This is a genomic window from Streptomyces sp. NPDC041784 (assembly GCF_055591025.1).
The window spans coordinates 61952-119622 of sequence record NZ_JBVJAB010000017.1; the positions used below are offsets into that span (position 1 = coordinate 61952).

A 57671-nucleotide genomic window follows, 5' to 3' on the forward strand; every position below is an offset into this window, starting at 1 on the left:
TCCCCCCCCCCCCCCCCCACCCCCCCCCCCCCCCCCCCCCCCCCCCCCCCCCCCCCCCGCTCCCCCCCCCCCCCCCCCCCCCCCCCCCCCCCCCGGCCCCGGCCCGTTCTCAGGCGCCGGCGAGGCCGAGCCAGTCCAGGACCGGGCGGGCCGCCGTGGCGGCGTGTTCCTCCAGCATGGTCCAGTGGTTCCCGGGCACCTCACCGGCGGTGTGCGGCAGGTGCCAGGATGCCTGCGGAGCGGGCGGTCCGGCCTGGTCCTCGTCGAGGATCCGGCCGGCGGCGCGCAGGAACAGGGTGGGCGCGGCCACGTCGGACGGCTTCCAGTCCGCGAAGGCCCTGAAGTAGCCGCCCATGCCGGTCAGCCGGGCGAAGTCCACCCCGTCCACCATGCCCTCCCGGTCGAACATGCTGTCCATGAAGACCGAGGCGAAGCCCTGGACGACGTCGTGGCCGGGCAGATAGGTGTCCAGCAGCACCACGCCGGCGGGCGATCGGCCGAGGCTCTCCAGCCGGGCGGCGACCGCGTGGGCGAGCCAGCCGCCGGAGGAGTGCCCGACCAGGACGACGGGTTCGCCCTCGGCGCCGATGCCGCGCACCGCGTCCGTCAGACAGGCCACGGCCGCCTCGGCCGAGCGCGGCAGCGCCTGACCGTCGGCGAAGCCCGGGGGCACCAGCACCGACACGTCGCAGACGTCCTGGAAGGCGGCCGCGAACCGCGCGTACTGGTGGACGCTGGTCAGGGCGACCGGGGCGGCGAAACAGACCAGCGACGGCCGCCCGGGGCCACGGGAGAGCCGTACCGGCTGCGGGGCGTGCGCGGTCGCCTCCTCCGTGTCGAAGCCGGGGCGGATCCGGGCGGCGGCCATCAGGAGTTCGACGCCGTCCTCGTACTGGCCGGCCTCGCAGGCCTGCCGGAACAGGGCCTCGACGGAGCCCGGCGGCGGGCCGGCCGCGGTGCCGGCCCCTGGTGGGGCGGGTGCGGCGGTGTCCTCGGGACCGGCCTGCGCCAGCAGCGCGCGCAGGTGCGCGGCGACCGCGGCGGGGGTGGGATGGTCGAAGATCAGCGTGGCCGGCAGCGGCACACCGCCCGCCGCCGTGAGACGGTTGCGCAGCTCGATGGCGGCCAGCGAGTCGAACCCCAGGTCCGTGAACGGGTGGTCGGCGTCGACCGCCGCGGCGGAGGCGTGGCCGAGCACCGCGGCCACCTGCTCCCGCACCGCCGTGCCGAGGAACTCCTCCCACTCGCTCTCCGGCAGGTCCCGCAGCGCGCGCCGCAGCCCCCCGGTGTCACCGGTGGCGGCCGCCGCCCGGGCGTGGCGGGCGGCCCTGGGCCGTACGACGTCCCGCAGCAGCGGCGGCACCAGGTCGCCGGTCGGACCGCCGGCGTCGAGCCGCATGGGCACCAGCGTGGCGTCCGGGCCCGCGACGGCCGCGTCGAACAGCGCCAGCCCCTCCTCGTCCGACAGCGCGCCGAGTCCCACCCGGCGCAGCCGGTCCAGTTCGGCCAAGCCGAGCCCCTCGGTCATCCCGCTGAGCCGGGCCCACATGCCCCAGGCCAGGGACACCGCGGGGCGCCCGTGCTCGCGCCGGTGCTGGGCCAGCGCGTCCAGGAACGTGTTCGCCGCCGCGTAGTTGCCCTGCCCGGCTCCGCCGAGGGTGCCCGCGAGGGAGGAGAACAGCACGAACATCGACAGATCGGCGTCGGCGGTCAGTTCGTGCAGGTTCCAGGCTCCGTCCACCTTGGGGCGCAGCACCTCGGCCAGCCGCTCCGGGGTCATCGAGCCGATCACCCCGTCCGCGACCACGCCCGCCGTGTGGACCACGCCGGTCAGCGGGTGCTCGGCCGGTACGGCGGCCAGGACGGCGGCCAGCGCGTCCCGGTCGGCGGCGTCGACGGCCGCGACCGTCACGAACGCGCCCGACGCCCGCAGCTCCGCGGCGAGTTCGGCGGCGCCCGGCGCGGCCTCGCCCCGCCTGCTGGTGAGCAGCAGGTGCCGTACGCCCCGCTCGGCGACGAGGTGCCGGGCCACCAGGGCGCCGAGGGCGCCGGTGCCGCCGGTGACGAGGACGGTGCCGGCCGCATCCGGCGCGGACTCGGGATCAGGATCGGAATCGGGATCGGGACCGGCCGCTGTCGCGCGTGCCAGCCTGGCTGCTGAGACGATGCCTTGACGGATCGTCAGCTGCGGTTCACCGGTGGCGAGGGCGGCGGGCACGGCGGCGCGGGACTCCGGGGTGCCGTCGAGATCCAGCAGCACGAACCGGCCGGGGTGCTCGGCCTGCGCGGAGCGCACCAGCCCCCAGACGGCGGCCGCCGCCGGATCGGTCACACCGGGAGCCACCGCGCCCTCGGTGAGCACGACGAGCCGCGTCGACGCGAACCCGTCGTCCGTCGGCCAGTTCTTCAGCAGGTCCAGCGCGGCACCGGCCAGCCGGTGGGCGCGGTCCGCCGGATTCGGGGCGTCCACGGGGTCCGGCAGAGCGGCCAGCACCAGGTCGGGGGCCGCGCCGCCGGAGGCGAGCAGTGCCGCCAGGTCCCGGTGGCTGTCGACGGCGGTACCCGCGGCCTCGAACGCCCGGTGCAGCCCGGGGTCGTCGAGGCCCACCAGGGCACAGCGGGCGGCACGGGCGGCCGAGGCGTCCGGTGCCGGGAGAGGGGTCCACTCCAGCCGGAACAGGGACCGCGAGTGCGCCCCGGCCCGCATCTGATCGGCGCTGACCGGCCGCAGCACCAGGGACGCCACGGAGGCCACCGGGGCGCCCGAGGGGTCGACGGCCGCGAAGGACAGCGCGTCCGAGCCGGCCGGGGCCAGCCGCACCCGGAGGGCGGCCGCGCCGGTGCGGTGCAGCCGTACTCCGCTCCAGGAGAACGGCAGCCGTCCCCGGCCGATGTCGGCCAGCGGTCCGCCCAGGTTCAGGCCGTGCATGCCCGCGTCCAGCAGTGCGGGGTGGATGCCGAACCCGTCGGCCGTCTCCCGCACCCCCTCCGGTGCCTCGACCTCGGCGTAGATCTCGTCGCCGAGCCGCCAGGCGGTCCGCAGGCCCTGGAAGGCCGGGCCGTAGCCGAGCCCGGAGTCGGCCAGCCGCTCGTAGAGACCCTCGTGCGGCAGCGGCTCGGCCCCGGCGGGCGGCCAGACCGTAGGGGTCCAGGCGGGTGTGGGCTCCGGTGCGGCCGGGGCGAGGGTGCCCTCGGCGTGCAGGGTCCACTCCGGGTCGGTTGCCGGACGGGAGTACACGCGCACCGGGCGACGGGCGTCGCCGTCGGCCGAGCCCACCACCAACTGGAGGGCGACCGAGTCCTGTTCGGGGAGGAGCAGCGGGGCCCGCAGCGTCAGTTCGGTCAACTCGCCGCAGCCCAGCCCCTCCCCCGCCCGCAGGGCCAGTTCCACCAGGGCCGTGCCCGGCAGCAGCGCCACTCCGGCCACGGTGTGGTCGGCGAGCCAGGGGTGGGTCTCCAGGGACAGCCGCCCGGTGAGCAACAGTCCGCCTGATTCCGGCAGTTCGACGGTGGCCCCCAGCATCGGGTGACCGGCCGGGCCCAGCCCGGCGTACTCGATGTCCCCCGCCGCGATCCCGGCGTCCAGCCAGTACCGGTCCCGCTGGAAGGCGTACGTCGGCAGCTCGACCCGCCGTGCGCCCCGGCCCGCGAAGAACTCCGGCCAGGCGACCGGGACCCCCCGCGTGTGCGCGTGGGCGACGGCGGTGGTCAGGGTCTCGGCCTCCGGGCGTCCGGCGCGCAACAACGGGACGGCAGCGGCCTCGACGCCGTCGGGCAGGCACTCCTGGCTCATGGCGGACAGGACACCGTCCGGGCCGAGTTCGATCAGCGTGCGTACGCCGTGCTCGGCGAGGGTGCGGACGCCGTCGGCGAAGCGGACCGCCTCGCGGACATGGCGCACCCAGTACTCCGGATCGCACAGCTCGTCCGCGGTGGCCGGCCGGCCCGTCAGGTTCGACACGACGGGGATGCGCGGCGCGTCGTACGACAGGCCCTTGGCCACCTCGCGGAACTCCGCCAGCATCGGTTCCATGCGCGGGGAGTGGAAGGCGTGGGAGACCGTCAGCCGCTTGGTCTTACGGCCCTGCTCGGCGAAGGCGGACGCGACCGCGAGAACGGCGTCCTCGTCACCCGAGATCACCGTGGACGACGGGCCGTTGAGCGCGGCGATCGACACCCCGTCCACCAGGGCCGCCGCCACCTCCGCCTCGGTCGCCTGCACCGCCACCATCGCGCCGCCTTCGGGCAGCGCCTGCATCAGACGGCCCCGCGCGGCCACGAGCCTGCACGCGTCGTCCAGCGACCACACACCCGCCACATGCGCCGCCGACAGCTCGCCGATCGAGTGCCCGGCGAGGTGGTCCGGGGCCACGCCCCAGGCTTCCAGCAGCCGGAAGAGCGCCACCTCGAGGGCGAACAGGCCCGCCTGTGTGTACTCCGTGCGGTCGAGGGCCGGTCCGCCTTCGAACACGACCTCGCGCAGCGGCCGTTCCAGCTCACCGTCGAAGCCCGCGCACACCGCGTCGAAGGCCTCGGCGAAGACCGGGAAGGTGTCGTACAACTCTCGTCCCATGCCGGCCCGTTGCGCGCCCTGGCCGGTGAAGAGGAAGGCCGTCCTGGCGCGGCGGGAGACGACTCCCCGCACCACGCCCGCCGTGTCGCGGTCCTCCGCGAGGGCCGTCAGGGCGGAGGCGAAGGTGTCGCGGTCCGTGGCCACCAGCGCGGCGCGGTGGTCCATGGCCGTGCGGGTGGTGGCCAGGGAGAGGGCGATGTCCCGGGGCGCCGTGTCCGGGTGGGCGGCGAGGTGGGCGCTCAGGCGGTGGGCCTGGGCGCGCAGGGCCTCCGGGGACCTGGCGGTGAGGATCCAGGGGACCGTGGTGGTCCGTACGGTGGCTTCGGCGGCCGGGCGGGGCTCCTCGGGCGGCGCCTGTTCCACGATGGCGTGCGCGTTGGTGCCGCTGATGCCGAAGGAGGAGACGCCGGCGCGGCGGGGCCGGCCCGTCCCGGGCCAGTGCCGGGTGTCGGTGAGCAGGGAGACCCGGCCCGCGCTCCAGTCGATCTGAGGCGAGGGTTCGTCGACGTGGAGGGTCGGCGGCAGCACGCCGTGCCGCATCGCCATCACCATCTTGATCACGCCGCCCACCCCGGCGGCCGCCTGGGTGTGCCCGATGTTGGACTTGAGCGAGCCGAGCCAGAGCGGGCGGTCCTCGGGCCGGTCCTGGCCGTAGGTGGCCAGCAGCGCCTGGGCCTCGATGGGGTCGCCGAGGCTGGTGCCGGTGCCGTGGGCCTCGACGGCGTCGATCTCGTCGGCGGACAGCCGGGCGTCGGCCAGGGCCTGCCGGATGACGCGCTGCTGGGACGGGCCGTTGGGTGCCGTCATGCCGTTGGAGGCGCCGTCCTGGTTGACGGCGGTGCCGCGCACCACCGCCAGGACCGGGCGGCCGGCCCGGCGGGCGTCGGACAGCCGCTCCAGGACCAGCATGCCGACGCCCTCGCCGAGGCCGGTTCCGTCGGCGGAGGCGGCGAACGCCTTGCAGCGGCCGTCCGGGGCCAGCCCGCGCTGCCGGGAGAACTCCAGCAGGGTCACCGGGGCCGCCATCACGGAGACCCCGCCGGCCAGGGCCATCGCGCAGTCCCCGGAGCGCAGCGCCTGCACGGCGAGGTGGAGCGCGACCAGGGAGGACGAGCAGGCGGTGTCGAGGGTGACCGCGGGGCCCTCGAGACCGAAGGTGTACGCCAGCCGCCCGGAGGCGATGCTGCCGGAGTTGCCGTTGCCGATGTACCCGGCCACGTCGTCCGGTACGGCGCGCAGCCGGGCCGCGTAGTCGTGGTACATCAGGCCGGCGAAGACGCCGGTGCGGCTGCCCTTGAGCGAGGTGGGGTCGATGCCCGCCCGCTCGAAGGCCTCCCAGGAGGTCTCCAGGAGCAGGCGGTGCTGCGGGTCGGTGGCCAGCGCCTCGCGCGGGGAGATGCCGAAGGGCGCGGGGTCGAAGTCGGCCGCGTCGTAGAGGAAGCCGCCCTCCCGCGCGTAGGCGGTGCCGATGCGGTCGGGGTCGGGGTCGTAGAGGTTGTCCACGTCCCAGCCGCGGTCCCGGGGCAGTCCGGCGACCGCGTCGGTGCCCTCGGACACCAGCCGCCACAGGTCCTCCGGGGAGCCGACGCCGCCGGGGTAGCGGCAGGCCATGCCCACGATGGCGATCGGCTCCTGCTCACCGGCCTCCAGTTCGCGCAGCCGCAGCCGCGTCTCCTGGAGGTCGGCGGTCACGCGCCGCAGATAGCCGAGGAGCTTCTCCTCGTTGGTCCCGGAACTCGACACGGACTGGTTCGCTCCTCGCGGGGTGGGGTCAGGGGTGGGGGTCATGGTGGTCACAGCCCTCCGAGTTCGCCGTCGATGAAGTCGAACAGCTCGTCGGCGGTGGCCGTCCCGAGGTCGCGGGCGGGTTCCGGGCCGGCCTCCGGCTCGGTGCGGAAGCGGCCCCACTTGGCGAGCAGGGTCTGGAGCCGCACGGTGACCTCGTCGTAGGCGGTGTCGTCCGGCGCGACCTCGGACAGGGCGTCCGGGCTGATCGCGGAGAGCGCCGACTCCATCCGGGCCAGTTCCGCCAGCAGCGGGGCCGTGGCCACGGGCTCGGCCAGGTCCAGGTCGGCCAGCAGCCGGTCCGCGAGCCGGTGCGGGGTCGGGTGGTCGAACACCAGCGTGGCGGTGAGGCGCAGGCCGGTGACCTGGTTGAGCCGGTTGCGCAGTTCCACCGCGGTCAGCGAGTCGAAGCCGAGTTCGCTGAACGCCTGGTCGGGTTCGACGGCGTCCGCGGAGGTGTGGCCGAGGACGTCGGCGACCTGGCCGCGGACCACGTCGAGCAGCACCTTCACCCGGTCCGCTGCGGGCACGCCCAGCAGGCGGGTGCGCAGCGAGGTGCCGTCCGTGGCGTCCTGGGCCCGCGCGGTCCGCCGCGGCGTTCCGCGCACCAGGTCGCGCAGCAGCGCGGGTACGGCCGTCGCGGCGCCGGGTGCCAGGTCCAGGCGGGTCGGCACCAGCTGGGGCTCGCCCAGCGCCTGGGCGGCGTCCAGCAGCGCGAGGCCCTCGGGGGCGGACAGGCCGGTCATGCCGGAGCGGGCCATCCGCCGTACGTCGACCTCGCCGATGCCGTCGGCCATTCCGCTGTTGATGCCGGTGGCGTCGGCCCACAGGCCCCAGGCGAGCGAGGTCGCCGCGAGGCCCCGGGCCCGGCGGTGGTGGGCCAGGCCGTCGAGGAAGGCGTTCGCCGCCGCGTAGTTGCCCTGACCCGGTCCGCCGAAGACGCCGGCCGCCGAGGAGAACAGGACGAACGCCGACAGCTCCAGGTCCTCGGTGAGGGTGTGCAGGTGCCAGGCCGCGTCCACCTTGGGGCGCAGCACACGGTCCACCCGTTCGGGGGTGAGCGAGCCGATCACGCCGTCGTCGAGCACACCGGCCGCGTGCACCACGCCGGTGAGCGGGTGCTCCTCGGGGACGCCGGCGAGCAGGGCGGCGAGCGCGTCCCGGTCGGCGGTGTCGCAGGCGGCGACGGTGACGCTCGCGCCCAGGGCGGTGAGTTCCGCCGCGAGCGCCTCGGCGCCGTCGGCCGCCGGCCCGCGCCTGCTGGTGAGCAGGAGGCTGCGGACGCCGTGGGCGGTCACCAGATGGCGGGCGACCAGGCTGCCGAGGGAGCCGGTGCCGCCGGTGATCAGGACGGTACCGTCGCCGTAAGGAGCGGGGGTCGCGTCGTCCGGCGCCTCGGGGGCGGGGACGGCGACCCGGCCCAGGCGGGCGGCGTGGACCGTGCCGTCGCGCAGGGCGAGTTCGGGTTCGCCGGCCGCGACGGCGGCGGGCAGGACCCGCCAGGACGGGTCACGGCCGTCGACGTCCAGGAGGACGAACCGGTCCGGGTTCTCGGTCTGCGCCGACCGGAGCAGACCCCACAGCGCGGCACCGGCCAGGTCCGGCACGGTGTCTTCGGGCCGCGCGGCCACCGCGCCCCCGGTCACCACGACCAGGCGGGCGGTGTCGAAGCGGGCGTCGGCCAGCCAGGACTGGGCGAGCGCCAGCACGTCGTGCGTGGCGGCCCGTACCGCCCGCGGCGACCGCTCGCCGCCCCCGGCGCACACCAGCACCACCTCGGGCACCGGGGCGCCCGCGGCGACGGCCTCGCCGAGCGCGGCCAGGTCCGGGTACGCGACGGGCGGGCCGCCCGCCGCCTTGAGACCGTCGGCCACGCCGAGCGTGTCGGTGCCCAGCAGCGCCCAGGCGGACGCCGGCGCGGTGGTGTCCGGGGACGCCGGTTGCGGCAGGGCGGTCCAGTTCAGGCGGAACAGCTTGTCGTGGTGTCCGCCCTGCCCGCCGTACGCGCCGGCGAAGGCGTCGGCCGACACCGGCCGCAGGACCAGGGACTCCGCCGAGGCGACCGGGGCGCCCGAGCCGTCGGCGACGGTGAGGGACACCGCGTCCGGGCCGGTCGGCGACAGGCGCACCCGCAGCGCGGTGGCGCCCGTCGCGTACAGGGACACGCCGGACCAGGCGAAGGGCAGCCGGATCCCGTCGGCGCCGGACATCAGGTCACCGGGGCCGATCGCGTGCAGGGCCGCGTCCAGCAGCGCCGGGTGCAGACCGAACTGCCCGGTGTCGGCGGCCTGCGGGTCCAGGGCCACCTCGGCGAGCACGTCCGCGCCGTCCCGCCAGACGGCCCGCAGACCCTGGAACGCCGGGCCGTAGTCGACGCCGTCCAGCGCCAGCCGCTCGTACAGTCCGTCCACGGGGACGGGTACGGCACCGGCGGGCGGCCAGACGCCCGTGCCGGCCGGGACGGTCGCGTCGGCGCCGGCGACGCCCAGCAGGCCCTCGGCGTGCCGGGTCCAGACCGCGGCGGCCGCGCTCCCCTGGCCGTCGGGGGTGTCCGGCCGCGAGTGGACGGCCAGGGTGCGCCGCCCGGCGGCGTCGGCCTCGCCGACGGTGAGCCGTACCTGGACGGCGCCGTGGGCGGGCAGCACCAGCGGGCTCTCCAGGGTCAGCTCCTCCAGCCGGTCGCAGCCGACCTGGTCTCCGGCGCGTACGGCCAGCTCCACGAAGGCCGTGCCGGGCAGCAGCGCCACCCCGGCGACGGCGTGGTCGGCGAGCCACGGGTGGGTGTCCAGCGCGAGCCGGCCGGTGAACAGCAGGCTCCCGGAGTCGGGCAGTTCCACCGTCGCGCCGAGCAGCGGGTGCTGCGCGGCGGCCAGCCCCGCCGAGGCGACGTCGGCGGCCGCGGCCGGCCGCAGCCGCGGCCAGTACGACTGGTGCTGGAACGCGTAGGTGGGCAGGGCCACCTGCCGCGCGCGCCGGCCCTCGAAGACCGGCTCCCAGTCGACCGGGAGACCGGCGACATGGGCTTCGGCCAGCGAGGTCAGGAACCGGTCCCGGCCGCCGTCACGGCGGCGCAGGGTGCCGACGACCGTGACGTCGGCGTCGATCTGCTGCACGGCGACCGTCAGCATCGGGTGCGGGCTGGTCTCCAGGAACGTCCGGTACCCGTCCGCGAGCAGCCGGCGCACGACGGGCTCGAACAGCACGGTGCCGCGCATGTTGCGGTACCAGTACTCGGCGTCCAGTTCGGCGGTGTCGACGACCGCGCCGGTCACCGTCGAGTAGAACGGGATCCCGGTCGAGCGGGCCCGCACCGGGGCGAGCAGCTCCAGCAGGCGCTCCCGCAGCGGTTCGACCTGGGGGCAGTGGCTGGGCACGGACGCGGGGATGACCCGGACCCGGATGCCGTCCGCCTCGCACTCGGCGACGAACTCGGCCAGCGCCCGCTCGTCGCCCGCCAGGGTGACCGCCGTGGGGCCGTTGACACCGGCCACCGACAGGGCGTCGCCCCAGCGGGCCGCCACGCGCCGCTCGGCCTCCTCGGCGGAGATCATCACGGACGCCACGCCGCCCCGGCCGGTCAGCTCCTCGGCCAGCAGACGGCTGCGCAGCCCCACCACACGGGCCGCGTCCTCCAGCGACAGCGCGCCGGCGACACAGGCGGCCGCGATCTCGCCCTGGGAGTAGCCGACCAGCGCGGCGGGCCGGACGCCGTGCGAGCGCCACAGCTCGGCCAGCGACACCATCACGGCGAACAGCAGCGGCTGGACGACGTCCACCCGGTCGGTGTCCGGCGCGCCCGGCTCACCGCGCAGCGCCGCCAGGAGCGACCAGTCGAGGAACGGCGCGAAGGCGGCGGCGCACTCGGTCATCCGCTCGGCGAACACCGGGGAGGTGTCCATCAGTTCACGGCCCATGCCGAGCCACTGGGTGCCCTGGCCGGGGAAGACGAACACCGCGCCGTTGCGGGTCGCGGCCCCGGGGCCGCCCCGGACCACGCCGGGCAGTTCCCGGCCTTCGGCGAGACCGGCCAGCTGGTCCATGAACCGGGCCGGTTCGGCGGCCACCAGCACCGCCCGGTGGTCGAACACCGTGCGGGTGGTGAGCAGCGAGTGGGACACGTCCAGCGGGCGCAGGCCGGGGTGGCGCTCCAGGTGTTCCCGCAGCCGGGCGGCCTGGGCGCGCACGCCGGCGGCGGTCCGGGCGGACAGCGGCCAGGGCACGAGCGGCGGCTCGGTGTCCTGCCCGCCCTCCCCGGCCGGCGGCGTGTGCTCGGCGGCCGGCTGCTCCAGGATGATGTGCGCGTTGGTGCCGCTGACCCCGAAGGAGGAGACGGCGGCCCGGCGCGGCCGGTCCAGGGCGGGCCAGTCGCGGGCCTCGGTGAGCAGTTCCACCGCCCCCGAATCCCAGTCGACCTGCGACGACGGCGTGCCGACGTGGAGCGTCTTGGGCAGCACGCCGTGCCGCAGCGCCATCACCATCTTGATGAGGCCGGCGGCGCCCGCGGCGGCCTGCGCGTGACCGATGTTGGACTTCACGGAGCCGAGGAACAGCGGCGCGGCGTCCGCGTCGCGCCGGCCGTAGGTGGCCAGCAGCGCCTGCGCCTCGATCGGGTCGCCCAGCCGGGTGCCCGTACCGTGCGCCTCCACCACGTCGACGTCCCCGACCGACAGCCCGGCGTTGTCCAGCGCCTGCCGGATCACCCGCTGCTGGGAGGGGCCGTTCGGGGCGGTGAGCCCGTTGGACGCACCGTCCTGGTTGACGGCGGTGCCGCGGACGACCGCCAGCACCGGGTGGCCGTTGCGGCGGGCGTCGGAGAGCCGCTCCACCAGGAGCATGCCGACGCCCTCGCCCCAGCCGGTGCCGTCGGCGTCGTCGGAGAAGGACTTGCTGCGCCCGTCCGGGGACAGCGCGCGCTGCCGGGAGAACTCGACGAAGGTGCGGGGCGTCGACATGACGGTCACCCCGCCGGCCAGCGCCATCGAGCACTCGCCGGACCGCAGCGCCTGCGCGGCCAGGTGCAGGGTCACCAGGGAGGAGGAGCAGGCGGTGTCGATCGTCACCGCCGGGCCCTCGAGCCCGAGGACGTAGGAGACCCGGCCGGAGGCGACACTTCCCGAGCTGCCGGCGCCGCCGACGTCGCCCTCGGTGTCCTCGTCCGGCGCCTGCGCCAGGAGCACGCCGTAGTCGTGGTACATCACACCGGCGAACACACCGGTCCGGCTGCCCTTGAGGGAGGCCGGGTCGATGCCCGCGTGCTCGACGGCCTCCCAGGAGGTCTCCAGGAGCAGCCGCTGGTGCGGGTCCATCATCAGCGCCTCGCGGGGGCTGATGCCGAAGAACGCCGGGTCGAACCGGGCCGCGTCGTGCAGGAACCCGCCCTCGTTGGTGTACGAGGTGTGGGGGCGGGACAGCTCCGGGTCGTACAGCGCGTCGACGTCCCAGCCCCGGTCGGTCGGGAAGGAGCCGACGCCGTCGGCGCCGGTGGCCACCAGCTCCCACAGGTCGTCGGGCGAGGCCACCCCGCCCGGGTAGCGGCAGGCCATGCCGATGATCGCGATGGGCTCGTCGGTCGCCGAGACGGTGACGGGGGCGGGCGGCGCCGACTCGGGCTCCGCGCCGACCAGTTCGTCCCGCAGGTGGCGGGCGAGGGCCAGGGGCGTGGGGTAGTCGAAGACCAGCGTGGCGGGCAGCCGCAGCCCGGTGCCCTGATGCAGGCGGTTGCGCAGCTCCACGGCGGTCAGGGAGTCGAAGCCCGCCTCACGGAACGCCTGGTCGGGGTCGACCGCGGCCGCCGAGGCGTGGCCCAGCACCGCGGCCACGTGCGTGCACACCAGCTCCAGCAGGTGCTGTTCCCGCTCGGCCGCCGTGAGCGCGGCGAGGCGCTGGGCGAGCCCGGATCCGGGGACGGACCGGTCGCCGGCGAGGCGGCGCCGGGCGGGCGTACGGACCAGGGCGCGCAGCAGGGCCGGGACCTCGGCGGTGTCGGATCCGGGCGCCGGCCGGCCGTTCGGCAGGCCGAGGTCCAGGTGCATGGGCACGAGGACGGGCTCGCCGATCGTGGCGGCGGTGTCGAACAGGGCCGTGCCCTGCCCGGCGGACAGGGCCCGCAGGCCCGAACGGCCCAGCCGTTCCCGGTCGGTCCCGGTCAGCGCGTCGGCCATGCCGCCGGTCTGGTCCCACGGCCCCCAGGCCAACGACTGTCCCGGCAGGCCGGACGCGGCGCGCAGCCGGGCCAGCCCGTCCAGGAACGCGTTCGCCGCCGCGTAGTTCGCCTGTCCCGCGCCGCCCATGACACCGGCGACGGAGGAGAACAGGACGAAGGAGGTGAGCGGCAGCTCGCGGGTCAGCTCGTGCAGGTTCCAGGCGCCGTCGACCTTCGGGCGGAGCACCGCGGCGAGCCGCCGCGGCGTCAGCGAGGCGAGCACCCCGTCGTCGGTGATGCCGGCCGCGTGCACCACGGCGGTCAGCGGGTGCTCGGCCGGGATCCCGGCCAGCAGCCCGGCGAGTGCCTCCCGGTCGGCGACGTCCACGGCGGCCACGCGCACCGAGGCGCCCAGCGCCTCCAGTTCGGCGACCAGCTCCGCCGCGCCCGGCGCCGCCGCGCCGCGGCGGCCGGTCAGCAGGAGCCGGCGGACGCCGCGTTCGGCGACGAGGTGGCGGGCCAGTACGGCGCCGAGGGCGCCGGTGCCGCCGGTGAGCAGGACGGTGCCCGTGCCGTGCGTCTCAGAGGGCTCCACCGGTGGGGCGGTGGCCGTGACCCGGGTCAGCCTGGGCACCCGGACACCGCCGGGGCCCGCCGCGAGCTGCGGTTCGTCGCCGGTGAGCGCGTCGGCAAGGACGCCGGCCGGGACGGGTTCACCGTCCAGGTCCAGGTCCAGGTCCAGGTCCAGCAGGACGAAACGGCCGGGGTTCTCGGACTGGGCCGAGCGCACCAGGCCCCACACCGCCGCACCGGGCAGGTCCGGCACTGCGTCCGTGTCCCGGTCCGCCGTGGCGCCTCGCGTCACGAACACCAGCCGCGAGGAGGCGAACCGCTCGTCGGCCAGCCAGGACTGGGCCAGGGACAGCGCGCCGGCCACGGTCTCGCGCACGGCCGCCGCGCCTTCGACAAGGGCGTGGGCATGGGCATGGGCATGGGCGCAGGCGAACACGAGATCCGGCACCGGGCCGTCCGGCACAGCGGTGAGGTCCGGGTACGTGACGAGATCGCGCCCCTGCGCACCAAGCGCCGTGGCGAGAGCGAACGGGTCGTCGCCCACGACCGCCCAGGTCCCGTCGGCCGGGGTGGCGGCGGTCCGCTCGGGCAGCGGGGTCCGCTCCGTCAGCGGAGTCCATTCGACGCGGAACAGTGACTCCTGGACACCATGGCCCTGGGCCGCCCCCAACTGCCCGGCGCTCACCGGGCGCAGGGACAGCGCGTCGACGCTCGCCACCGGGACGCCGTCGGGGTCGGTGACCGTCAGAGTCACGGTGTCGGTGCCGGCCGCGCGGGACAGCCGTACCCGCACGGCACGGGCGCCCGCCGCGTGCAGGCTCACGCCCGACCAGGCGAACGGCAGCCGGGCCTGGCCGGTGTCCTCGATGAGGTCGCCCAGGCCGACGGCGTGCAGCGCCGCGTCCAGCAGCGCCGGGTGCAGGCCGAACCGCCCGGCCGTCTCGGCGATGTCCTCGTTCAGCGCGACGTCGGCGAACACCTCACCGGCGCGGGTCCACACCGCCCGTACGCCCTGGAAGGCGGGCCCGTAGGTGAGTCCGGCGGCGGCGAACCCGTCGTAGAAGCCCTCGACGGCCACGGGGACCGCGTCCGCCGGCGGCCAGGGCTCCGGCTCGGTGCGCGGCACGGGACCCCTCGGAGCGAGCCGGCCGGCGGCGTGCCGGGTCCATGCCTGCCCCGCCGTCCGGGAGTGGACGCTCAGGGCACGACGGCCCGAACCGTCGGCCTCGCCGACCGCCAACTGCACCTGCACCGAACCCCGTTCGGGCAGCAGCAGCGGCGCCTCCAGGGTCAGTTCCTCCAGGCGTCCGCAGTCGACCTGGTCACCCGCGCGGATCGCCAGCTCCACGAAGGCCGTGCCGGGCAGCACGACCGAGCCCAGGACGGTGTGGTCGGCGAGCCACGGGTGGGTGTCGAGCGACAGCCGCCCGGTGAACAACAGCCCACCGGTGTCCGGCAGTTCGACGGCGGCACCCAGCAGCGGATGGCCGGCCGCGCTCATGCCCGCCAGCTCGACGTTGCTCGCCGACACACCGATGTCCAGCCAGTACCGCTGGTGCTGGAAGGCGTACGTCGGCAGCTCGACGCGCCGTGCGTCCCGGCCCGCGAAGAACTCCGGCCAGGCGACCGGGACCCCCCGCGTGTGCGCGTGGGCGACGGCGGTGGTCAGGGTCTCGGCCTCGGGGCGTCCGGCGCGCAACAACGGGACGGCAGCGGCCTCGACGCCGTCGGGCAGGCACTCCTGGCTCATGGCGGACAGGACACCGTCCGGGCCGAGTTCGATCAGCGTCCGTACGCCGTGCTCGGCGAGGGTGCGGACGCCGTCGGCGAAGCGGACCGCCTCGCGGACGTGGCGGACCCAGTACTCCGGGTCGCACAGCTCGTCGGCGGTGGCCGGCTCGCCGGTCAGGTTGGACACGACGGGGATGCGCGGAGTGTCGTACGACAGGCTCTCGGCCACCTCGCGGAACTCGGCCAGCATCGGCTCCATGCGCGACGAGTGGAAGGCGTGCGAGACCGTCAGGCGCTTGGTCTTACGGCCCTGCTCGGAGAAGACGGAGGCGACCGCGAGAACCGCGTCCTCGTCGCCCGAGATCACCACAGAAGACGGGCCGTTGACGGCAGCGATCGACACCCCGTCGACCAGGGCCGCCGCCACCTCCGCCTCGGTCGCCTGCACCGCCACCATCGCGCCGCCCTCCGGCAGCGCCTGCATCAGGCGACCTCGTGCGGCCACGAGCCTGCACGCGTCGTCCAGCGACCACACACCCGCCACATGCGCCGCCGCCAGCTCACCGATCGAGTGGCCCAACAGCACCTGCGGGCGCACACCCCACGACTCCAGCAGCCGGAACAGCGCCACTTCGAGCGCGAACAACCCCGCCTGCGCATACACCGTCCGGTCGAGAGCGGACCCGTCCTCGAAGACGACCTCGCGCAGCGGCCGTTCCAGCCGGCCGTCGAACCGCGCGCACACCGCGTCGAACGCCTCGGCGAACACGGGGAAGGAGTCGTACAACTGCCGCCCCATACCGGCCCGTTGCGCGCCCTGGCCGGTGAACAGGAACCCGACCCGGGCGTCCTCGCCGGCCACGCCCTGGACCAGTCCCGGTGCGCTCCCGTCCTCGATCAGCGCGGTCAGGCCGGTCAGGAAGGCGTCCCGGTCGCCGGCGACCAGTGCGGCACGGTGCTCCAGCGCCGCCCGCGAGGTCGCCAACGACAGAGCCACGTCGGCCGGATCCGACTCCACGGCATCCAGCACATGCGCGCGCAGCCGCTCGGCCTGCGCACGCAGGGCCGCGCCCGTCCGGGCGGAGAGCACCCACGGGACCACCGGCGGGACCGGTTCCGTCGAAACCGGTCCCTCGGCCGTTGCCCGTTCCGGAGCCTGCTCCAGGACCACGTGCGCGTTGGTGCCGCTGATGCCGAACGAGGAGACACCCGCCCGGCGCGGACGCGCGACCTCGGGCCAGTCCCGGGCCTCGGTCAGCAGTTCCACCGCACCGGCCGACCAGTCCACCTGCTGCGACGGCTCGTCGACGTGCAGCGTGCGCGGCAGCACACCGTGGCGCAGTGCCATGACCATCTTGATCACACCGGCGACGCCGGCGGCGGCCTGGGCGTGGCCGATGTTGGACTTCACGGAGCCGAGCCACAGCGGCCGGCCCTCCGGCCGGTCCTGCCCGTACGTGGCCAGCAGCGCCTGCGCCTCGATCGGGTCACCCAGCCGAGTGCCCGTGCCGTGCGCCTCCACCGCGTCCACATCACCCGTCGACAGACCCGCGTTGGCCAGCGCCTGCCGGATCACCCGCTGCTGCGACGGCCCGTTCGGGGCCGTGAGGCCGTTCGACGCGCCGTCCTGGTTGATGGCGCTGCCGCGCAGCACCGCCAGCACGCGGTGGCCGTGGCGCTCGGCGTCCGAGAGGCGCTCCACGAGGAGCATGCCGACGCCCTCGCCCCAGCCCGTCCCGTCCGCCGCGTCCGCGAACGACTTGCACCGGCCGTCGGCCGCGAGGCCGCGCTGCCGGGAGAACTGGACGAAGGTGCCCGCCGTCGGCATCACGGTGACGCCGCCGGCCAGCGCCATGGAGCACTCGCCGGAACGCAGCGCCTGCGCGGCCAGGTGCAGCGCGACCAGCGACGACGAGCACGCCGTGTCGACGGTGACCGCCGGGCCCTCCAGGCCGAAGGTGTAGGCGACCCGGCCGGACACCACACTGGACGAGGCGCCGGTCATGGCGTAGCCCTCGACGCTCTCGGCGGCGGTGTCGAAGCCGGCGCCGTAGCCCTGGTAGCCGCAGCCGGCGAAGACGCCGGTCCGGCTGCCCTTGAGCGTGGCCGGATCGATGCCGGCGTTCTCGAAGACCTCCCAGGAGGTCTCCAGGAGCAGCCGCTGCTGCGGGTCCATCGCCAGCGCCTCACGCGGGCTGATCCCGAAGAACCCGGGGTCGAAGTCCCCGGCGCGGTAGAGGAAGCCGCCCTCGCGGACGTAGGCGGTTCCGGGGTGGTCGGGGTCGGGGTCGTAGAGGCCGTCGAGGTCCCAGCCACGGTCGGCCGGGAAGGCGCCGATGCCGTCGGCGCCGGTGGCCACGAGCCGCCACAGTTCGTCCGGGGAGGCGACGCCGCCCGGGTAGCGGCAGGCCATGCCGACGATGGCGATCGGCTCGTCGGACTGTACGGCGACGATCGCCGCGGCGGAGGCGGGGCCCGCGTCGGTGCCCTGGAGTTCCCGTCCGAGGTGCTCGGCGAGCACCGCTGCGGTGGGGAAGTCGTACACCAGGGTGGAGGGGAGGCTCAGGCCGGTGGCCGTGTTCAGCTGGTTGCGGAACTCGACCGCGGTGAGCGAGTCGAAGCCCAGCTCCTTGAAGGGGCGTTCGGCCGCCACCTCGTCCGGCGAGGTGTGCCCGAGCACGCCGGCCACCTCGGTGCGGACCAGGTCCAGCAGTGTCCGCGCGCGCTCCGCGTCGGACAGTCCGCGCAGTCGGCGTACGAGGGCCGAGTCCTCGACGGCGGCGGTGTGCTGACGTTCCTCGGCGTCGAGGAGTTTCCGGACGTCCGGCAGGTCCCCGAGGAGGGGGCGGGGGCGGGCGACGGCGAAGCCGGGCAGGAACTGCTCCCAGACCACGTCGGCGAGGGTCAGCGCCCAGTCGTCGGCGTCGAGGGCCCGTTGGAGGGCGGTGATGGCCAGTTCCGGGGGCAGCGGCCGCAGCCCGCCCCGGCGCAGGTTCGCCTCACCGGCCGCGTCGGCCGCCGCGAGGCCCACCTCCGCCCAGGGGCCCCAGGCGAGCGCGGTCGCCGGCTGTCCGTGCTGCCGGCGGTGCTGGGCGAGTGCGTCCAGGTAGGCGTTGGCCGCGGCGTAGGCGCCCTGGCCGCCGCCGCCCCAGATGCCGGAGATCGAGGAGAACAGGACGAAGGCGTCCAGCGGTGTGTCGTGCAGCAGTTCGTGCAGGTTGCGGGCGCCGGCGACCTTGCCGGTCACCACGTCGGCGAACTCCTCGCCGCTCATCGCGGCGAGCGGGGTGTACTGGCCGATGCCGGCGGCGTGCACGACGGCGCGCAGCGGACGGTCGGCGGGCAGCCCGTTCAGCAGGCTCTCCAGCGCCGCCCGGTCCGCGACGTCGCAGGCGGCCACGGTCACCTCGGCGCCGAGCCCGGTCAGCTCGTCCCTCAGTTCCGCGGCGCCCGCGGCCGCGATGCCCCGGCGGCTGGTCAGCACCAGGTGTGCGGCGCCGTTGCGGGCCAGCCAGCGGGCGACCTCGGCGCCCAGCGCGCCGGTGCCCCCGGTCACCAGCACGGTGCCGCGCGGCCGCCACGGCGGTGTCGCGTCACCGGCCGGCTGGGGGGCGTGGCCGAGTCGGCGTACGAAGACGCCGGAGGCGCGTACGGCGAGCTGGTCCTCGTCACCGCTCCCGGACAGCACGCCGACCAGTCGCCGCAGCGCGGTCTCGTCCACCGTCTCGGGAACGTCGACCAGACCGCCCCAGCGGTCCGGGTGCTCCAGCCCCACGACCCGGCCGAGGCCCCAGACCTGCGCCTGGGCGGCGCCGGCCAGCCGGTCGGACCGGCCCACCGAGACCGCGCCGCGCGTCAGACACCACAGCGGTGCCGCCACCTCGGCGTCGCCGAGGGCGCGCACCAGTTCCAGGGTGGCCCACAGGCCCGCGGTGACTCCGGGACGGGCCGGGCGGGCGGACTCGTCCAGCGCGAGGAAGGACAGGACGCCGGTGACGGGCCCCTCCACCTCCGCCAGTCGCCGGGCCAGCTCCGCACGGTCGGCCTCGGCGTCGCCGGCGGTCAGGACCACCGTGCGCGCCCCGCGCGCCTGAAGAGCGGGCACCAGGCCCTCGACCCACGGGGCGCCCGGCGCGTCCTCGGGCACCACGACGACCCAGGTACCGGAGAGCGCGGCGACGGCGGGCTCCGGCACCGGCTTCCAGGTGACCTGGTAGCGCCACGCGTCGACGACCGACTGCGTGCGGTGCCGCTTGCGCCAGGCGGACAGCACCGGCAGCACGACGCCCAGCGAGTCCCGCTCGTCCGCCCCGACCTCGAGCGCCCCGGCGACGGCCGCGACATCGGCCCGCTCCACGGCGTCCCAGAAAGCGGCGTCCACCGGATCGGCCCGGTCGACGGCCCCGGCGGCCGCGGTGGCCGTCCAGTACCGCTGCCGCTGGAAGGCGTACGTCGGCAGCTCCGCCGATCCGGCGCTCCAGCCCGCGAAGACCCGCGTCCAGTCGACGGGGACACCCCGGACATGGGCCCGGGTGACGGCGTCGGCGAGGGTCCGCGTCTCGGCACGGTCGGCGCGCAGTACGGGCACGAACACCGTGTCCGGGGCGGCGACGGAGTCCTGGCCCATGGCGGACAGGACACCGTCCGGGCCGAGTTCGATCAGCGTCCGTACGCCCTGGGCGGCCAGGGTGCGCATGCCGTCGGCGAAGCGGACGGCTTCACGGACGTGGCGGACCCAGTACTCCGGGTCGCACAGGTCGTCCGCGGTGGCGAGTTCGCCCGTCAGGTTCGACACGACGGGGATGCGCGGAGTGTCGTACGAGAGGCTCTCGGCCACCTCGCGGAACTCGGCCAGCATCGGCTCCATGCGCGGGGAGTGGAAGGCGTGCGAGACCGTCAGGCGCTTGGTCTTGCGGCCCTGCTGGGCGAAGACGGCCGCGACCTGCTCGACGGCCTCCTCGTCGCCCGAAAACACGGTGGCCGACGGACCGTTGACGGCAGCGATCGACACACCGTCGACCAGGGCCGCCGCCACCTCCGCCTCGGTCGCCTGCACCGCCACCATCGCGCCGCCCTCCGGCAGCGCCTGCATCAGACGGCCCCTGGCGGCCACCAGCGTGCACGCGTCGTCCAGCGACCACAGGCCGGCCACATGCGCCGCCGCCAGCTCACCGATCGAGTGGCCCAACAGCACCTGCGGGCGCACACCCCACGACTCCAGCAGCCGGAACAACGCCACCTCGAGCGCGAACAGCCCCGCCTGCGCGTACACCGTCCGGTCGAGGGCGGCCCCGCCCTCGAACACCACGTCACGCAGGGACAGATCCCCGAACCGCGCGCACACCTCGTCGAACGCGTCGGCGAAGGCCGGGAAGGAGTCGTACAACTCCCGTCCCATACCGGCCCGTTGTGAGCCCTGTCCCGTGAACAGGAAGCCGACGCTCCGGCCACCGTCCAGCACCGAACCGCTCGTCACGCCCGGCGCCTGCTCACCGGCGGTCAGCGCCGCGAGGCCGGCCAGGAAGTCGCCCCGGTCGGCCGCGACCACGCCGGCCCGGTACTCCAGAGCCGCGCGTGAGGTCGCCAAGGCGTGTCCCACGGCGGCGAGTTCGTCGTCGGGGTGGGTTTCCAGCCACTCCTTCAGGCGCTGTGCCTGCCCCCGCAGAGCCTCTTCGGTACGTCCCGACAGGACCCAGGGGATCGCCGGTGAGGTCACCGTCGTCACCGGTTCCGTCGTCACCGGATCCGTCGTCACCGGATCCGTCGTGACCGCTTCCTTCGCCGTCACCCGCTCCGGAGCCTGCTCGATGATCGTGTGCGCGTTGGTGCCGCTGATCCCGAACGACGACACCGCCGCCCGACGCGGACGGTCCACCGAAGGCCACTCCCGCGCCTCCGTCAACAGCTCCACCGCACCCGCGGACCACTCCACCTGCCGCGACGGCTCGTCGACGTGCAGCGTGCGCGGCAGCACACCGTGCCGCATCGCCATCACCATCTTGATCACACCCGCCACACCGGCAGCCGCCTGCGTGTGACCGATGTTCGACTTGATCGAGCCCAGCCACAGCGGCCGGTCCTCCGGCCGATCCTGCCCGTACGTGGCCAGCAGCGCCTGCGCCTCGATCGGGTCACCCAGCCGGGTGCCCGTGCCGTGCGCCTCCACCGCGTCCACATCACCCGTCGACAGACCCGCGTTGGCCAGCGCCTGCCGGATCACCCGCTGCTGCGACGGCCCGTTCGGGGCCGTCAGGCCGTTCGACGCGCCGTCCTGGTTGACGGCGCTGCCGCGCAGCACCGCCAGCACGCGGTGGCCGTGGCGCTCGGCGTCCGAGAGGCGCTCCACGAGGAGCATGCCGACGCCCTCGCCCCAGCCCGTCCCGTCCGCCGCGTCCGCGAACGACTTGCACCGGCCGTCGGCCGCCAGACCGCGCTGCCGGGAGAACTCCACGAACGTGCTCGCCGTGGGCATCACGGCGACGCCGCCCGCCAGGGCGAGCGTGCACTCCCCCGACCGCAGCGCCTGCGCGGCCAGGTGCAGGGCGACCAGCGACGAGGAGCACGCCGTGTCGACCGTCACCGCCGGGCCTTCGAGGCCGAGGGCGTAGGAGATGCGGCCGGAGGCGACGCTGGTCGAGATGTCGGTGATCGAGTACTCGCCCGAGTCGTCGGCCGGCGCGCTGCCGAAGCCGTAGCCCTGGTAGCTGGATCCGACGAAGACACCGCACGCGCCGCCCTTGAGGGAGGTCGGGTCGATGCCGGCCCGTTCCACGGCCTCCCAGGAGGTCTCGAGCAGCAGGCGCTGCTGCGGGTCCATCGCCACGGCCTCGCGCGGGGAGATGCCGAACATGCCGGGGTCGAAGTACCCGGCGTCGTAGAGGAAGCCGCCCTCGCGGGTGTAGGACGTGCCGGGGTGGTCGGGGTCCGGGTGGTAGACGGCGTCGAGGTCCCAGCCGCGGTCGGCCGGGAACTCGCCGATGCCGTCGGCGCCGGTCGACACCAGACGCCACAGGTCCTCCGGGGAGCCGACGCCGCCCGGGTAGCGGCAGGCCATGCCGACGATCGCGATCGGGTCGTCGGTGTGCACGGCGGTCGCGGTGCCGGCGGGCGGCGCGCCCGGTGCCCGCCCGGCGCCGCCCAGCAGCTCGTCGTGGAGGTGTGCGGCCAGGTCGGCGGGGGTCGGGTGGTCGAAGACGAGGGTGGCCGGGAGGCTGAGGCCGGTGTGGGTGGTGAGGCGGTTGCGGAGTTCGACGGCGGTCAGGGAGTCGAAGCCGAGTTCCCGGAAGGCCCGGCCCTCGTCCACCGCGTCCGCCGAGGCGTGGCCCAGGACGCCGGCGGTCTCGGTGCGCACCAGTTCCGCCAGCAGCCGGTGCCGGTCGGTGTCGGGGAGCGCGGTCAGTCGTCGCAGGAGGTCCGAGTCGCCGTCCTCCGGGGCGACGTCGGTGACCAGGGCGCTGCGGGCCTCGGGTAGGTCGCCCAGCAGGGGGCTGGGGCGTACGGCGGTGAATCCGGCGAGGAAGCGGTCCCAGGTCACGTCGGCGACGGCCACGGTCACATCGGCGTGTTCGACGGCCTGGCGGAGCGCGGCGACGCCCAGTTCGGGGGCGAGCGGGGCCAGACCGCGGCGGCGCAGATGGCCCTCGGCCTCGCCGTCGGCCATGCCGGCGCCGCTCCAGGGGCCCCAGGCCACGGAGGTGGCGGTCAGGCCGCGGGCGCGGCGCTGCTCGGCGAGGGCGTCGAGGTAGGCGTTGGCGGCCGCGTAGGCGCCCTGGCCGCCGCTGCCCCAGACGGCGGAGATGGAGGAGTACAGGACGAAGGCGTCCAGCGGTGTGTCGTGCAGCAGCGCGTCCAGGTTGCGGGCGCCGGCGACCTTGGCGCGCAGCACCTGGGCGAGTTCCGCCGGGTCGGTGTCGGTGACCGGCGTGAACTGGCCGGCGCCCGCGGCGTGCACCACCGCGCTGAGCGGCGCCTCGGCGGGCACTTCGGCGAGCAGGCGTGCCAGCGCGTCCCGGTCGGCCACGTCACAGGCCGCCAGGGTCACGGTCGCGCCGAGCGCGGTCAGCTCCTGGCGCAGCTCCTGCGCGCCGGCCGCGGCGGGGCCGCGCCGGCTGGTGAGGATCAGATGTGCCGCGCCGTTGCGGGCGAGCCAGCGGGCGAACTCGGCGCCCAGCGCGCCGGTGCCGCCGGTCACCAGGACGGTGCCGCGCGGGCGCCAGGGGGCGGTCACCGACTCGGAGCGGGGGGCGCGGGCCAGCCGTCGGACGAACACGCCCGAGGCGCGCACCGCGACCTGGTCCTCGGCGTCGTCCCCGGCCAGCACGCGCAGCACGCGGGCCAGCGACCGCTGGTCCAGCGTCTCGGGCAGGTCGAGCAGACCGCCCCAGCGGTCGGGGTGCTCCAGCGCCACCGCCCGGCCGAGGCCCCAGACCTGGGCCTGCGCCGGATCGGCGGGCCGGTCGGAGCGGCCGACGGCCACCGCGCCGCGGGTCAGGCACCACACCGGCGCCGCGATCTCGGCGGCCACCAGGGCGCGGACCAGCTCCAGGGTGGCGGCCAGGCCGGAGGTGACCTCCGGGTGGTCCCGGTACGGGGTCGCGTCCAGGGCGAGGAAGGACAGCACCCCGTGAGCCGGCGGCGCCTCGCGCAGCAGCGGCAGCAGCGCGGCGGCCGTGCAGTCGGCCGGGTCGACCTCGACGGTCGTCGGCTCGGCGCCGGCGGCGCGCAGCGCGGCGAGGACCGCGGTGGCCTGCTCGGAGCCGCCGCGCGGCACCAGCGCGATCCAGCTGCCGGTGAGCGGCACCGGGTCGGTGGCGCGCTGCACCGGCTTCCAGAGGATCCGGTAGCGCCAGGAGTCCACGACGGACTGCGTCCGGTGCCTGCGCCGCCACGAGGACAGCACCGGCAGCACGGCGCTCAGCGAGGACCGCTCCTCCTCGCCCACCTCCAGCGTGTCGGCGAACGCCGCCACGTCCGCCCGCTCGACGGCGTCCCAGAAGGCCACGTCCGTGGGGTCGGCCGAGCCGGCCTCCGTCGTGACCTCCGGCCAGTACCGGTCGCGCTGGAAGGCGTAGGTGGGCAGCTCGACCGGCTGTGCGCCGCGGCCGGCGAACAGCCGCTCCCAGTCGACCCGGACGCCCCGCGCGTGGGCCTGGGCGACGGCGGTGGTCACCGTCCGCGGCTCGGAGCGGTCACCCCGCAGCACCGGCACGAACATCGCGCCGGAGTCACCGGGGACACCGGCGTGACCGGCACTGTCCTGCGCCATGGCGGACAGCACCCCGTCCGGCCCCAGCTCGACGAACGTCGTCACACCTTGGCCGAGCAGCGTGCGCACACCGTCCGCGAACCGCACGGCCTCCCGGACGTGCCGCACCCAGTACTCCGGGTCGCACAGCTCGTCCGGGGTGGCCGGTTCGCCCGTCAGGTTCGACACGACGGGGATGCGCGGCGAGTCGTACGACAGGCCCTCCGCAACCTGTCGGAACTCGGCCAGCATCGGCTCCATGCGCGACGAGTGGAAGGCGTGCGAGACCGTCAGGCGCTTGGTCTTGCGGCCCTGCTCGGAGAAGACGGAGGCGACCGTGAGGACCGCGTCCTCGTCGCCCGAGATCACCACGGACGACGGGCCGTTGACGGCGGCGATCGACACACCGTCGACCAGGGCCGCCGCCACCTCCGCCTCGGTCGCCTGCACCGCCACCATCGCGCCGCCCTCCGGCAGCGCCTGCATCAGACGGCCCCGCGCGGCCACGAGCCTGCACGCGTCGTCCAGCGACCACACACCCGCCACATGCGCCGCCGCCAGCTCACCGATCGAGTGACCCAGCAGCACCTGCGGCCGCACACCCCACGACTCCAGCAGCCGGAACAACGCCACCTCGAGCGCGAACAGCCCCGCCTGGGTGTACACCGTCCGATCGAGGGCCGGTCCGCCCTCGAACACGACCTCCCGCAGCGGCCGTTCCAGCTGGCCGTCGAACCGCGCGCACACCGCGTCGAACGCCTCGGCGAACACGGGGAAGGAGTCGTACGACTCCCGCCCCATACCGCCCCGTTGCGACCCCTGCCCGGTGAACAGGAACCCGACCCGGGCGTCCTCGGCGGCGACACCCTGGACGAGCCCCGGCGCGCCCTGCCCCTCGGCCAACGCCGTCAGGCCCGCGAGGAGTTCGTCGCGGTCCGGGGCGATCACCGCGGCCCGGTGTTCCAGGGCGGCCCGCGAGGTCGCCAGGGACAGCGCCACGTCGACGGGGCGCAGCTGCGGCGCGTCCAGCAGATGGGTGCGGAGCCGCTCGGCCTGTGCGCGCAGCGCGTCGGGTGTCCGGCCGGAGAGCACCCAGGGGAGGACCGGCGAGTCCACCGTCACCGGTTCCGGCGTCGCGGCGGGCTCGTCCTGCGGGGCCTGTTCCAGCACGACGTGCGCGTTGGTGCCGCTGATGCCGAAGGAGGAGACGCCGGCCCGGCGCGGGTGTCCGGCCTCCGGCCAGTCCCGGGTCCCGGTCAGCAGCTCCACCGCGCCCGCGGACCAGTCGACCTGCGGCGAGGGCTCGTTCACGTGCAGGGTGCGCGGGAGCACGCCGTGCCGCATCGCCATGACCATCTTGATGACACCGGCGACACCGGCGGCGGCCTGGGTGTGCCCGATGTTGGACTTCACCGAACCGAGCCACAGCGGCCGGTCCTCCGGCCGGTCCTGCCCGTAGGTGGCCAGCAGCGCCTGCGCCTCGATCGGGTCGCCGAGCCGGGTGCCCGTGCCGTGCGCCTCGACGGCGTCGACGTCGGCGGCGGAGAGCCGGGCGTTCGTGAGCGCCTGCCGGATGACCCGCTGCTGCGAGGGGCCGTTGGGCGCGGTCAGGCCGTTCGACGCGCCGTCCTGGTTGACGGCCGAGCCGCGCACCACCGCCAGCACCCGGTGGCCGTTGCGGCGGGCGTCGGACAGCCGCTCCAGGAGGAGCATGCCGACGCCCTCGGCCATGCCCATGCCGTCCGCGTCGGCGGCGAACGCCTTGGAGCGGCCGTCGGGGGCGACACCGCGCTGCCGGGAGAACTCGACGAGCGCGCCCGGGGTGGCCATGACCGTCACGCCGCCCGCCAGCGCGAGCGTGCACTCTCCCTTGCGCAGGGCGTGCGCGGCGAGGTGCAGGGCGACCAGCGACGAGGAGCAGGCCGTGTCGATGGTGACGGCGGGGCCCTCCAGGCCGAGGGTGTAGGCCACGCGGCCGGACAGGACGCTGCCCGAGGTGCCCGTGCCGACATAGCCCTCGGCCTCGCCGGGCGCGGTGCCGAAGAGCGCCGCGTAGTCCTGGCCGGCGATACCGGCGAAGACGGCGGTCCGGCTGCCCTTCAGCGAGGCGGGGTCGATGCCCGCCCGCTCGATGGCCTCCCAGGAGGTCTCCAGGAGCAGCCGCTGCTGCGGGTCCATCGCCAGCGCCTCGCGCGGCGAGATGCCGAAGAACCCGGCGTCGAACTCCGCGGCCTCGTGCAGGAATCCGCCGCCCCGGACGTACGACCGGCCCGCGGCGTCCGGGTCGGCGTCGTAGAGGGCGTCCAGGTCCCAGCCGCGGTCGGCGGGCAGCGGGGTGATCCCGTCGGCGCCGGACGCGACGAGCCGCCACAGGTCCTCCGGGGAGCCGACGCCGCCGGGGTAGCGGCAGCTCATCGCGACGATGGCGATGGGCTCCTGCTCCTTGTCGGTGGCCTCGCGCAGCCGGCCGTGCGCCTCGTCCAGCTCGGCGGTCACGCGTCGGAGGTATGCCCGGAGCTTGTCTTCATTCGCCATGGGAGCGGCATCCATTCACACTTGCGGGAAAACGGCGGAAAAACGGTGGGCCCGCGTTCGGGCGCTGGGCTTGGGGCTGCGCGGTGGTCAGCCCCTTCCGAATTTCTTGTCGATGTAGTCGAAGAGTTCGTCGTCCGTGGCCTCGTCGAGTTCGTTCGACGCGGGTTCGCTCAGCGCCTCGGCGCGGGTCTCGCGCCATGCCGACAGCAGGGTCTGGAGTCGATCCGTGATGCTGTCGAGGGCGTCGTCGTCCAGCTCCGTGCCGGCGAGGACGTCCGGGGTGAGGGCGGTGAGCGCCGATTCGAGCCGTCCGATGTCCTCCAGGAGCGGGACGGCCGGCGCCGAGGGCGCGGGGGCCAGTTCGGTGAGCAGGTGGCGGGCGAGGACGGCCGGGGTGGGGAAGTCGAACACCAGGGTCGCGGGCAGCCGGTGGCCGGTGGCCGCGGTGAGCCGGTTGCGCAGCTCCACCGCGGTCAGCGAGTCGAAGCCGGCCTCCTTGAAGGACTGTCCTGCGCCGACGGCCTCCGGTCCGCCGTGGCCGAGGACGGTGGCGACATGGGTGCGTACGACGTCCAGCAGCACGCGCTCCCGCTCCTCCTCCGGCAGCCCCGCAAGCCGGTCGCGCAGGCTTCCGGTGCTGTCGGGTGCCTGTTCGTCCCGTGCCCGGGCGGTGCCCGGGAGAAGGTCGCGCAGGAGCGCGGGGAGTGCCGCCCCGGCCTCCCGGGCCTGGGCCCGCAGGGCGCCCAGCTCCAGACGGGCCGGTACCAGGACCGCCTCGGTGCGCTGGAGGGCGGTGTCGAACAGGGCCAGGCCGAAGTCGGCGGCCATCGGGTTGACTCCGCCGCGTGCCATACGGACGCGGTCGGCCTCGTCCAGCCGTCCGCCCATGCCCGCGCCCTCCGCCCACAGGCCCCAGGCCAGGGACTGCGCGGGCAGGCCCTGGGCCCTGCGGTGCCGGGCGAAGGCGTCCAGGAAGGCGTTGGCCGCCGCGTAGTTGGCCATGCCGGGGCTGCCGAAGGTCCCGGAGTAGGAGGAGTAGAGCACGAACGCCGACAGGTCCAGGGTCCTCGTCAGCTCGTGCAGGGCGAGCACGGCGTCGACCTTGGGACGCAGCACCCGGTCCAGCCCGTCGGGGGTCAGCGTGCCGATCACGCCGTCCTCGGTCACGCCCGCCGTGTGGATCACGGCGGTGAGCGGGTGGGCCTCGGGTACGCCCGCGAGGAGACGGCCGAGTGCGGCACGGTCGGCCACGTCGCAGGCGGCGACGGTCACCTGGGCGCCGAGTGCGGCGAGTTCCGCCCGGAGTTCGGGCATCCCGTCGCCGGCGGCGCCGCGCCGGGCGGCCAGGAGCAGGTGCCGGGCTTTGTGCTCGGTGACCAGGTGACGGGCCAGTGGACGGGCGAGGCCGCCCGTGGCGCCGGTGATCAGGACGGTGCCCTCGGGGTCGAGCGGCACAGGCGCGGTGGAGGGGGCCTGGGCTCCGGGCACGGCGTGGCCGGCCGGGGTTCCGGGTTCGGCGGAGCCCGCCCGGGCCAGCCGGGGTACCAGCACCCGGCCCGAGCGCAGGGCGAGTTGGGGCTCACCGGACGTCCGGGGCGGTGTCTCCCCCTGGCCCACGGCGGATCCGAGGGCCGCGTCGACGGCGTACGGCAGTCGCCGCCACGACTCCTGGTGCCCGTCCGTGTCGACGAGCAGGAACCGGTCCGGGTTCTCCGACTGCGCCGAGCGCACCAGGCCCCACACGGGGGCGCTCGGCAGGCCGGGCACGTCCTCCGTGGGGTCGGTGGACACCGCGCCTCGGGTCAGCACCACCAGCCGGGACTCGGCCAACCGCTCGTCGGCCAGCCAGTCCTGGAGCAGGGCGAGGGTGTGACGGGCGGTGGCGCGGGCGGCCTCGGCCGGGTCCGCACCGGCGGGCAGGGCCGGGAGCGGGGCGACGACGACCGGGGGAACCGGTGTGCCGCTCCCTCCGCTGCCTCCGCTCCTTCCGCTCTCGCCCGCCGCGCGCAGGGCGGCCAGGTCGGCGTACGTCGCGAAGCCGGCGCCCGCCGTGAGCAGGGCGTCGGCCACGTCGGCGTCCGGTGCTCCCAACAGGGCCCAGGCGCCGGTGGCGGTGGCGGTCTCGGGGAGCGGCGGCAGGGCCTTCCAGTCGAGCCGGAACAGCGCGTCGCCACTGCCCGCGCCGGGCAGCTGTGCCAGGGACACCGGTCGTGAGACCACCGCGTCGACCTCGGCCACCGGTGTCCCGTCGGTGTCCGTCACGGTCACCGCGAGGGTGTCGGGGCCGGCCGGGCGCAGGGTGACGCGCAGCGCGGTGGCCGTCGTCGGGGTGTGCACCCGGATGCCGCGCCAGGAGAACGGGCGGGTCGCCCGCATCTCCCCCGTCGGCTCGCCCATGAGCGCCTCGGCGGCGGCCGCCTGCAACGCCCCGTCGAGCAGGGCGGGGTGCAGGGTGAAGCCGTCGGCCGGGACGCCGTCGGGCAGCCGGACCTCGGCGAGGATCTCGGTGGCCTCGGAGGCGTGAGTGGCGTCGGAGGCGTGGGTGGCGTCGGACGGGCCGTCCGGTGCGGTTCGCCGCCAGACGGAGCGCAGTCCCTGGAAGGCGGGGCCGTACGCCACACCGGTCTCGGCCAGTCGCTCGTGGAAGCCGGTGAGAGGCACCGGTTCGGCGCCGGTGGGCGGCCAGGCGGTGGTGGTGCGCTCCGGGAGCGGTCCGGCGGCCGTCAGGGTCGCTTCGGCGTGCCGTGTCCAGGGTTCGGCGCCGTCCGCCCGGGAGTGCAGGGTCAGCGTCCGGCGTCCGCTCTCGTCCGGGCCCGTCACCGTGAGGCGCAGCGCCACGGCACCCGTCTCGGGCACCACCAGCGGTGCCTCCAGGGTGAGTTCCTCCACCTGCTCGTGGCCGGTCTCGCGGCCGGCCCGCAGCGCCAGCTCGGCGAACGCCGCGCCGGGCAGCAGGGCGGAGCCCATGACGAGGTGGTCCGCCAGCCACGGGTGGGTCGCCAGGGAGAGGCGGCCGGTGAGGACCAGGCCGTCGGAGCCGGGCAGGTCGAGGGCGGCGCCGAGCAGCGGGTGCCCGGTGGCGCCGAGGCCGAGACCCGCTGCGTCAACCGCCGGGCGGAGGGCGGCCTGCGGCCAGTACCGGCGGCGCTGGAACGGATAGGTCGGCAGCTCCACCCAGGGTGCGGACTCCACCCGGCCGGAGGTCTCGCGGAGTGCGGTCTCCCGGCGGGCGAACCGGCCGGCGAACACCGTGTCCCAGTCGGGCGTCGCCCCGCGTACCTGGGCCTCGGCCAGCGACCGCAGGAAGCGGTCCATGCCACCCTCGTCGCGTCGCAGCGAGCCGACCGCGTGGGCGTCGCATCCCAGGTCGTCGAAGCTCTCCTGGAGGCCGAGGGTGAGCACGGGGTGCGGGCTGGTCTCGACGAAGAGCCGGAAGTCGTCCTCCACCAGCCGACGGGTGGCCTGGTCGAGGCGGACCGGCTGCCGCAGGTTGGTGTACCAGTAGGCGGCGCCGAGTTCACGGGTGTCCAGCCAGTCGCCGGTGACCGTCGACAGGAACGGGACCTCACCGGCGCGCGGGGCGACCGGCGCCAGCGCGTCGAGGAGTTCGTCGCGCAGGGACTCCACCTGGGCGGAGTGGGAGGCGTAGTCCACCGGGATCCGGCGGGCCCGGATCTCCTCGGCCGCGCAGCCGGCCAGCAGCTCGTCGAGGGCCTCGGGCTCGCCGGAGACCACCACCGAGCCGGGGCCGTTCACCGCGGCGACCGACAGCCGTCCACCGTACGGCTCCAGACGGGCGGTCAGCTCATCGAGCGGCAGCGCCACCGACACCATGCCGCCGCGTCCGGAGAGCGCGCCCAGCGCCTTGCTGCGCAGGGCGACCACCCGGGCCGCATCCGGCAGCGACAGGGCACCGGCCACACAGGCGGCGGCTATCTCGCCCTGCGAGTGCCCCACCACGGCCGCGGGGCGCACCCCATGGGCCCGCCACAGTGCGGCCAGCGACACCATCACGGCGAACAGCAGCGGCTGGACGACGTCCACCCGCTCCAGCGGCGGAGTGCCGGGCACGCCGCGCAGCACGTCGGCGGGCGACCAGTCGACGTGCTCCTGGAGGGCGAGGGAGCATTCGGCGAACCGTTCCGCGAACACCGGGGAGGTGTCGAGGAGTTCGGTGGCCATGCCGGCCCACTGGGAGCCCTGGCCGGGGAAGACGAAGACGGTACGGCCGTCGGACTCGGCGGTCCCCTCCACCACGTCGGGATCGCTGTCGCCCCGGGAGAGCGCGGACAGTGCGCGCCGCACCCCGTCGGGGCCGTCGGCGAGCAGGACGGCCCGGTGCGCGAACGCGGCGCGGGAGGTGGCCAGGGCGTACCCGATGCCGGCGAGGTCGGCCTCCGGGTGGGCGTCCAGATGGGCGCGCAGCCGCACGGCCTGCTCACGCAGGGCACCGGGGCTCTTCGCCGACACGGGCCACGGCAGAAGGGCCGGGCGGGCGGCCGGTTCGACGTCCGTCGGGGCCGATTCGGCATCCGTGGCGGCCGGCTCCGGCGCCACGACGGCCGGCTCCGGCGCCTCTTCCAGGATCACGTGGGCGTTGGTGCCGCTCATGCCGAAGGACGAGACACCGGCCCGTCGGGGCCGTTCGGCCGCGGGCCACGGCGTGTGCTCGGTGAGCAGCGCCACCGCCCCCGCCGACCAGTCCACATGCGGCGACGGCTCGTCCACGTGCAACGTGCGCGGCAGCTCACCGTGCCGCATCGCCAGCACCATCTTGATCACACCCGCCACACCCGCAGCCGCCTGCGTATGACCGATGTTCGACTTCACCGAACCGAGCCACAACGGCCGGTCCCCCGCACGCTCCTGACCGTACGTCGCCAGCAACGCCTGCGCCTCGATCGGATCACCGAGCGTCGTCCCCGTACCGTGCGCCTCCACCGCATCCACATCCGCCGCACCGAGCCCGGCATTGGCCAGCGCCTGCCGGATCACCCGCTGCTGCGACGGACCGTTCGGCGCCGTCAGGCCATTGGACGCACCGTCCTGGTTGACCGCACTGCCGCGCAGCACGGCGAGCACCGGATGCCCGTTGCGCTCCGCGTCCGAGAGCCGCTCCACGAGCAGCATGCCGACGCCCTCACCCCAGCCGGTCCCGTCCGCAGCCGCCGCGAAGGGCTTGCAGCGGCCGTCCTGGGCGAGGCCGCGCTGACGGGAGAACTCGGTGAAGGGGCCGGGGGTGCTCATGATCGACACGCCGCCCGCCAGGGCGAGCGTGCACTCGCCCTGGCGCAGTGCCTGGGCCGCGAGGTGCAGGGCGACCAGCGAGGAGGAGCACGCGGTGTCCACGGTGACCGTGGGGCCCTCCAGGCCGAAGGTGTAGGCGAGCCGGCCGGAGACCACGCTGGCCGCGTTGCCGGTGGCCAGGTAGCCGCCGAGGTCCTCCGTGGAGTTCAGCAGGAGGCTCGCGTAGTCCTGGCCGTTGGATCCGACGTAGACGCCGGTGCGGCTGCCGCGCAGGGTGTCGGGGTCGATGCCGGCGCCCTCGAACGCCTCCCAGGACGTCTCCAGCAGGAGCCGCTGCTGCGGGTCCATCGCCAGCGCCTCGCGCGGGCTGATGCCGAAGAAGCCGGCGTCGAACTCCCCGGCGTCGTGGAGGAATCCGCCCTCGCGCACATAGCTGGTGCCGGGCTGTTCCGGGTCGGGGTCGAACAGCTTCTCCAGGTCCCAGCCGCGGTCGTCGGGGAAGGCGCCGATCGCGTCCACACCGTCGCGCAGCTGCCGCCACAGCTGCCGCGGGGAGCGTACGCCGCCGGGGAAGCGGCAGCTCATGGCGACGATCGCGAGCGGCTCGTCGTACGGCGTCGTGGCCGTGGCGGGCTCGCCGGGCGTGGCCGCGCGGTCGCCGAGGAGTTCCGTGAGGAGGTGGCGGGCCAGTTCGCGGGGCGTGGGATGGTCGAAGACGAGCGTGGCGGGCACGGCCAGGCCGGTGGCGGCGCCGAGCGCGTTGCGCAGCTCCAGCGCGGACAGCGAGTCGAAGCCCAGCTCGCGGAACGCGGTCCGGGCGGGTACGGCGTCCTTGGCGGCGTGTCCGAGCACGTGCGCCGCCTGTTCGCGCACCAGGTCCTGGACCAGCCGATGCCGTTCGTCGTCGCCGGGCAGTTCCGCCAGGCGCCGCACGAGTTCGGCGGCGCCGCCGGTCGTGGCGCGTGCCTCGCCGGTGGCGTCGATGCCGGGCAGGCCGGTGAGCAGCGTGCGCTGCCGGGGGTCCGTGAGCGGGGCGGCGAACCGGGCCCAGTCCACGTCGGCGACGACCAGGTGCGCCGCGTCCTGACCCCAGTACCGCTCCAGCACACCGAGCGCGGCGTCCGGGTCCATCGGGGTCACGCCGCCGCGCGCGAGACGCTGTGCGGTCTCCCGGGTCTGGGCCATTCCGGCGTCGGCCCAGGCGCCCCAGCCGAGGGAGAGGGCGGGCAGGCCGTCGGCCCGTCGCTGCTCCGCCAGCGCGTCCAGGAAGGCGTTCGCCGCCGCGTAGTTGGCCTGGCCGGCGCTGCCGACGGCTCCGGCGACCGAGGAGAACAGCACGAACGCCGTCAGGTCCAGGTCGCGGGTCTGCTCGTGCAGCTGCCAGGCCGCGTCGGCCTTGGCGCGCAGCACGGCAGCGAACCGGTCGGGCGTCAGCCCGTCCAGCACGCCGTCGTCCAGCACGCCGGCCGCGTGCAGGACGGCGGTCAGCGGCCGGTCGGCGGGGATCGCGGCCAGCAGCGCGGCCAGCGCGTCCGGGTCGGCCACGTCGCAGGCGGCCACGGTGATCTCGGCGCCGAGCGCGGTCAGTTCGTCCCGCAGCTCGGCCGCGCCCTCGGCGGCGAGGCCTCGTCGGCCGGCCAGCACCAGGTGCTCGGCGCCGTTGCGGACGAGCCACCGGGCGACCTGGGCGCCCAGCGCGCCGGTGCCTCCGGTGACCAGGACCGAGCCGGACAGCGAGGGCGCCGGTACCGGCCCCGCCGGCCGGGGCGCGCGCACCAGGCGTCGTACGAACACGCCGGACGGCCGCAGCGCCAGCTCGCTCTCCTCGCCCGGGTCCGCGAGGAGGCCCGCGAGGCGGGCCGCGCCGCGGTCGTCCAGGGTCTCGGGCAGGTCGATCAGCCCGCCCCAGCGGTCCGGGTGTTCCAGGGCGACGACCCGTCCGAGGCCCCACACCCGCGCCTGCCGCGCGGCGTAGGTCGGGTCCGCCGAGCCGGTCGACACCGCGCCGCGCGTCACGCACCACAGCGGGGCGGTGATCCCGGCGTCGCCCAGGGCCTGGACCAGTGTGAGCGTGTCCGCCGCCCCGCTCGCCTCGTCGGCGGCGAGCAGCGACAGCACGCCGTCGGCCGCCGGTCCGTCGAGCCCGGCCAGCCGCGCGGCCAGTGCGGTACGGCCGTCCGTGCCCGCCTCGACGGTGACCACGCGGGCGCCGTGCGCGCCGAGGGCGTCGGCCGCCGCGGTGGCCCACCGCGGCAGTTCGCCGCCGGCGGGGACCACGACCAGCCACCGGCCGGACAGGGCGGGGGCGGGGTGGTGGGCCGACGGCTGCCAGGTGATCCGGTGGAGCCAGGAGTCGGTGACGGACCGGGTGCGGCTGTGCTGCCGCCAGGAGGTCAGGGCCGGGAGCAGCGCGTCCAGCGAGGGCCGCTGTTCCTCGGCGACGGCCAGGGTGTCGGCTACGGCGGTCGCGTCGGCGCGCTCGACGGCGTCCCAGAACGCGGCCTCCGCCGGGTCCGTGGTGGGCGCGGGGTGCGCGTCGGCCGGTGCCTGCGGCCAGTACCGCCGGTGCTGGAAGGCGTAGGTGGGCAGCTCCGTGGCGGTGGCGCCCCGGTCGGCGAAGAACCGCGCCCAGTCCACGGGCACGCCCCGGGTGTGGACGCCGGCGAGGGCGCCGACCAGGGTCGGGGCCTCGGGGCGGCCCTCCCGCAGCAGCGGTACACATGTGACCTCGGCCGTGTCGGCCGGCGCCGCGTTCAGGGTCTCCTGGGCCAGGGCGGACAGCACGCCGTCCGGGCCCAGCTCGATCAGTGTGGTCACGCCCTGTCCGGTGAGCGCCCGTATGCCGTCGGCGAACCGGACCGGCCGGCGCACCTGGCGCACCCAGTAGTCGGGCGAGCACAGTTCCTCGGGCGTGGCGGGCTCCCCCGTCACGTTCGAGATCAGGCCGATCGCCGGCGGACGGAACGTCAGACCGGCGGCCACTTCGCGGAACTCGGCCAGCATCGGTTCCATACGGGCGGAGTGGAAGGCGTGCGAGACCGTCAGCCGCTTGGTCTTGCGGCCCTCGAACGCTGCCACCACCTGGGCCACGGCCTCCTCGTCGCCCGAGATCACCGTGGCCGACGGGCCGTTGACCGCGGCGATCGACACCCCGTCCACCAGGGCGGCCGCCACTTCCTCCTCGGTTGCCCGGACGGCCACCATCGCGCCGCCCTCGGGCAGCGCCTCCATGAGGCGGCCGCGCGCCGCCACCAGTGCGCAGGCGTCGTCCAGCGAGAGGACGCCCGCGACGTGGGCGGCGGACAGCTCGCCGATGGAGTGGCCGGCGAGCCAGTCCGGGGTCACGCCCCAGGACTCGACGAGCCGGTACAGCGCGACCTCCAGGGCGAACAGGGCCGCCTGTGTGTACACCGTCCGGTCGAGGGCGGCCGGGTCCTCGGCCACGACCTCGCGCAACGGGCGCTCCAGGCGCCCCTCGAAGCGCTCGTACACCTCGTCCAGGGCGCGGGCGAACGCGGGGAACGCCGCGTACAGTTCACCGCCCATGCCGGTGCGCTGGGCGCCCTGGCCGGTGAACAGGAAGCCGACCCGGCCCCGGCCGGCGGCCACGCCCCGGACCAGGCCGGGGGAGGTGCGTCCGGCGGCCAGCGCGGCCAGTCCGGCGAGCAGGTCGTCGCGGCTCTCGGCGACGATCGCCGCCCGGTGGTCGAGGCGGGCCCGGGACACGGCCAGGGACAGGCCGATGTCGGCGGGGCCGGTCTCCGGTGCCGTCCGCAGATGGGCGTGGAGCCGCTGCGCCTGGGCGCTCAGGGCGGCCTCGGTGCGGCCCGACAGCAGCCACGGCAGGGCGGGGCCCTCCGTCGCCGGCACGGCGGGCCGCGGCAGCGCGGCCGGTTCCGCGGGGGCCTGTTCCAGGATCGCGTGGGCGTTGGTGCCGCTGATGCCGAAGGAGGAGACGGCGGCGCGGCGCGGCCGGTCCACGGCGGGCCAGTCGCGTGCCTCCGTCAGCAGTTCCACCGCACCCGCCGACCAGTCCACCTGCCGCGACGGCTCGTCCACGTGCAGGGTGCGCGGCAGCACGCCGTGCCGCAGCGCCATCACCATCTTGATGACGCCCGCCACACCGGCGGCGGCCTGGGTGTGCCCGATGTTGGACTTCACCGAACCGAGCCACAGCGGCCGGTCGGCGTCGCGGCCCTGGCCGTAGGTGGCCAGCAGCGCCTGGGCCTCGATGGGGTCGCCGAGGGTGGTGCCGGTGCCGTGCGCCTCCATCGCGTCGACGTCCGTGGCCGTGAGTCCGGCGGCGTCCAGGGCCTGCCGGACGACCCGCTGCTGGGCGGGGCCGTTGGGCGCGGTCAGCCCGTTGGACGCGCCGTCCTGGTTGATCGCGCTGCCCCTGACCAGGGCAAGCACCTGGTGGCCGTGGCGGCGGGCGTCGGACAGCCGCTCCAGGAGGAGCAGGCCGACGCCCTCGGCGAGCCCGGTGCCGTCGGCGGCGTCGGCGAACGCCTTGACCCGGCCGTCGGCGGCCAGGCCGCGCTGCCGGGAGAACTCCACGAAGGTGGTGGGCGTGGCCATCACCGTCGCCCCGCCGGCCAGGGCGAGCGTGCACTCGCCGTTGCGCAGCGACTGCGCGGCCAGGTGCAGGGCGACCAACGACGAGGAGCACGCCGTGTCGACGGTCACCGCCGGGCCTTCGAGGCCGAAGGTGTACGCCAGCCGGCCGGAGGCCGCGCTGAGCGAGTTGCCGGTGCCCAGGTAGCCCTCGTCGCCGTCGACGGCGGAGGCGACCTGGGTGTCGTAGCCCTGGTACATGACGCCGGCGAAGACGCCGGTCCTGCTGCCCTTCAGCGTGCCGGCGTCGATGCCGGCCCGTTCGAAGACCTCCCAGGTGGTCTCCAGGAGGAGCCGCTGCTGGGGGTCCATGATGCCCGCCTCGCGCGGCGAGATGCCGAACAGGCCGGGGTCGAAGTGGCCGGCGTCGTAGAGGAATCCGCCCTCGGAGGTGGCGGAGGTGCCCGGCCGGTCGGGGTCGGCGTCGCGCAGCAGCCGCTCCAGGTCCCAGCCTCGGTCGGTGGGGAACGCGCCGATGCCCTCGGCGCCGTCCGCGACCAGGCGCCACAGGTCCTCGGGGGACCGTACGCCGCCGGGGAAGCGGCAGGCCATGCCGACGACGGCGATCGGCTCGTCGGCGCGGGCCGCGGCCGTCGCGGCGGATCGCTCGCCGGCCTCGGCGGGCCCCTGCGCGCCGAGGAGTTCGCCGCCCAGGTGGTGGGCCAGGCCCTCGGGGGTGGGGTAGTCGAAGACGAGGGTGGGGGGCAGGCGCAGACCGGTGGCGGTGCTCAGGCGGTTGCGGAGTTCCACCGCCGTCAGCGAGTCGAAGCCGAGGTCCTTGAACGCCTGGCCGGGTTCGACGGTGAGCGGTGAGGCGTGGCCGAGCACGGCCGCCACATGGGTGCGGACCAGGTCCTCCAGGGCGCGTGCCCGCTCCGCCGGAGGCAGTCCGGCCAGTCGGCGGGCCGCCTCCGGCAGCGCGCCGTCCGGGTGGGCGGCGGTCCGGGCCGCCGTCGGCCGGGCCGGGCGGTGGAGCAGTCCGCGCAGCAGGTGCGGCTGCTCGCCGTCGGGGAGCGCGGCCCGCATCCGGGCGGGGTCCAGGTGCATGGGGGCCAGTACGGCGTCGTCGAACCGGTCGGCCGGGTCGTGCCCGGCCAGGTCGTACAGGGCCATGCCCTCGACGGCCGACAGCGGGGCCATGCCGCGGCGCCGGATCCGGGCCAGTCCGGCCTCGTCGAGGCGGCCGATCATGTCGGAGTCGGCCAGGTCCCACAGGCCCCAGGCCAGCGACCGGGCGGGCAGTCCGGCCGCCCTGCGGTAGCCGGCGAGGGCGTCCAGGAAGGAGTTGGCCGCGGCGTAGGCGGCCTGTCCCGCGCCGCCCATGAGCCCGGCGGCGGAGGAGAACAGCACGAACGCCGACAGGTCGAGGTGCCGGGTGAGTTCGTGCAGATGCCAGGCGCCGTCGGCCTTGGGCCGCAGGACGCGGGCGAGCTGGTCCGGGTCGAGGGTGGCCAGCACGCCGTCGTCGAGGACGCCGGCGGTGTGCACGACGGCGGTCAGCGGGTGCTCGGCCGGGATCGCGGCCAGCAGCGCGGCGAGGGCTTCGCGGTCCGCGACGTCCACCGCCGCCACCCGCACCGAGGCGCCCAGCGCCTCCAGTTCGGCCGTCAGCTCCGCCGCGCCGGGCGCCGCCGGGCCCCGGCGACTGGTCAGCAGCAGGTGGCGTACGCCGTGTTCGGCCACGAGGTGGCGGGCGAGCACCTTGCCGAGCGCGCCGGTGCCGCCGGTGACCAGTACGGTGCCGTTCGCGTCGAGCGGCTCGGCGGGCTCGGCGTGCGCGCGGGGTGTGGCGCGGGCCAGCCGGGCGGCGAGGGCGGCGCCGTCGCGCACCGCGAGCTGCGGTTCGCCGGTGGCGAGCGCCGCCAGTGCCGCGTCGGGGGACGCGTCGTCGTCCAGGTCCACCAGGGCGAAGCGGCCCGGGTGTTCGGTCTGCGCGGAGCGCACCAGGCCCCACACCGCCGCGGCCACCGGGTCCGTCACCGCGTCCCCGGCCGTGGCGGCCACCGCGCCCCGGGTCACGACCACCAGCCGCGTGGCGGCGGTCGTCTCCTCGGCCGGCCAGGACCGCAGGAGCGTCAGCGCGTCGGTCACGGCCCGGTGGACGGCGTCGGCGCCGGGCCGCCCGCCCGCCACGGGTGCCAGGACGACGTCCGGCAGCGGGTCGCCGGACGCGGTCAGCTCGGCGGGCGTCCGGTACGTGCGGGCCCGGGCGAGCCCGTCCGGGAGCCCGGTCCCGTCGCCCAGTACGGCGTACGAGGCGGAGCCGGACGGCGTGGCGAGGGGCGTCCACTCCACGCGGAACAGCGAGCCGTGGGGTTCGCCGCCCAGCCGGGCCGGGTCCAGCGGGCGCAGGGTCAGCGACTCCACCGAGGCGACCGGTGCGCCCGAGACATCGCTCACCGCCAGCGACACGGCGTCCGTGCCCGACGGCGACAGCCGGACCCGCAGGGTCGAGGCGCCGGTGGCGTGGAGGGTCACGCCGGTCCAGGAGAACGGCAGCCGGACGCCGTCGCCGCCGGGCAGCAGGTCACCGGCGCCGATCGCGTGCAGGGCGCCGTCCAGCAGCGCGGGGTGGAGGCCGTAGCGCCCGGCGTCGGCCGCCGCGTCCCGCGGCAGCTCGACCTCGGCGGCCAGTCCGTCGTCGCACCGCCACACGGCGCGCAGGCCCTGGAACAGCGGGCCGTACTCCAGACCGGCGGCGGCGAACCGCTCGTACAGGCCGTCGAGCGGCACCGGCCGGGCGCCCGCGGGCGGCCAGAGCGCCGCGTCGGACACCACGGCGGGGGCCGGCCCGGTGCCCTCGGACAGGGCGCCCTCGGCGTGCAGGGTCCAGGGGTCCTCGGCGGCGGCGCCCGCCGGGCGGGAGTGCACGCTCAGCCTGCGGTGTCCGGTGGCGTCGGGCGCGCCGGCCAGCAGCTGGAGGTCGACCGGGGCGGACGCGGAGAGCACCAGCGGGGCGTGCAGGGTGAGTTCGGCGAGCCGGCCGCAGCCGACGCGGTCGCCCGCGTGGACCGCCAGCTCCACGAACGCGGTGCCGGGCAGCAGAACGGTGCCCGTGACCGCGTGGTCGGCGAGCCAGGGGTGGGTGGCCGGGGAGAGCCGTCCGGTCAGCAGGAAGCCGTTGCCGTCGGCCAGGGTGACCGCCGCGCCCAGCAGCGGGTGGTCGGCCGGGCCCAGGCCGAGACCGGCGGTGTCGCCGGGCCGCCCGGCCTCCTCCAGCCAGTAGCGCTCGTGCTGGAAGGCGTACGTGGGCAGTTCGGCGCGGCGGGTGCCGTACGCGGCGAACACGGTCGGCCAGTCGACCCGCACGCCCTGGGTGTGGGCCTCGGCGAGGGAGAGGAGGAGGCGCTCGGTGCCGCCCTCGCCGCGGCGCAGGGTGCCCAGCGCGGTGGCCGCGCCGTCGATGCCGGAGAGCACCTCCTGCATGCCCATGGTGAGGACGGGGTGCGGGCTGACCTCGACGAAGACCGGGCGGGCGCCCTGGCACAGGTGGCGTACGGCGTCCTCGAAACGGACGGTCCGGCGCAGGTTGCGGTACCAGTAGGCGGCGTCGAGCCCGGCGGTGTCGAGGGGTTCGCCGGTCACCGTCGAGCAGAACGTCACCCGCGCGGAGCGGGGCGCGATCGGCGCGAGTTCGGTCAGCAGCCGTTCCTCGACGGCCTCCACATGGGCGGAGTGGGAGGCGTAGTCCACGGCGACCCGGCGGGCGCGGACGCCCTGGGCCTCGCAGTCGGCGAGCAGTTCGTCCAGCGCCTGCGGGTCCCCGGAGACGACGACGGAGGCGGGCCCGTTGACGGCGGCGACGGAGAGCCGGTCCGCCCAGCGGGCGAGGCGCTGTTCCAGTTCGGCGACGGGCAGCGCCGCCGAGACCATGCCGCCCCGGCCTGACAGTTCGGTCAGGGCCTGGCTGCGCAGGGCGACGACCCGGGCCGCGTCCTGGAGCGTGAGGGCGCCGGCGACACAGGCGGCGGCGATCTCGCCCTGCGAGTGGCCGACGACGGCGGTCGGCCGGACGCCGTGCGCCTGCCAGACCTCGGCCAGCGACACCATCACGGCGAACAGCACCGGCTGGACCACGTCGACCCGGTCCAGGGACGGGGCGCCGGGCTCGCCGCGGACGACGTCCAGGAGCGACCAGTTTGTGAAGGGCGCCAGGGCGTCCGCGCACTCCCGCATCCGGGCGGCGAACACCTCGGAGGAGGCCAGCAGTTCGACGGCCATGCCGGCCCACTGGGAGCCCTGGCCGGGGAAGACGAAGACGACGTCCTCGGCGTGGCCGCCGGCCGTGCCGCGCACCACCGTGGGTGCCGCTCCGCCCTCGGCGAGGCTGTCCAGGCCCTGGAGCAGCCCGTCGCGGCCGGTGCCGACGACCACCGCGCGGTGTTCGAACAGTGCCCGCTCGGTGGCGAGCGAACGGCCCACGTCGGCCGGGCGCAGCCCGGGGTGGGCCCGCAGGTGCGCGGCGAGCCGGGCGGCCTGGTCCGTGAGGGCGGATTCGCTGCGGCCGGACAGGATCCAGGGCAGCGGGCCGTCGACCTCGTCCGCCGCCGCGTCCGATGCCGGTACCGATGCCGGTGCCGGTGCTTCTGCCGGTGCCGGTGCTTCTGCCGGTGCCGGCTCGGGCGCTTCGAGGATGACGTGGGCGTTGGTGCCGCTGACGCCGAACGAGGAGACACCGGCGCGGCGCGGAGCGCCGGTCTCCGGCCAGGGGGTGTTCTCGGTGAGCAGTTCGACGGCGCCCGCGGTCCAGTCGACCTCGGGGGTCGGCTCGTCGACGTGCAGGGTGCGGGGCAGCACGCCGTGCCGCATCGCCATCACCATCTTGATGACGCCCGCGACACCGGCGGCGGCCTGGGTGTGGCCGATGTTGGACTTCACCGAGCCCAGCCGCAGCGGCCGTCCGTCGGTGCGGTCCTGGCCGTAGGCGGCCAGCAGGGCCTGGGCCTCGATGGGGTCGCCGAGGCTGGTGCCGGTGCCGTGCGCCTCCACCGCGTCCACGTCGGCCGGGGTCAGCCGGGCGTCGGCCAGCGCCTGCCGGATCACCCGCTGCTGGGCGGGGCCGTTGGGGGCGGTGAGCCGACTGCTGGCGCCGTCCTGGTTGACGGCGGACCCACGCACCACGGCGAGCACGGGGTGCCCGTTGCGGCGGGCGTCGGAGAGCCGCTCCAGCAGGAGCATGCCGATGCCCTCGCCCCAGCCGGTGCCGTCCGCCGCGCCGGCGAACGGCTTGCACCGCCCGTCCGGGGCCAGCCCGCGCTGCCGGGAGAACTCCAGGAACGTGCTCGGCGAGGACATCACGGTCACGCCACCGGCCAGCGCGAGACCGCACTCGCCGTTGCGCAGCGCCTGGGCGGCCAGGTGCAGGGTGACCAGGGACGAGGAGCAGGCGGTGTCCACGGTCACGGCCGGCCCTTCGAGGCCGAGCGTGTAGGCGACCCGGCCGGAGGCGATGCTGCCCGCGCTGCCCTGGCTGAGGTAGCCCTCGAACTCCTCCGGGATGTCGTGCAGTCGGGCCAGGTAGTCGTGGTACATCACGCCCGCGAAGACGCCGGTACGGCTGCCGCGCACCGACCTGGGATCGATGCCGGCGTGCTCGAACGCCTCCCAGGCGCCTTCCAGCAGCAGCCGCTGCTGGGGGTCCATGGCCACCGCCTCGCGCGGCGAGATCCCGAAGAACGCGGCGTCGAACCCGGCCGCGTCGTGCAGGAAGCCGCCCTCCCTGACGTAGGAGGTGCCGGGGTTGTCCGGGTCGGGGTCGAACAGCCCGTCCAGGTCCCAGCCGCGGTCGGTGGGGAACGCCGAGACGGCGTCGGTGCCGGCGGACACCAGCCGCCACAGGTCGTCCGGGGAGTGGACGCCGCCGGGGAACCGGCAGCTCATCCCCACGATGGCGATGAGCTCCTGCTCGGCGGACTCGACCTCGCGCAGCCGCTGGCGCGTCTGGTGCAGGTCGGCGATGACCCGCTTGAGGTAGTCCCGAAGCTTCTGCTCGTTCTCCACGTGTCGTTCGCTCCTGGTGGCGTTCGGAAGGCGTTGGGGTTCGTTCGCCGGACGGGGTTCGTCGACCGGACGGGATTCGTTCGCCGGGCGGCTCATGAGAGACCGAGGTCCTTGTCGATCAGGTCGAAGAGTTCGTCGTCGGTCGCCGATTCGAGCCGGTCCACGACGTCGAGGCCGTCGGCCGGCTCCTCCGGGCCGCTTCCCGGGCCGCGTGCGGTGCCGAGCTTGGACAGCAGGGCCTCCAGCCGCAGCACGGCCCGGACCCGTTCGGCCGGATCGTCGGCGATCTCCGTGAGCCGGGCCTCCAGCCGGTCGAGGTCGTCGGCGACCGACAGGGATCCGGCCGGGGCGGCGGGCGCCAGCTCCGAGCCGAGGTGGCGGGCGAGGGCGGCCGGGGACGGATGGTCGAAGAGCAGGGTGGCGGGCAGCCGCAGCCCGGTGACCGAGGCCAGCCGGGTCCGCAGTTCGACGGCGGTCAGCGAGTCGAACCCGGCCTCCATGAAACCGCGCCCGGGCTCGAACGCCTCGAGGGTGGCGTGCCCGAGGACCGCGGCCGCCTCCCTGCGCACCACCTGGAGCACGGTGCGCTCCCGCTCGCCCTCCGACAGCCCGGCCAGCTGCCGGACGAGACCGTCCGACGCCGCGGACGCGTCCGCCGGCCCCGCCTGCCGGACCGGCACGGGCACCAGCCCGCGCAGCAGCGCCGGTACCGCACTCCCCCGGGCGGCACGGGCCCGCAGGCCCGCCACGTCCAGCCGTACGGGCACCGGCACCGGTTCGTCGCCGGCGTGCACGGCGTCGAACAGCGCCAGGCCCTCGGGGACGGACAGCGGGGTCATGCCCAGCCGCCGGATGCGGGCCACGTCGGCCTCGGTCAGGCCGCCGGCCATGCCCGAGTCGCCCTGGTCCCACAGCCCCCAGGCCGGCGAGGTGGCCGGCAGGCCCTGGTCGCGCCGGTACCGGGCGAGGGCGTCCAGGAAGGAGTTGGCCGCGGCGTAGGCTGCCTGTCCCGCACCGCCGAAGACCCCGGTGGCGGAGGAGAACAGCACGAACGCCGACAGGTCGAGGTGCCGGGTGAGTTCGTGCAAATGCCAGGCGGCGTCCACCTTGGGCCGCAGCACCCCGGCCAGCCGGTCGTGGCCGTAGGTGGCCAGCATGCCGTCGTCGAGGACGCCGGCGGTGTGCACGACGGCGGTCAGCGGGTGCTCGGCCGGGATCCCGGCCAGCAGCCCCGCGAGCGCCTCACGGTCCGCGACGTCCACCGCCGCCACCCGCGCCGAGGCGCCCAGCGCCTCCAGTTCGGCCGTCAGCTCCACCGCGCCCGGCGCCGCCGCGCCACGGCGACTGGTCAGCAGCAGATGGCGTACGCCGTACTCGGCCACCAGATGGCGGGCCACCACCGCGCCGAGCGCACCGGTACCGCCGGTGACCAGCACGGTGCCGCCGGCGTCCCAGGCACGGGTGCCGCCGTCCTCACCCGCCATGCGTTCCAGGCGCGGCAGGTGGACGGTGCCGGAGCGCAGCGCGAGCTGCGGTTCGGGGAAGCCGGTGCCGACGCTCTCGGCCAGCCCGCCCCAGGACGCGTCGTGTCCGTCCAGGTCCAGCAGCACGAAGCGGTCGGGATGCTCCGACTGCGCGGACCGCACCAGGCCCCAGACGGCGGCCTGCGCCAGGTCCGGCGACGGTTCGCCCAGCTCTCCGGTGGCGACCGCGTTGCGGGTCACCACCACCAGCCGGGCCCCCGCCGGCCGGTCCTCGGCCAGCCACTGCCGGGCCACCGCGAGAACCGCGCCGGTGACCGAGGCGACGACCTCGGGGGTACCGGGACGCGGGTCGGAGGCGACGGCCTCCAAGGTGCCGAAGCGCGGGTCGGAGGCATCGAAGAAGACCAGTTCCGGCGATTCGGTGCCTAGGGGTGCCAGGTCCGCATACGCCGGGACGTGGACCCCGTGCGCCCGCAGGCCGTCGGCCAGGCCGAGGGTGTCCGGCCCGACGAGGGCGCAGGTCACGGCCTCGGGGGCCGGTGTCGTCACAGCCGTGTCCGTGACCCAGCCGAGCCGGAACAGGGCGTCCCGGTGGCCGCCCCGGGCGGTCCTCAGCTGCTCCTCGGTCACCGGCCGCAGCGTCAGGGAGTCGACCGTGGCCACCGGCAGGCCGCTCCCGTCCGCGACGTCCAGCGCCACGGCCCCGGACTCCGCGACCGACAGCCGCACCCGCAGGGCGGTGGCTCCGGCGGCGTGCATCCGCACCCCGGACCAGGCGTACGGCAGTCCGGTGGCGGCGTCCGCCCTCAGCCCGAGGGCGTGCAGGGCGGCGTCCAGCAGCGCCGGATGCAGGGCGAACAGATCCGTACCGGCCAGGGTGTCCCCGGCCGGGGCGACTTCGGCGAACAGCTGGTCGCCGAGGCGCCAGGCGGCCCGCAGTCCCTGGAACACCGGCCCGTACCCGAATCCGGCCTGGGCGGCCCGCTCGTAGAGGGTGTCGACGGGCAACGGCGTCGCCCCCGCCGGAGGCCAGACCGCCCACTCGACGGACGGAGCCTCGACGGCCCCGGAGACGGCCAGGACGCCGGCCGCGTGCCGGGTCCATTCCTCGTCGTCCGCCGCCCGGTCCGGGCGCGAGTGCACGCTGAAGTCGCGCCGCCCGTCCCGGTCCGGCCCGCTCACCAGCAACTGGAAGCGGACCCCGCCCTGTTCGGGCAGGACCAGCGGTGCTTCGAGGGTCAGTTCCGCCACCTCGTCGCATCCGGAGCGGTCCGCCGCGCGCAGGGCCAGCTCGACGAAGGCCGTGCCCGGCAGCAGAACCGTGCCCATGACCGCGTGGTCGGCGAGCCACGGGTGGGTGTCGAGCGACAGCCGCCCGGTGAACAACAGCCCACCGGTGTCCGGCAGTTCGACGGCGGCACCCAGTAGCGGATGGCCCGCCGCCCCCAACCCGACGGCCTCCACATCACCGACGGCCCGGCCACGGGCCAGCCAGTACCGGTCCCGCTGGAAGGCGTACGTCGGCAGCTCGACCCGCCGTGCGCCCCGGCCCGCGAAGAACTCCGGCCAGGCGACCGGGACCCCCCGCGTGTGCGCGTGGGCGACGGCGGTGGTCAGGGTCTCGGCCTCCGGGCGTCCGGCGCGCAACAACGGGACGGCAGCAGCCTCGACGCCGTCGGGCAGGCACTCCTGGCTCATGGCGGACAGGACACCGTCCGGGCCGAGTTCGATCAGCGTGCGTACGCCGTGCTCGGCGAGGGTGCGGACGCCGTCGGCGAAGCGGACCGCCTCGCGGACATGGCGCACCCAGTACTCCGGGTCGCACAGCTCGTCGGCGGTGGCCGGCTCGCCGGTCAGGTTGGACACGACGGGGATGCGCGGAGTGTCGTACGAGAGGCTTTCGGCCACCTCGCGGAACTCGGCCAGCATCGGCTCCATGCGCGACGAGTGGAAGGCGTGCGAGACCGTCAGGCGCTTGGTCTTGCGGCCCTCGAACGCTGCCACGACGGCCAGCACCGCGTCCTCGTCACCCGAGATCACCACGGACGACGGGCCGTTGACCGCGGCGATCGACACACCGTCGACCAGGGCCGCCGCCACCTCCGCCTCGGTCGCCTGCACCGCCACCATCGCGCCGCCCTCCGGCAGCGCCTGCATCAGACGGCCCCGCGCGGCCACGAGCCTGCACGCGTCGTCCAGCGACCACACACCCGCCACATGCGCCGCCGCCAGCTCACCGATCGAGTGACCCAACAGCACCTGCGGCCGCACACCCCACGACTCCAGCAGCCGGAACAACGCCACTTCGAGCGCGAACAACCCCGCCTGCGCATACACCGTCCGGTCGAGAGCGGACCCGTCCTCGAAGACGACCTCGCGCAGCGGCCGTTCCAGCCGGCCGTCGAACCGCGCGCACACCGCGTCGAACGCCTCGGCGAAGGCGGGGAAGGTGTCGTACAACTCCCGCCCCATACCGGCCCGTTGCGAGCCCTGCCCCGTGAACAGGAACCCCACCTGGACGTCCTCGCCGGCCACGCCCTGGACCAGTCCCAGCACTCCCCGGCCCTCGGTCAACGCACCCAAGGACTCCAGGAACCCGTCCCGGTCGGCGGCGACCAGCGCCGCCCGATGCTCCAGCGCCGCCCGCGAGGTCGCCAACGACAGAGCCACGTCGGCCGGATCCAGCTCCGGCGCGGCCAGCACATGCGCGCGCAGCCGCTCGGCCTGCGCACGCAGGGCCGCGCCCGTCCGGGCGGAGACCACCCACGGGACCACCGGCGAGATCACCGGCGAAACCAATTCAGGCGTAACCGATTCAGTCGTGACCGGTTCCTCGGCCGATACCCGCTCCGGAGGAGCCTGCTCGATGATCGTGTGCGCGTTGGTGCCGCTGATCCCGAACGACGACACCGCCGCCCGACGCGGACGGTCCACCGAAGGCCACTCCCGCGCCTCCGTCAACAGCTCCACCGCACCCGCGGACCACTCCACCTGCCGCGAGGGCTCGTCGACGTGCAGCGTGCGCGGCAGCACACCGTGCCGCATCGCCATCACCATCTTGATCACACCCGCCACACCGGCAGCCGCCTGCGTGTGACCGATGTTCGACTTGATCGAGCCCAGCCACAGCGGCCGGTCCTCCGGCCGCTCCTGCCCGTACGTGGCCAGGAGTGCCTGCGCCTCGATCGGGTCACCCAGCCGGGTGCCCGTGCCGTGCGCCTCCACCGCGTCCACATCGCCCGTCGACAGACCCGCGTTGGCCAGCGCCTGCCGGATCACCCGCTGCTGGGAAGGGCCGTTGGGCGCGCTGAGGCCGTTGCTCGCGCCGTCCTGGTTGACCGCCGAGCCGCGGATCACCGCGAGGACCGGATGGCCGTTGCGCTCCGCGTCCGACAGCCGCTCCACGAGCAGCATGCCCGCCCCCTCAGCCAGTCCGGTGCCGTCCGCCTCGGCGGAGAACGCCTTGACCCGGCCGTCGGCCGCGAGGCCGCGCTGCCGGGAGAACTCCACGAACGTGGTCGGCGTCGACATCACGGACACGCCGCCCGCCAGCGCCAGTTCGCACTCGCCGTTGCGCAGCGCCTGCGCGGCCAGGTGCAGGGCGACCAGCGAGGACGAGCACGCCGTGTCCACCGTCACCGCCGGGCCCTCCAGCCCGAAGGTGTAGGCGACCCGGCCGGAGGCGATGCTGCCGGACGTGCCGGAGCCCAGATAGCCGTCGACGCCCTCGGGGAGGACCCCCACCTGGGAGGCGTAGTCCTGGTACATGATCCCGGCGAAGACGCCGGTGCTGCTGCCCTTCAGCGTGCCGGGGTCGATGCCCGCGCGTTCGAACGCCTCCCAGGAGGTCTCCAGCAGCAGCCGGTGCTGCGGGTCCATGGCCAGCGCCTCGCGCGGTACGACGCCGAAGAATCCGGGGTCGAACTGCGCCGCGTCGTAGAGGAATCCGCCGTCGCGTGCGTAGGACGTGCCCGTGCTGTCCTGGTCGGGGTCGTAGAGCCGCTCCAGGTCCCAGCCCCGGTCGGTGGGGAATCCGCCGATGCCGTCGCCGCCGGTGGCGACCAGCCGCCACAGGTCCTCGGGCGACGCGACGCCGCCGGGGTAGCGGCAGGCCATGCCGACGACCGCGATCGGCTCGTCCGCCGTGGCCGTGCGGGCGGGTGCCGCGCCGTCCCGCTCGTCCTCGTCGTCGCCCAGCAGACCGGTGCGTATGTGGTCGGCGAGCGCGGCCGGGGTCGGGTAGTCGAAGACCAGGGTCGCGGGCAGCCGCAGTTCCGTGGCCGTCGTGAGGCGGTTGCGGAGCTGTACCGCCGTGAGCGAGTCGAAGCCCAGCTCGGTGAAGGCCCGGCCCGCCTCGATCCGGTCGCCGGACGCGTGTCCGAGAACGGTCGCGACCTCGCGCCGGACCAGTTCCAGCAGCGTACGGGTGCGGTCAGCGTCCGGCAGGGCGAGCAGCCGTGCCTTCAGCGACAGCCGGCCGGCGGTGGCCGGTCCGGTGTCCGACCGCCGCCTGGCGGGCCTGCGCACCAGGCCGCGCAGCGGCGCGGGGACCGCCGTCGCCGGTTCGGTGGCCAACGCGGCGGTGTCGAGGCGCATCGGGACCATGACCGGTTCGGCGCCAGAGCCGGCGGCGGCCGCGCCGTCGAACAGGGCCATGCCCTCGGCGAGGGTCAGTGCCGTGAGCCCGGAGCGGCGCAGTCGGTTCAGGTCCGCGTCGTCCAGGGTGCCCGCCATGCCGCCCGCCGGGCCGCCCGCGTGCTCCCACAGGCCCCAGGCCAACGACCGGGCGGGCAGCCCGGCCGCGTGCCGGTGGACGGCGAGCGCGTCCAGGAAGGCGTTCGCGGCGGCGTAGTTCGCCTGACCTGCTCCGCCCAGCACCCCGGCCACGGACGAGAACAGCACGAACGCCGACAGGCCGAGGTCCCGGGTCTGCTCGTGCAGGTTCCAGGCCCCGTCCACCTTGGGACGCAGCACACCCGCCAGCCGCTGCGGGGTCAGCGCGCCGAGCACGCCGTCGTCGAGCACACCGGCGGTGTGCACCACGCCCCGCAGCGGCCGCTCCGCCGGGATGTCCGCCAGCAGCTCCGCCAGCGCGTCCCGGTCCGCGACATCACACGCGGCCACGGTCACTTGGGCGCCGAGCGCGGTCAGTTCGTCCCGCAGCTCCGCCGCGCCGGGAGCGTCGAGGCCCCGGCGGCTGGTCAACAGCAGGTCGTGCACGCCGTGTTCGGCCACCAGATGCCGGGCCACGACCGCGCCGAGCGCACCGGTGCCGCCGGTGACGAGCACCGTGCCGTCGGTGTCCCAGGCGCCGGTCTCCGGTACCGTGCTCGTCCTGGCCAGCCGGGGCACTCGTACGGCGCCCGCGCGGACGGCGACCTGCGGCTCGGCGGAGGCGAGCGCCGCTGCCACGGCCGTGACCGTCTCGTCGTCGTCCGGGTCGAGGTCGACCAGCACGAACCGTTCCGGATGCTCCGACTGCGCCGAACGCACCAGCCCCCACACGGCGGCCGAGGCCGGGTCGGCGATGTCCTCGCCCGCGTCCACGGCGACCGCGCCGCGCGTGACCACGACCAGACGGGCCTGCTCGAAGCGGTCGTCCGCCAGCCAGGCCTGCGTCAGCTCCAGCGCCCACCGGGCCGCCGTGTGCACACGCGCGGGCATGCCGTCGCCACCCGCTTCAGCGGGCGCGGGAGCGAGTACGACGTCCGGCAGCGGCCCGCTCGCGACGGCCGCCTCGGCCAGCTCGGCCAGGCTTCGGTACGTCGCGACGGTCGGGTACGGCGGCAGCGCGTCCCCGTCGCCGAGCACCGCCCACGACCGCGCGGCTTCGGCGCCGACGGCGGTGTCCGGCAGGGCGGGCCACTCGAGGCGGAAGAGCGCCCCGTGGCTTGCCGGCCGGGCGGCGTCGAACCGCTCGGCGTCCACCGGCCGTACGGTCAGCGCGTCGACGGTGGCGACCGGCAGGCCGGAGGTGTCAGTGAGCGTCAGCGCCAGCGCGTCCGCTCCGGTGCGGGACGACCCCGGCGACCGGGACAACCGGGCCCGCAGCGCGGTGGCGCCCGTCGCGTGCAGGCTCACCCCGGACCACGAGAACGGCAGCCGCGCCTGACCGGTGTCGTCGAGCAGGCCGCCCAGGCCGACGGCGTGCAGCGCCGCGTCCAGCAGCGCCGGGTGCAGTCCGTACCGGCCGGCCTCGTCGGCCAGGTCCTCCGGCAGGGCGACCTCGGCGAACAGGTCACCGTCCCGTCGCCAGGCGGCCCGCAGCCCCTGGAAGACGGGCCCGTAGGCCAGCCCCCGGTCCGCCAGGCTCTCGTAGAGCCCGTCGACCGGCACGGCCTCGGCATCCACGGGCGGCCAGGGCAGCGCTTCGGCGCCGGCCGAGGGGTCGTCCGGGGTGTCGTCCGCCGTGTGATCCGGGGTCAGCAGTCCCTCGGCGTGCCGGCTCCACGTCCGGCCGTCGCCGTCAAAGGTCGCGTCCCCCGGCCGGGAGTACACGGTGAGGGAGCGCCGCCCCGCCTCGTCGGCGTCACCGACCGCCAACTGGATCTGTACAGCGCCCTGTTCGGGCACGATCAGCGGGCTCTCGAACGTCAGCTCCGCGATGCGGCCGCAGCCGACCTGGTCCCCCGCCCATACGGCCAGGTCCACGAGCGCCGTGCCCGGCAGCGGAACCGAACCCAGGACGGTGTGGTCGGCGAGCCACGGGTGGGTGTCCAGCGACAGCCTGCCGATGAGCAACAGCCCACCGGTGTCCGGCAGTTCCACGGCCGCGTCCAGCAAGGGGTGCCCGGCCGCGCCCAGCACGCCGTTCTCCGCGTCCCCGGCGGAGCGTCCACCGACCAGCCAGAACCGCTCGTGCTGGAAGGCGTACGTCGGCAGGTCCACCCGCTCTGCGGCACGCCCCGCGAAGAACGCCGCCCAGTCGACCGGAACGCCCCGCACATGGACCGCCCCGACGGCCGAGGCCAGGGTCAGCCCCTCGGCACGGTCACGGCGCGACACGGGCACGAACACCGCGTCCGTCTCGGCCACACCGTCCTGGCCCAGGGCGGACAGCACACCGTCCGGACCGAGTTCGACGAACGTGGTCACGCCCTGGCCGACGAGAGTGCGGACGCCGTCGGCGAAGCGGACCGCCTCGCGGACGTGGCGCACCCAGTACTCCGGATCGCACAGCTCGTCGGCGGTGGCCGGTTCGCCCGTCACGTTCGACACCACGGGGATGCGCGGAGCCTCGTACGACAGCCCCTCCGCCACCTGCCGGAACTCCGCCAGCATCGGTTCCATGCGCGCGGAGTGGAAGGCGTGGGAGACCGTCAGCCGCTTGGTCTTGCGACCCTGCTGAGCGAAGGCGGACGCGACCGCGAGAACGGCGTCCTCGTCGCCCGAGATCACCGTGGACGACGGGCCGTTGAGCGCGGCGATCGACACACCGTCGACCAGGGCCGCCGCCACCTCCGCCTCGGTCGCCTGCACCGCCACCATCGCGCCGCCTTCGGGCAGCGCCTGCATCAGACGGCCCCTGGCGGCCACCAGCGTGCACGCGTCGTCCAGCGACCACACACCCGCGACGTACGCCGCCGCCAGCTCACCGATCGAGTGACCGAGCAGCACCTGCGGCCGCACACCCCACGACTCCAGCAGCCGGAACAACGCCACCTCAAGGGCGAACAGCCCCGCCTGGGCGTACACGGTCTGATCGAGGGCCGGTCCACCCTCGAACACGACCTCCCGCAGCGGCCGTTCCAGCTGGCCGTCGAACCGTGCGCACACCGCGTCGAACGCCTCGGCGAAGACCGGGAAGGAGTCGTACAACTCCCGTCCCATTCCGGCCCGTTGCGACCCCTGCCCCGTGAACAGGAACCCGACCCGGCCGCCGTCCAGCGCCGAACCGCTCACCACGCCCGGCGCGTCCTCACCCCGGGCGAGGGCGGCGAGCCCGGACAGGAAGTCCTCCCGGTCGGCGCCGACCACAGCGGCCCGGTGTCCCAGGGGCATGCGGGAGGTGGCCAAGGACAGTCCCGTGTCCGAGATGTCGGCCTCGGGGTGGCGGTCGAGGTGGGCCACGAGGCGCGCGGCCTGTTCCCGCAGCGCCGGCGCGGAGGAGCCGGACAGCACCCACGGCACCACCGGCGAGGTCACCGTCGTAGCCGGTGCCGTCGTCACCGGTTCCTTCGCCGTCACCCGCTCCGGAGCCTGCTCGACGATGGTGTGGACATTGGTGCCGCTGATCCCGAACGACGACACCGCCGCCCGACGCGGACGGTCCACCGAAGGCCACTCCCGGGCCTCCGTCAGCAGCTCCACCGCGCCGGCCGACCAGTCCACCTGCTGCGAGGGCTCGTCGACGTGGAGGGTCGGCGGCAGCACACCGTGCCTGAGTGCCATCACCATCTTGATCACGCCCGCCACACCGGCAGCCGCCTGCGTGTGCCCGATGTTCGACTTGATCGAGCCCAGCCACAGCGGCCGGTCCTCCGGCCGGTCCTGCCCGTACGTGGCCAGCAGCGCCTGCGCCTCGATCGGGTCACCCAGCCGGGTCCCCGTGCCGTGCGCCTCCACCACGTCCACATCACCCGTCGACAGACCCGCGTTGGCCAGCGCCTGCCGGATCACCCGCTGCTGCGACGGACCGTTCGGGGCCGTCAGGCCGTTCGACGCGCCGTCCTGGTTCACCGCCGAGCCGCGCACGACCGCCAGCACGCGGTGGCCGTTGCGCTCGGCGTCCGAGAGCCGCTCCACGAGCAGCATGCCGACGCCCTCGCCCCAGCCCGTCCCGTCCGCCGCGTCCGCGAACGACTTGCACCGGCCGTCGGCCGCCAGACCGCGCTGCCGGGAGAACTCCACGAACGTGCCCGGGGTGAACATGACCGTCACGCCACCGGCCAGCGCCAGCTCGCACTCCCCGTTGCGCAGCGCCTGCACGGCCAGGTGCAGGGCGACCAGGGACGAGGAACACGCCGTGTCCACGGTGACCGCCGGGCCTTCGAGGCCGAAGGTGTAGGCGATGCGCCCGGAGACGACGCTGCTGGACGTGCCGGTGCCGATGAAACCCTCGACCTCGTCCGGCAGGGTCCTCAGGCGTGCGCCGTAGTCGTGGTACATCACGCCGGCGAACACACCGGTCCGGCTGCCCTTCAGCGTGCCGGCGTCGATGCCCGCCCGTTCGAAGACCTCCCAGGAGGTCTCCAGCAGCAGCCGCTGCTGCGGGTCCATCGCCAGCGCCTCGCGCGGGGAGATGCCGAACAGTCCGGCGTCGAAGTCCCCGGCGCGGTAGAGGAATCCGCCTTCGCGGGTGTACGAGGTCCCGGGGTGGTCGGGGTCGGGGTCGTACAGGTTGTCCAGGTCCCAGCCGCGGTCGGCCGGGAACCCGCCGATGCCGTCGGCGCCGGTCGACACCAGACGCCACAGGTCCTCCGGCGAGCCGACGCCGCCCGGGTAACGGCAGGCCATGCCGACGATCGCGATCGGGTCGTCGGTGTGCACGGCGGTCGCGATCGTGGTGGACGGCGCGAGGTGTGTCCGGTCGGCGTCGCCGAGGAGTTCGCTGCCGAGGAGTTCACTGCCCAGGAAGTCCGCGAGCGTGGTGGGCGTGGGGTAGTCGAAGACCAGCGTGGCCGGCAGCCGCAGGCCGGTGGCCGTGTTGAGCCGGTTGCGCAGTTCGATGGCGGTCAGGGAGTCGAAGCCGAGTTCCTTGAAGGCCTTCCCGGTGGGCACCTCGTCGGGGCCCGCGAAGCCCAGGGCGGCGGCGGTCTCGGTGCGGACCAGGTCCAGGAGCAGCCGGTCCCGGTCCGCCGGGGGCAGCCCGGCCAGGCGGTGGGCGAGTGACCCCGGCCCCGCCGCCGCTGCCGTACCGGTGGCGTCGGCCGCGCGCCGTGCCGGGCCGCGGACCAGGCCGCGCAGCAGCGGAGAGGGCACACCGGTCCGCCGTACGGCGGCCAGGTCGAGGCGCGCGGGGACGAGTGCGGCGTCGGGGCGGGCGCAGGCCGCGTCGAACAGGGCCAGCCCTTCCTCGGCGGTCAGCGGGAGCAGGCCGGCGCGGTGCATCCGGGCGAGGTCGTGTTCGCCGAGGGTGCCGGTCATCCCCTCGGCGCTCGCCCACAGGCCCCAGGCCAGCGAGGTGGCGGGGAGGCCCTGCGCGCGACGGTGGGCGGCGAGGGCGTCGAGGAAGGCGTTGGCGGCGGCGTAGTTGCCCTGTCCGGGGCTGCCGACGACTCCCGAGACGGAGGAGAAGAGCACGAACGCCGACAGGTCGAGGTGCCGCGTGAGCGCGTGGAGGTGCGCGGCGCCGTGCGCCTTGGGGCGGAACACGCGGTCGAGGCGTTCGGGGGTGAGCGCGTCGACGGGGCCGTCGTCCAGGACGCCCGCGGCGTGCACCACGGCGGTGAGCGGGTGCTCGGCCGGGATGCCGGCCAGCAGGGCGGCCAGCGCGTCCCGGTCCGCGACATCGCAGGCCGTGAGGGTCACCGTGGCGCCCAGCGCGGAGAGCTCCGCCTCCAGTTCCGCCGCGCCCGTGGCCTGGGCCCCGCTCCTGCTGGTCAGCAGCAGGTTCCGGGCGCCGTGGGCGGTGACCAGGTGGCGGGCGAGCAGTCCGCCCAGCGCGCCGGTGGCGCCGGTGATCAGTACCGTGCCGGCCGGGTCCAGGGCGAGGTCGGTGCCGCTGTCGGCGCGTGCCGCCCGGGCGAGGCGGGGCACCAGCAGGGCGCCGTCGCGTACGGCGAGTTGCGGCTCGCCGCGGCTCAAGGCGGTGGCCGACACGTGCTCGGCGTCCAGCAGCACGAGCCGACCGGGGTGCTCCGACTGCGCCGAGCGCACGAGTCCCCACACCGTTGCCGCGGCGGGGTCCTGGACGTCGTCCTCATAGCCGGTCACGGCGACGGCGCCGGCGGTCACCAGCACGAGCCGGGACGCCGCGAACCGGCCGTCGGCCAGCCAGGCCTGGATCAGGTCCAGGGCCGCGCAGGCCGCCGCGTACCCGGCGTCGGCGAGAGAGGCCTGCCGAGTACCGGGGGCGATCCGGTGGACGACCGTCTCGGGAACCGCCCGGCCCGCGTCGACCGCCGCGCCGAGGGCGGCCAGGTCGGCGTACCACTGCGGGCCGACGTCGGTGCCGTCGTCCCCAATGGCGTCCGCGATGGCGTCGGTGCTGTCGCCCGCACTGGTGTCGGTACCGTCGTCGGGCGCGCCCAACAGGACCCAGTCCAGGCCCCCTTGCGAGGAGGAAGCCCCGTCCGCCGTCGGCAGCGCGGTCCACTCCACCCGGAACAGCGCGTCGTGGTGGTCCACGCGGGCCTGCGCCAGCTGCTCCGCCGTGACCGGGCGCAGCACCAGCCGCTCCACGGTCAGCACCGGGCGGCCCAGGCCGTCGGTGATGTCCAGGGCGATGCCGTCGGCGCCCGCCGAGGACAGCCGGACCCGCAGCGCGGGCGCGCCGGTGGCGTGCAGCGAGACGCCACGCCACTCGAAGGGCAGCTGGACGCGGTGCGGTTCGCCGACCAGGTCGCCGAGGCCGAGGGCGTGCAGGGCGGCGTCGAGGAGCGCCGGGTGCAGCCCGAACCGCGCGGCCTGCGCGGCCGCCGCCTCCGGCAGCGCGACCTCGGCGAACACCTCGCCGCCGCGCCGCCAGACCGACCGCAGGCCCTGGAACACCGGGCCGTAGGCGAGGCCCAGGCCGGCCAGTCGGTCGTAGAAGCCGTCCAGCGTGACCGGTTCGGCACCGCTCGGCGGCCAGACCGGGCCGCCGGCCTCGACGGGTGCCGTGTCCCGTGCGGTGGCGGAGAGCACCCCGCCCGCGTGCCGGGTCCACGGCCGGTCGTCGGGCGACGCGGACACGGGACGCGAGTGCAGCGTCACCGGCCTGCGGCCCGAGGCGTCGGCGGCGCCCACCTCCAGCTGGAGTTCGACCGCCCCGTCCTCCGGCACGATCAGCGGGGCTTCCAGGGTGAGTTCGTCCAGCCGGTCGCAGCCGACCTGATCACCGGCGCGCAGGGCCAGCTCCACGAACGCCGTGCCCGGCAGCAGCACCGGGCCCAGCACCGCGTGGTCGGCGAGCCACGGCTCGCTGTCGACGGCCAGCCTGCCCAGGAGGAGCAGCCGGTCGTCACCGGCCAGGCTGACGGCGGCGCCGAGCAGCGGATGGTCCAGCAGCGCCACGCCACCGGGCAGCTCACCGGCCCCGGGCCGGGCGCTCGTCCGCAGCCAGTAGCGCTCGTGCTGGAAGGCGTACGTCGGCAGGTCCACCTGCCGTGCGCCCCGGCCCGCGAAGAACGCCGCCCAGTCGACCGGAACGCCCCGCACATGGGCGGTCACGAGGGCCGAGGTCAGCGTCAGCCCCTCGGCCCGGTCTCGGCGCGACACCGGCACCAGCACGGCCGTGGACCCCTCGGGCAGACACTCCTGCCCCATCGCCGACAGCACCCCGTCCGGACCGAGTTCGACGAACGTCGTCACGCCGTCCTCGGCCAACGCCCGAACACCGTCGGCGAACCGGACGGCCTCACGGACATGGCGGACCCAGTACTCCGGGTCGCACAGCTCGTCAGCGGTGGCGAGCACACCGGTCAGGTTCGACACGACGGGGATGCGCGGAGACTCGTACGACACCCCCTCGGCCACGTGCCGGAACTCGGCCAGCATCGGCTCCATGCGCGGCGAGTGGAAGGCGTGGGAGACCGTCAGCCGCTTGGTCTTGAGACCCTGCTGGGCGAAGCCCGCGGCGATCTGCTCGACGGCCTTCTCGTCACCCGAAACCACCACGGACGACGGGCCGTTGACCGCGGCGATCGACACACCGTCGACCAGGGCCGCCGCCACTTCCGCCTCGGTCGCCTGCACCGCCACCATCGCGCCGCCCTCCGGCAACGCCTGCATCAACCGACCCCGCGCGGCCACCACCGCACACGCATCCGCCAGCGACCACACCCCCGCGACATGCGCCGCCGACAGCTCGCCGATCGAGTGCCCGGCCAGGAAGTCCGGCACCACACCCCACGACTCCAGCAGCCGGAACAGCGCCACCTCAAGGGCGAACAGCCCCGCCTGCGTGTACACCGTCCGGTCGAGAGCCGTACCGTCCTCGAACACCACGTCCCGCAACGGCCGTTCCAGCCGGCCCTCGAACCCGGCACACACCGCGTCGAACGCCTCGGCGAACACCGGGAACGCCTCGTACAACTCACGCCCCATACCGGACCGTTGCGCCCCCTGCCCCGTGAACAGGAACGCCGTCAGGCCGTCCCGGGCGACCTCACCCCGTCGCAGGGTGGGGGTCTCGCGGTTCTCGGCCAGTGCCGTCAGACCCGCCAGGAGGTCCTCACGATCGGTGGCGATCAGCGCGGCGCGGTGGTCCAGTGCCGTGCGGGAGGTCGCCAGGGACAGGGCGATGTCGCCCGTCTCCAGCTCCGGGTGGGCCCGTACGTGCGCGGCCAGGCGCTCGGCCTGCGCCCGCAGAGCCGCCTCCGTGCGGCCGGACAGCACCCAGGGCACCACCGGCATGGTCTCCGACGGCACGGGCTCGTCGGCGTCCACGTGCTCCGGCGCCTGCTCGATGATGGTGTGCGCGTTGGTGCCGCTGATACCGAACGACGACACCGCGGCCCGCCGGGGCCGGCCCGCCGAAGGCCACTCCTGGGCCCGCGTCAGCAGCTCCACCGCGCCCGCCGACCAGTCGACCTGCGGCGAGGGCTCGTTCACGTGCAGGGTGCGCGGCAGCACACCGTGCCGCATCGCCATCACCATCTT

4 protein-coding genes (1 of these 4 cut by a window edge) are annotated in these 57671 nt (G+C 75.5%); all 4 read right to left on the reverse strand.

Annotation, left to right across the window (positions count from 1 at the left end):
- Positions 1–109 precede the first annotated feature (109 nt).
- A complete protein-coding gene (locus tag ACZ6D7_RS31690; RefSeq protein ID WP_469498201.1) occupies positions 110–6361 on the reverse strand; it encodes a type I polyketide synthase in 6252 nt (2083 codons plus the stop codon).
- A 5-nt stretch (positions 6362–6366) separates the two neighbouring features.
- Entirely contained in the window at positions 6367–26583 is a 20217-nt protein-coding gene (locus ACZ6D7_RS31695) for a type I polyketide synthase (protein WP_469498203.1), read from the reverse strand.
- Positions 26584–26670: 87 nt separating this feature from the next.
- Positions 26671–42444, reverse strand: coding sequence for a type I polyketide synthase (locus ACZ6D7_RS31700; protein ID WP_469498205.1), 15774 nt, complete (start codon positions 42442–42444; stop codon positions 26671–26673).
- 92 nt (positions 42445–42536) lie between these two features.
- On the reverse strand, positions 42537–57671 hold the 3' portion of the coding sequence (locus ACZ6D7_RS31705) for a type I polyketide synthase (protein ID WP_469498208.1). It continues 1185 nt past the right edge of the window; only the last 15135 of its 16320 coding nucleotides appear in the window; its start codon lies off the right edge, out of view; its stop codon occupies positions 42537–42539.

Bases quoted from the DNA above. Each gene is read 5' to 3' on its own strand.
- ACZ6D7_RS31695 (WP_469498203.1), bottom strand. From the start codon at position 26,583: ATGGCGAATGAAGACAAGCTCCGGGCATACCTCCGACGCGTGACCGCC.
- ACZ6D7_RS31690 (WP_469498201.1), bottom strand. From the start codon at position 6,361: ATGACCCCCACCCCTGACCCCACCCCGCGAGGAGCGAACCAGTCCGTG.